The sequence below is a fragment of the Bacillus sp. SD075 genome (genome assembly GCF_017355165.1).
GTDB lineage: Bacteria > Bacillota > Bacilli > Bacillales > DSM-1321 > Peribacillus.
Map to the genome: position 1 here is coordinate 1 of NZ_JADILK010000019.1, position 57,671 is coordinate 57,671.

51 protein-coding genes and 2 pseudogenes (1 of these 53 running past the window's edge) are annotated in these 57,671 nt (G+C 39.6%); 13 read left to right on the plus strand and 40 right to left on the minus strand.

Translation table 11 applies throughout. The features are described 5' to 3' along the window. Positions 1–34: 34 nt before the first annotated feature. The 7 genes from IOC57_RS14215 to IOC57_RS14245 form a co-directional block, all read right to left on the minus strand. Positions 35–466: a CBS domain-containing protein gene (locus IOC57_RS14215; protein ID WP_207439344.1), complete on the minus strand. Its 432-nt coding sequence runs from the start codon at positions 464–466 to the stop codon at positions 35–37. A gap of 79 nt (positions 467–545) precedes the next feature. Continuing rightward, the gene (locus IOC57_RS14220) at positions 546–1,382 is read right to left on the minus strand and encodes an MBL fold metallo-hydrolase (protein WP_207439345.1); all 837 of its coding nucleotides are present in this window, start codon (positions 1,380–1,382) and stop codon (positions 546–548) included. A 348-nt stretch (positions 1,383–1,730) separates the two neighbouring features. Next, positions 1,731–2,711, minus strand: a complete 981-nt coding sequence (locus IOC57_RS14225) for an ABC transporter permease (protein WP_207439346.1) — start codon at positions 2,709–2,711, stop codon at positions 1,731–1,733. Further along, positions 2,704–3,618 (minus strand): ABC transporter ATP-binding protein, encoded by a 915-nt coding sequence (locus tag IOC57_RS14230; RefSeq protein ID WP_207439347.1) that lies wholly within the window; start codon positions 3,616–3,618, stop codon positions 2,704–2,706. Before IOC57_RS14230 ends, IOC57_RS14225 begins: the two co-directional genes overlap by 8 nt. Next, positions 3,615–4,406 carry an SGNH/GDSL hydrolase family protein gene (locus tag IOC57_RS14235; RefSeq protein WP_207439348.1) on the minus strand — a complete coding sequence of 264 codons (792 nt, stop codon included), beginning with the start codon at positions 4,404–4,406 and terminating at the stop codon, positions 3,615–3,617. The genes IOC57_RS14230 and IOC57_RS14235 overlap by 4 nt, the downstream gene beginning before the upstream one ends. A gap of 412 nt (positions 4,407–4,818) precedes the next feature. Then, positions 4,819–6,009 carry an MFS transporter gene (locus tag IOC57_RS14240; protein ID WP_396020823.1) on the minus strand — a complete coding sequence of 397 codons (1,191 nt, stop codon included), beginning with the start codon at positions 6,007–6,009 and terminating at the stop codon, positions 4,819–4,821. Positions 6,010–6,077: 68 nt separating this feature from the next. Further along, complete coding sequence (locus tag IOC57_RS14245) at positions 6,078–8,210, minus strand: PAS domain S-box protein (protein ID WP_207439350.1); 2,133 nt, start codon at positions 8,208–8,210, stop codon at positions 6,078–6,080. Positions 8,211–8,539: 329 nt separating this feature from the next. On the opposite strand from IOC57_RS14245, the gene IOC57_RS14250 reads away from it, so the two are divergent. Next, the gene (locus IOC57_RS14250; protein WP_207439351.1) at positions 8,540–9,448 is read left to right on the plus strand and encodes a YitT family protein; all 909 of its coding nucleotides are present in this window, start codon (positions 8,540–8,542) and stop codon (positions 9,446–9,448) included. A gap of 86 nt (positions 9,449–9,534) precedes the next feature. Here the strand turns inward: IOC57_RS14250 and IOC57_RS14255 are convergent, their stop codons facing one another. The 4 genes from IOC57_RS14255 to IOC57_RS14270 all read right to left on the minus strand — a co-directional run bounded on the left by IOC57_RS14255 (position 9,535) and on the right by IOC57_RS14270 (position 14,071). Beyond that, positions 9,535–9,729 carry a cold-shock protein gene (locus IOC57_RS14255; protein ID WP_034307294.1) on the minus strand — a complete coding sequence of 65 codons (195 nt, stop codon included), beginning with the start codon at positions 9,727–9,729 and terminating at the stop codon, positions 9,535–9,537. An 877-nt stretch (positions 9,730–10,606) separates the two neighbouring features. Further along, entirely contained in the window at positions 10,607–10,813 is a 207-nt protein-coding gene (locus tag IOC57_RS14260; protein WP_061463486.1) for a cold-inducible protein YdjO-related protein, read from the minus strand. A gap of 125 nt (positions 10,814–10,938) precedes the next feature. Further along, a complete protein-coding gene (gene recQ, locus IOC57_RS14265) occupies positions 10,939–13,068 on the minus strand; it encodes a DNA helicase RecQ (protein WP_207439352.1) in 2,130 nt (709 codons plus the stop codon). 154 nt (positions 13,069–13,222) lie between these two features. Continuing rightward, positions 13,223–14,071, minus strand: a complete 849-nt coding sequence (locus tag IOC57_RS14270; RefSeq protein ID WP_207439353.1) for a LysM peptidoglycan-binding and 3D domain-containing protein — start codon at positions 14,069–14,071, stop codon at positions 13,223–13,225. A gap of 257 nt (positions 14,072–14,328) precedes the next feature. Between IOC57_RS14270 and IOC57_RS14275 the strand changes: the two genes are divergently transcribed. The 3 genes from IOC57_RS14275 to cotJC are packed head-to-tail and all read left to right on the plus strand — an operon-like array spanning position 14,329 to position 15,411. Beyond that, on the plus strand, positions 14,329–14,562 hold the full coding sequence (locus tag IOC57_RS14275) for a spore coat associated protein CotJA (protein WP_063234475.1): 234 nt from the start codon (positions 14,329–14,331) through the stop codon (positions 14,560–14,562). After that, positions 14,563–14,829: a spore coat protein CotJB gene (locus IOC57_RS14280; protein WP_207439355.1), complete on the plus strand. Its 267-nt coding sequence runs from the start codon at positions 14,563–14,565 to the stop codon at positions 14,827–14,829. Between the two features lie 12 nt (positions 14,830–14,841). Next, positions 14,842–15,411 (plus strand): spore coat protein CotJC, encoded by a 570-nt coding sequence (gene cotJC / locus IOC57_RS14285; RefSeq protein ID WP_034307306.1) that lies wholly within the window; start codon positions 14,842–14,844, stop codon positions 15,409–15,411. Positions 15,412–15,456: 45 nt separating this feature from the next. Here cotJC and IOC57_RS14290 read toward each other — a convergent pair whose 3' ends face one another. Both IOC57_RS14290 and IOC57_RS14295 read right to left on the minus strand, forming a co-directional pair. Then, positions 15,457–16,329, minus strand: coding sequence for a CvfB family protein (locus IOC57_RS14290; protein ID WP_207439356.1), 873 nt, complete (start codon positions 16,327–16,329; stop codon positions 15,457–15,459). Positions 16,330–17,150: 821 nt separating this feature from the next. Then, on the minus strand, positions 17,151–18,758 hold the full coding sequence (locus IOC57_RS14295) for a diguanylate cyclase (protein ID WP_286184873.1): 1,608 nt from the start codon (positions 18,756–18,758) through the stop codon (positions 17,151–17,153). A gap of 321 nt (positions 18,759–19,079) precedes the next feature. Between IOC57_RS14295 and IOC57_RS14300 the strand changes: the two genes are divergently transcribed. Beyond that, positions 19,080–20,285 (plus strand): alanyl-tRNA editing protein, encoded by a 1,206-nt coding sequence (locus IOC57_RS14300; RefSeq protein ID WP_207439357.1) that lies wholly within the window; start codon positions 19,080–19,082, stop codon positions 20,283–20,285. 264 nt (positions 20,286–20,549) lie between these two features. Here the strand turns inward: IOC57_RS14300 and IOC57_RS14305 are convergent, their stop codons facing one another. Then, positions 20,550–20,963, minus strand: a complete 414-nt coding sequence (locus IOC57_RS14305) for a hypothetical protein (RefSeq protein ID WP_207439358.1) — start codon at positions 20,961–20,963, stop codon at positions 20,550–20,552. A 78-nt stretch (positions 20,964–21,041) separates the two neighbouring features. Then, positions 21,042–21,233, minus strand: coding sequence for a hypothetical protein (locus tag IOC57_RS14310; protein WP_063234469.1), 192 nt, complete (start codon positions 21,231–21,233; stop codon positions 21,042–21,044). Positions 21,234–21,379: 146 nt separating this feature from the next. Here IOC57_RS14310 and IOC57_RS14315 point away from each other — a divergent pair, with 146 nt between their 5' ends. Continuing rightward, positions 21,380–21,901 (plus strand): GNAT family N-acetyltransferase, encoded by a 522-nt coding sequence (locus tag IOC57_RS14315; RefSeq protein ID WP_207439359.1) that lies wholly within the window; start codon positions 21,380–21,382, stop codon positions 21,899–21,901. A gap of 36 nt (positions 21,902–21,937) precedes the next feature. Here IOC57_RS14315 and IOC57_RS14320 read toward each other — a convergent pair whose 3' ends face one another. The 9 genes and pseudogenes from IOC57_RS14320 to IOC57_RS14355 form a co-directional block, all read right to left on the minus strand. Further along, positions 21,938–24,187: a HelD family protein gene (locus IOC57_RS14320; RefSeq protein ID WP_207439360.1), complete on the minus strand. Its 2,250-nt coding sequence runs from the start codon at positions 24,185–24,187 to the stop codon at positions 21,938–21,940. 1,063 nt (positions 24,188–25,250) lie between these two features. Next, positions 25,251–25,385 carry a helix-turn-helix domain-containing protein gene (locus tag IOC57_RS26535; RefSeq protein ID WP_396020824.1) on the minus strand — a complete coding sequence of 45 codons (135 nt, stop codon included), beginning with the start codon at positions 25,383–25,385 and terminating at the stop codon, positions 25,251–25,253. 53 nt (positions 25,386–25,438) lie between these two features. After that, positions 25,439–25,576, minus strand: coding sequence for a hypothetical protein (locus tag IOC57_RS14330; protein ID WP_207439362.1), 138 nt, complete (start codon positions 25,574–25,576; stop codon positions 25,439–25,441). Between the two features lie 74 nt (positions 25,577–25,650). Beyond that, positions 25,651–26,028, minus strand: a complete 378-nt coding sequence (locus IOC57_RS14335; protein ID WP_207439363.1) for a hypothetical protein — start codon at positions 26,026–26,028, stop codon at positions 25,651–25,653. A gap of 1,831 nt (positions 26,029–27,859) precedes the next feature. Beyond that, on the minus strand, positions 27,860–29,398 hold the full coding sequence (locus IOC57_RS14340; protein ID WP_207439402.1) for an HAL/PAL/TAL family ammonia-lyase: 1,539 nt from the start codon (positions 29,396–29,398) through the stop codon (positions 27,860–27,862). A 19-nt stretch (positions 29,399–29,417) separates the two neighbouring features. Beyond that, positions 29,418–30,998 (minus strand): BCCT family transporter, encoded by a 1,581-nt coding sequence (locus tag IOC57_RS14345; RefSeq protein ID WP_207439364.1) that lies wholly within the window; start codon positions 30,996–30,998, stop codon positions 29,418–29,420. Between the two features lie 916 nt (positions 30,999–31,914). After that, positions 31,915–32,295 (minus strand): annotated as a pseudogene (locus IOC57_RS14350) (IS4 family transposase); the annotation flags it as partial. A gap of 265 nt (positions 32,296–32,560) precedes the next feature. Further along, a pseudogene (locus IOC57_RS26755) lies at positions 32,561–32,623 on the minus strand (hypothetical protein); the annotation flags it as partial. Between the two features lie 29 nt (positions 32,624–32,652). Next, on the minus strand, positions 32,653–33,885 hold the full coding sequence (locus IOC57_RS14355) for an FAD-dependent monooxygenase (RefSeq protein WP_207439365.1): 1,233 nt from the start codon (positions 33,883–33,885) through the stop codon (positions 32,653–32,655). Between the two features lie 363 nt (positions 33,886–34,248). Between IOC57_RS14355 and IOC57_RS14360 the strand changes: the two genes are divergently transcribed. Beyond that, positions 34,249–34,896, plus strand: a complete 648-nt coding sequence (locus IOC57_RS14360; RefSeq protein ID WP_207439366.1) for a TetR/AcrR family transcriptional regulator — start codon at positions 34,249–34,251, stop codon at positions 34,894–34,896. Positions 34,897–35,287: 391 nt separating this feature from the next. On the opposite strand, the gene IOC57_RS14365 is transcribed toward IOC57_RS14360, so the two are convergent. After that, positions 35,288–35,689 (minus strand): RDD family protein, encoded by a 402-nt coding sequence (locus tag IOC57_RS14365; RefSeq protein ID WP_207439367.1) that lies wholly within the window; start codon positions 35,687–35,689, stop codon positions 35,288–35,290. Between the two features lie 340 nt (positions 35,690–36,029). Here IOC57_RS14365 and IOC57_RS14370 point away from each other — a divergent pair, with 340 nt between their 5' ends. Beyond that, on the plus strand, positions 36,030–37,649 hold the full coding sequence (locus tag IOC57_RS14370; RefSeq protein ID WP_144527831.1) for an ABC-F family ATP-binding cassette domain-containing protein: 1,620 nt from the start codon (positions 36,030–36,032) through the stop codon (positions 37,647–37,649). 199 nt (positions 37,650–37,848) lie between these two features. Then, the gene (locus tag IOC57_RS14375) at positions 37,849–38,121 is read left to right on the plus strand and encodes a hypothetical protein (RefSeq protein WP_207439368.1); all 273 of its coding nucleotides are present in this window, start codon (positions 37,849–37,851) and stop codon (positions 38,119–38,121) included. A 101-nt stretch (positions 38,122–38,222) separates the two neighbouring features. On the opposite strand, the gene IOC57_RS14380 is transcribed toward IOC57_RS14375, so the two are convergent. Both IOC57_RS14380 and IOC57_RS14385 read right to left on the minus strand, forming a co-directional pair. After that, positions 38,223–39,755, minus strand: coding sequence for a flotillin lipid rafts scaffold protein FloT (locus tag IOC57_RS14380; protein WP_207439369.1), 1,533 nt, complete (start codon positions 39,753–39,755; stop codon positions 38,223–38,225). 21 nt (positions 39,756–39,776) lie between these two features. After that, on the minus strand, positions 39,777–40,295 hold the full coding sequence (locus tag IOC57_RS14385; RefSeq protein WP_207439370.1) for an NfeD family protein: 519 nt from the start codon (positions 40,293–40,295) through the stop codon (positions 39,777–39,779). A 331-nt stretch (positions 40,296–40,626) separates the two neighbouring features. On the opposite strand from IOC57_RS14385, the gene IOC57_RS14390 reads away from it, so the two are divergent. Further along, positions 40,627–41,199, plus strand: a complete 573-nt coding sequence (locus IOC57_RS14390) for a biotin transporter BioY (RefSeq protein WP_207439371.1) — start codon at positions 40,627–40,629, stop codon at positions 41,197–41,199. A 300-nt stretch (positions 41,200–41,499) separates the two neighbouring features. Here the strand turns inward: IOC57_RS14390 and IOC57_RS14395 are convergent, their stop codons facing one another. Both IOC57_RS14395 and trhA read right to left on the minus strand, forming a co-directional pair. Beyond that, positions 41,500–41,985 carry a YusW family protein gene (locus IOC57_RS14395; protein WP_207439372.1) on the minus strand — a complete coding sequence of 162 codons (486 nt, stop codon included), beginning with the start codon at positions 41,983–41,985 and terminating at the stop codon, positions 41,500–41,502. Positions 41,986–42,084: 99 nt separating this feature from the next. Further along, positions 42,085–42,729, minus strand: coding sequence for a PAQR family membrane homeostasis protein TrhA (gene trhA, locus IOC57_RS14400; protein ID WP_207439373.1), 645 nt, complete (start codon positions 42,727–42,729; stop codon positions 42,085–42,087). Positions 42,730–42,850: 121 nt separating this feature from the next. Here trhA and IOC57_RS26325 point away from each other — a divergent pair, with 121 nt between their 5' ends. Together IOC57_RS26325 and IOC57_RS26330 are read left to right on the plus strand one after the other, a co-directional pair. Next, complete coding sequence (locus IOC57_RS26325) at positions 42,851–42,991, plus strand: hypothetical protein (protein WP_309487711.1); 141 nt, start codon at positions 42,851–42,853, stop codon at positions 42,989–42,991. Between the two features lie 135 nt (positions 42,992–43,126). Then, positions 43,127–43,426 carry a DUF2087 domain-containing protein gene (locus IOC57_RS26330; protein ID WP_309487712.1) on the plus strand — a complete coding sequence of 100 codons (300 nt, stop codon included), beginning with the start codon at positions 43,127–43,129 and terminating at the stop codon, positions 43,424–43,426. Between the two features lie 62 nt (positions 43,427–43,488). Here the strand turns inward: IOC57_RS26330 and IOC57_RS14410 are convergent, their stop codons facing one another. From IOC57_RS14410 to IOC57_RS14420, 3 genes are all read right to left on the minus strand, one after another. Then, positions 43,489–44,088: a cell wall hydrolase gene (locus tag IOC57_RS14410; RefSeq protein ID WP_207439374.1), complete on the minus strand. Its 600-nt coding sequence runs from the start codon at positions 44,086–44,088 to the stop codon at positions 43,489–43,491. Positions 44,089–44,193: 105 nt separating this feature from the next. After that, positions 44,194–44,769 carry a GNAT family N-acetyltransferase gene (locus IOC57_RS14415; RefSeq protein WP_207439375.1) on the minus strand — a complete coding sequence of 192 codons (576 nt, stop codon included), beginning with the start codon at positions 44,767–44,769 and terminating at the stop codon, positions 44,194–44,196. A gap of 39 nt (positions 44,770–44,808) precedes the next feature. After that, complete coding sequence (locus IOC57_RS14420) at positions 44,809–45,213, minus strand: secondary thiamine-phosphate synthase enzyme YjbQ (protein WP_207439376.1); 405 nt, start codon at positions 45,211–45,213, stop codon at positions 44,809–44,811. Between the two features lie 186 nt (positions 45,214–45,399). Between IOC57_RS14420 and IOC57_RS14425 the strand changes: the two genes are divergently transcribed. After that, positions 45,400–45,768, plus strand: a complete 369-nt coding sequence (locus IOC57_RS14425; RefSeq protein WP_207439377.1) for a VOC family protein — start codon at positions 45,400–45,402, stop codon at positions 45,766–45,768. Between the two features lie 42 nt (positions 45,769–45,810). On the opposite strand, the gene IOC57_RS14430 is transcribed toward IOC57_RS14425, so the two are convergent. The 8 genes from IOC57_RS14430 to metH all read right to left on the minus strand — a co-directional run. Further along, complete coding sequence (locus IOC57_RS14430; RefSeq protein WP_207439378.1) at positions 45,811–47,706, minus strand: PTS fructose transporter subunit IIABC; 1,896 nt, start codon at positions 47,704–47,706, stop codon at positions 45,811–45,813. A 4-nt stretch (positions 47,707–47,710) separates the two neighbouring features. Further along, a complete protein-coding gene (pfkB, locus tag IOC57_RS14435) occupies positions 47,711–48,631 on the minus strand; it encodes a 1-phosphofructokinase (protein ID WP_207439379.1) in 921 nt (306 codons plus the stop codon). Continuing rightward, positions 48,631–49,383 (minus strand): DeoR/GlpR family DNA-binding transcription regulator, encoded by a 753-nt coding sequence (locus tag IOC57_RS14440; protein ID WP_207439380.1) that lies wholly within the window; start codon positions 49,381–49,383, stop codon positions 48,631–48,633. Before IOC57_RS14440 ends, pfkB begins: the two co-directional genes overlap by 1 nt. Positions 49,384–49,613: 230 nt before the next feature. Beyond that, entirely contained in the window at positions 49,614–50,873 is a 1,260-nt protein-coding gene (gene odhB, locus IOC57_RS14445) for a 2-oxoglutarate dehydrogenase complex dihydrolipoyllysine-residue succinyltransferase (protein ID WP_207439381.1), read from the minus strand. 1 nt (position 50,874) lies between these two features. After that, positions 50,875–53,727 carry a 2-oxoglutarate dehydrogenase E1 component gene (locus tag IOC57_RS14450; RefSeq protein WP_207439382.1) on the minus strand — a complete coding sequence of 951 codons (2,853 nt, stop codon included), beginning with the start codon at positions 53,725–53,727 and terminating at the stop codon, positions 50,875–50,877. Positions 53,728–54,103: 376 nt separating this feature from the next. Further along, on the minus strand, positions 54,104–54,874 hold the full coding sequence (locus IOC57_RS14455) for a dioxygenase family protein (RefSeq protein ID WP_207439383.1): 771 nt from the start codon (positions 54,872–54,874) through the stop codon (positions 54,104–54,106). A gap of 75 nt (positions 54,875–54,949) precedes the next feature. Next, positions 54,950–55,717 (minus strand): polysaccharide deacetylase family protein, encoded by a 768-nt coding sequence (locus tag IOC57_RS14460; RefSeq protein WP_207439384.1) that lies wholly within the window; start codon positions 55,715–55,717, stop codon positions 54,950–54,952. A gap of 102 nt (positions 55,718–55,819) precedes the next feature. Next, positions 55,820–57,671: the 3' portion of a methionine synthase gene (gene metH / locus IOC57_RS14465; protein ID WP_207439385.1), read on the minus strand. 1,598 nt of this gene lie beyond the right edge of the window; only the last 1,852 of its 3,450 coding nucleotides appear in the window; its start codon lies off the right edge, out of view; its stop codon occupies positions 55,820–55,822.

Sequence of the window (57,671 nt, forward strand, 5' to 3'; positions counted from 1 at the left end):
ACTCTGTTAGCAAAAGCTAACAGAGTTTTTGTTTTTAGTGTTGAATTTGGTCTCTGTCCTCGGAAATTGAACTTAAAGCATCCCCCGCCATTGAATTTGTCTGATGATGTACAGCGAGATCACCTAATGCCACGACTCCGACCAGCTTTTCATTCTCAATGATAGGGAGCCTTCTGATTTGTTCGTTAGCCATTAACTCCTCAGCTTCGTCCACTGACATATCAGGCGTGCCTGTTACAAGGTTGGTGGAAATAACATCGGTAATTCTAGTCGAATTCGGCTTTTTCTCGGCAACACAGCGAATGACGATATCCCTGTCTGTAATGACACCAATTAAATGGTTATTCTCCAATACAGGAATGACACCAACATCATCATTTTTCATTTTGACTGCTGCTTCATAAATATTATCTTCCGCAGTGCAACAGTCCACATCTGTTGTCATGATATCTCTTAATTTAGTCACGAATATCCCTCCATTTTTCATAAGTTGCTTGTTTATTCTTGACTTCTGAAGAGAAATTATTCATGAACACGATCAGGCTTCATTCTACAAATTTCCCATGATCCGGTTTAGCTAATGTATCGAATTCCTTTGCAAGCTTTGATAAACCCATTTCCAGTTCTTTCCCTTCTACAGGATAGCCATGGCCTGTTATGGCAACAGACGGCTTCAGACTTTCCAATGATTTTACCGATTCTTTGGCTGCCTCCCAATCGGTTGTCAAATACCGCGGTGGACCTGCTATTTCTTTGTACTGAGTGATAACCTTGTATAGGGAATCTTGCCTGACATTCACAAAAGCATCTCCAGCAATCAAACTTCGGTCACTTTCGCGGAAAAGTGAAATATGTCCTTTTGAATGGCCAGGGGTGTGAACCCATTTCCAATCGCGTAGCCCGGGAACACTATGATCATCAGGCAATGGCTGAACTTTTTCATCAAGGTTGATTCCCTCATTTGGAAATATCCATGAAATTTTTGCGACAATCCCCCCTTCAACACTAGGATCCGGTTCGGGATAATTTTCCTGTCCCGTTAAATAAGGCATTTCTTTAATGTGGGCATAAACAGGAGCCTTCCAATACTCCATTAACTCAATCAGTGCACCAACATGATCGAAATGTCCATGTGTCAAAATAATGGCAGCAGGTGGATTTTGCGGTCCGTAGATTTCTTCAGCAGTTTTCTTAATCACCTCTGCTGAGCGTGGCATCCCAGCATCTATCAATACCCATTTTTCATTTTTGGGTGACCCTACAAAAATTACATTAACGATTTGGACGGACAGGCAATATATATCCTCATTAATTATCTGTACATCTCCACTTGAAACTGAAGTCATTGGCATTAATTTTTCATTCAAATGATTATCATCCATTTATAATCCTCCTAATTTTGAACATACTGTTTTTGAAAAGGATACCCTGTACAAGAAAATAAAAAACAACCTATATTTTATATAGGCTGCAGACCGTAGACAAATTCGAAGAAAAAGCGAGTTTGCCTGCAGTTTTTTTATTTTAAAAAGGTGCAGATGATTTCAGAAATTCGCTCCCTTCCCGCCAACTGTCTACCAAGCCCTCTTTGCCGCAAGCATCTAGCGGGGTCTCGGCTTTGAGATTAAACCGAGTCTTCTTTTAAATACATGGTTTGGAGTGCGACACCTCGCCCCCCTTTTGTCAACAAACACAGTTAAACATCCAATAATTATTATATAGACCGTTTCTCAGTATACATCCTTCCGGGTAAACACTGTAAAAGATACAATTAAAGCAAGAGCCCACCAAACGAGCAAGGTAATGACAGATGATAATAAAGTCATCCCTTCTATCGGAGGCGCTGTCCCGTTAATATAAGCGGTCAACTTCAAATTCACCATAAAGAAATATTTCGCTGATTCCCATGATGACACCATATTGTTCAATATAGCCCCGGAAATCAATGCAGCCAGCATGATGCCCATGCCTGCAGGTGTGCTTCTCACTAAAACCGAAAGCATGAAAGAAAGGGTCCCTACAACAACCGCCACCAGCCAGACAAGCCCCAAATCCATCATCAGGAATCTCCATTGTTCAACTATCCTAACTTGACTGACATCCACATCAGCCCCCTTCAATTCGAATCCAGTTATTACGGGGGCCCCCCATCCTTGATATCCGAAAACGATTCCTGATAAAAGATAAGACAATAAGGCAGTCATCGCCACGATAATCGAAACCGATAATAATAATGTTACATATTTGCTTAATAGGATTTTCCAGCGCTCCACTGGCCTTGTCAGCAGCAGCTTGATCGTGCCCTGACCATTTTCGGAAGAAACCAAATCACTAGCAACAATCATGATCAACAACGGAATGAATAAATCAATTGCATTTTCCAAAAACATACGTGTAAAAGTGGCTGCACCTGGTTCTGAAGGATTGATATCATGATCAAGATAATATTGCTGCTGCTTCAAACTTACCTGCAGCTGTTCACGCCACTCATCCAGCATCCTATTCGAGCCCAAACGATTTTGAGTATCGATGATTTGCTGCTGAAGCGCTGCACGCCAATCATCAGTTCCCAACTTCTCCCGCTGCTCTTCCACTTGTTTGTATTGGGCATATGTAAACATCAGCACTAAAATACCAACGATGATACCGATTATGATTAGCCGTTTTTTTGCCAACAACTTCATCATTTCATTTTGAACCAAGTTATTCAATGCCTGCACCCCCGTCACCGGTAACTTGCAAAAACAGCTCTTCCAATCCTGGGAGCTTTCGATTCATTTCATGCACCCTCACCCCTGCTTGGTTAAGTGCTGCATTCCATTCAGGTGTTTTGAGTTCATCATAAGCTGTAATGATATATTTTTGATCTAGGGTAACATCAGTGAATCTACTAAGAATTTCCACACCCTTTAGAATAGGTTCCACCCTCCAAACTATCCGCTCCTGCGTGGATAATAAACTTTCCACTGTATCTGTTTTGATAATTCCCCCACCTTTAATAATTGCGACACGGTCACAAAGTTGCTGTATTTCAGCTAATAAGTGTGAAGAAACCAGAACACTCATACCTTCTTCTTCAGCTAACTTTCTGATGAATTGTCGCATTTCACGGATTCCGGCAGGATCTAGGCCGTTAGTCGGTTCATCCAAAATTAACAACTTAGGGCTGTTGAGCATTGCCTGTGCGATCCCTAAACGCTGCCTCATACCTAACGAATAGGTCTTCACTTTATCGTGAATTCTCGCTTGCAGACCGACGAGTTCAACTACCTCGAACATTCTTGTGTCATCAACTTCAGGCAACATTCTTGCAAAGTGGAGCAAATTATCCCACCCGCTCAAAAATGGATATAACTCTGGATTTTCAACGATGCAGCCCATTTGCTTCATAGCCTTCGTAAATTCCTGACGAACATCATACCCGCATATATGGATGGAACCCGAGGTTGGCTTTATCAAACCGACCAACATGCGGATCGTCGTCGTCTTACCTGCACCATTGGGTCCTAAAAAGCCGAAAACCTCACCTTCACGCAGTTCAAAATCTATGCCCTTAATAACTTCCCTTTTGCCAATCTTTTTTTTCAATTCCCTGACAGACAATGTCACCTGTTTCATCGTTCCACATCCTCCCATTTTATTAGAGGAGCAATTCTATCAGCAATTAAACGATATCCCTTTTTATTAGGGTGAAATTTATCTGAATACAAATACTCATTTACCGACAATTGGAATAAATCAAATGTCGGAACGAAAATGGCATTGTCATAAAGAGCAACGACTTCTGCCGCTTCGTTATTCCAGTCCCGTACAATGCTGTTCGTATCAAAGTCTTCATCCAAATCTATAAATGGATTATATAGGCCAAGTAACAAAATGGGAGCTGTATCATTGATTTTATTGATATCTTTAAAAATTTCATGTAAATTTCCCAAGAAATTCTTTTGTGATATAGATGTAGCTTTACGATCATATTCAAGCAGGGTCTGCCCTTTTTGAAATAAATCGTTACCCCCGATTGTAACTAAAATAACATCAGCTGCCTGGATTTGGCGCTTCACTTCCGGTTGTTTCACTTGCTGCATCAATTCTTTAGACACTTGTCCATTAATTCCGAGGTTATGAATGATTGGTTTTTTCTTATATTCATTCTTCAAATCTTCAACAACAAGCCCAACGTAACCTTTGCCTGTTTCATCACCTGTGCCACGTGTCAATGAATCGCCTATCGCCACTACCGTAAAATCATCAGGAAGATCATTTTTAATGGCGGTTTCTTCAATGGCTTCCATATCGGAAGTTCCTTTTCCATAATGGTCAATAATAGCCCATCCAAGGCAAAATAAAAAAAACAGTCCGATAAGGGCTGATACGATGGTAACAACCAACACTTTTGGTTTGCTCAAAAACACTCATCCTCCCATTCATTCTCTATCTTCCATTAAATCATATTTTTTCCAAAACAAGAAACTGATTGATTTGGTTAATAATCCCAACTTCCATTTTTGAATAACTGTCTAATTGATTACTGACCCTGCACGGAATTCCCTTTGATATTATCTGCTCTTTTTAATCAGCCGGTTGCAAGCAAGGGCCTGGAAATATTATGCCAAAACACCGAAATTGGCGCTCGGGACGGCCGGAAGTGATAACATTGACATATGACAATGATGCTTTCATTTAAGCATGTATAATCTATTTAATATTAATTGAGCCGTCCCCAACCTGTACAAGTAAAAAAGACCTTTTCACCAGGAAGGTGAAGAGGTCTCTTGCTTTGAATAAGAAAAAATCCCCAAAATGAATTTTTCATATTTTTCAAAATATCCCTATGGGTTTTTCCACTACTTTTAATTTTTTATCTAACCTCATGAGCCATATTGTAAGCAGCATCCCAATCATCGTGAGTAAACCATAAAATAAATAGACCGCATATATACCTGATTTATCTAAGATTATCCCGCCGCTGAAGGTACTGAACCAGTTCCCCAACCCATTGCCAATGGCGGAATAAAGCGTTATTGCTGTTACTGTTATACGAGCAGGGACAACTTCCCTGATATATTGTAAAGCTGCTGGAATGAATAAACCAAGGGAAAACCCTTGAATGATTGAAGTCACATATACGGTAGCCAAACTTGGTTCGGTGAAGTACAAAACCCAACGGACCAATGAAGCCGTTCCAGCCAATAAGGTAATTGGCAGCAGGCCTATCTTATGAATCCAGGTACCTGCCATTCTCATAAAGGGGATTTCCGATAATACAGCTAATAGGAACGCAATGCCAATTCCTGTATATGTTCCGCCCCTTGCCTCGACAAACAAACCATAGTATACATTATTTGCAAGATTAGGCCCAAAAAGCAAAAATGTTATAGCAAGAAAGATAATAAAACGTTTCATGGTAATCAATTCTTTCATTCCACCGAAAAGTTCCACCTTCCCCCCAGGTGGCTCTTCGGGCAAACGAAGAGCCAGACCAGCCGCGATAAACAGGCCGAAGAAAAAGGCATAAAATATAACGGAAGGACCGATGAAGGATTCAGATAACTTTCCCATTACAAAAACCGCCACACCATAACCAAGGGAACCGAATAAACGGATTTTCCCATAATTCGATTTGATTTTAGTTGTATATTGAAGAGTGATACTATCTGACACTGGTATTATCGCACTTTGAAAGATAGCCAAAGCGATTGCGATGGATAATATAAGTAAGTAGTGCTCGAACAGCAAGTAGCCTAAACCAAATATACCAGCAAGCAATGATGTTATTGCAAGAATTTTGGCTGGTCTTCCGCTCCAATCACAGACAACTCCCCAAAAAGGTTGAAAAACGATCATCACTATCGGTCCAACAGACATGATCGTACCTATTTCAATACCGGACAAACCTGCCTCATTGGCCAAATAAACGCTTAATAGCGGTGTTAAACTTCCCACTGCAAAAAAAGAAAATAGGTAAAATACCTTCAAACTAATAATATTAACATGCTTTTGTTTTTCCAAATCCAGTTCCCCCATGCAAACATCTTCTACAAAGTGTTGATTTTTTTCATTGCTTCCTAATAAGGCTTTTAAATAGGGAGGACGATATTAAAGATTGTACCTTTATTGATCTCACTCTCGACAAAGACATTTCCCAAATGGCTTTCTATAATTTTAAAGCTGATCATGAGACCTAACCCATTACCAGTTTTTTTCGTTGTGAAAAATGGTTCTCCCAGTCTCTTAAGCTGTTCTGGTGGCATCCCAATCCCTGTGTCGATAATGGATATATGCACGTTATCCTCTTTAAGTTCAGTAATGACTTTTATGAACCCGCCATCAGGCATAGCTTCCATCCCATTTCTTATGAAGTTCAATAGGACTTGTTTTAATCGATTCTCATCACACTGAACGAGGATCTCTTCTTCATTACAATATGAAATCAGCGTAATGTTCTTCTTCCTGGCTTCAAACTCCGTCAAGGATACAACGTTTTGAACGATCGGCACAAGATTCTTCCTTTCCAATATCAAGGCCTGTGGTTTGGCCAATTGTAAGAACTCTTCAACTATCTCATTCACACGATCGATTTCATCCATGATTATTTCCAGATATTCTTGTTTATTTTCGTCCGTTTCATCCAATTGCAAAAATTCCGTATACCCTTTCATGGACGTCAGCGGATTCCGTATTTCATGTGCCACCCCAGCAGCAAGCTGACCGACCGCGGCTAATTTATCCTGCCGATGGAGCATCTCTTCCGATTGTTTACGCTCAGTTATGTCATATCTAAGTGCCAAAAACTGAAAAGGCTTTCCTTCTTCGCTGAAAAATGGAACAATTGTTGTATCGACCCAATAAAAACTACCGTCTTTCGCTTTGTTTCTAATTTCACCTTTCCAAACTTTCCGTTCATGGATGGTCTTCCACATTTGTTCAAAGAATTCCTCTGAGTGGTATCCAGAATTAACCATATTATGGGTATGACCTATCAATTCACTTCTTCCATAACCGGAAACCTCCGAGAACTTTTCATTCACTTCGATTATGACTCCTTTATCATCGGTAATCGCCACAATCAAGGATTGGTTGATTGCATAATGCATATCTTCCAGTTCCTTAATTGACCCCTTCAAAGCATTTTCTGCTTTTTTACGACTGGAAATATCCGAACGGATGGAAATATATTGATATGGTTTACCCTTTTTCATAAAAGGAACGATAGTTGTATCCACCCAATAAACATTACCATCTTTAGCTCGATTGCATATTTCACCATTCCATGTTTTCCCTTGACTGATCGTCAACCATAAGTCAGTGAAAAATTCTTTTCCATGATAACCAGAATTGATGATGGAATGATTTTTCCCTATTAGTTCATGTTTTTCATATTGCGATATTTCCAGGAATTTTTCGTTAACATATGTAATGATTCCTTTTGCATCCGTGATGGCGACGATCGCCGATTGATCTAAAGCATAACGGATATCGCTCACAGTATTATCACTTTTTGCCAACCGCCGTCCTACAATCGTACTTGACGCTATCAAGCTGGCAAGGATGAATAATGAAACAAAGCATGTAAGATAAAGCATAAGTGGAGTGAGTGGAACAAATTCACCCGTTTCATTCTTCACGTTCATCGGTAATACTCTCAAAAAAAGATAATAGCCTTCAATGATTGCCCCACTCATCACGAGTGTACTGACTGGTTTCAGAGAAGATTGACTTAATTTATTAAAATAGAATAATATTGCAAGCGCTGCTACGAATAAAATAAAAATACTGAAAAGCGTACTAAAGACCGACAATAGGCTAAAGTGCAAAGAGTGGTTTAATGAAGATGTTCCCATTATATAATTGGATAATATGGCCATCGTAAACATAAAACTGCAAAAAACGATTTGCAGCACTTGTGTTTTATACGATATGGCTAATAACCCAACCCCTGCAAGAGCAATCGCCAAAGCTAACGAAAAAATTATTGTAGAAAAGTTGTACGCTGCCATTCCTGAAGTATCGAGAGTGAATATGATCACAAAATTCAACGTCCAAATAGCCACTCCCATAGAGCAGCTGCTCCCTAGATACACCAGACGTTTATATTTCTCTATCGTCAATAATGTTGTCAGTAAATCCAACGCCGTAAAACACGCCATTATTATCAAGAGTACTGCAACCATAAAGAGGACAGGATTTGATGCTACAATTGAATGTTCCATTTTTCCTCTATCACCTCAACCGTTCTATTCTCCTATATTGTAATGGAATTTCATAGTACATCAAAGGTTTTTCATTTCCTCCCCCCATCTATCAAGAAAATACGATTTCTTTCATAAAATCAAGAAAATGAGAAATACTATTATTTTGTATGGAGTAGAATAGGAATACATGTAATGACAAGCTTTCACAAAAACTTGCTACATCATTGCGGGAGATTATCAATACAGAAATAATTATTCAAGAATGTTAATTACTTTATTTAATTATACCTTACGGTTTATAATTAAATAGAACTTATATAGATAGAAAAGGAGTGGGGGGCATGATTATGTCAGACCTAGCGGGTGCAAGTACAACAGAAATTATGCAGAAGAAGACCCAGCATAAAAAATTAACACTGAGACAAATATTACAGAGAGGTCTATTAATTACAATCGGTGCGGTTTTGATGGCTGTCGGCCTCGAGATTTTTTTAGTGCCGAATAACGTAATCGACGGGGGCATAACGGGTATATCGATTATGTTATCCTACATCACTGGATGGAAGCTCGGTATCTTTCTTTTCATTTTGAATCTTCCTTTCTTTTTTATCGGTTATAAACAGATCGGAAAAACCTTCGCATTTTCTACTCTTTATGGAATTTTAGTCCTTTCCATTACCACTACATTGCTTCATCATGTACCAGCTTTCACTCAAGATATCCTCCTAGCGTCCGCTTTCGGCGGTATGATTCTTGGCGTTGGTGTTGGAATGGTCATTCGATATGGCGGCTCATTGGATGGTACAGAAATACTTGCCATACTCGCTAGTAAGAAGCTTCCTTTTTCCGTTGGGGAGATTGTGATGTTTTTTAATTTATTCATCCTTGGCAGTGCGGGCTTCGTTTTCTCTTGGGATCGTGCCATGTATTCGATCATAGCTTACTTTGTTGCATATAAAACGATGGATATCGTCATCGCAGGTTTAGACGAATCCAAATTTGTTTGGATAATCAGTGATGAATTTGATGATATCGGTGGAGCCATTATGAATCGCCTTGGACGGGGCGTAACCTTTTTAGCTGGTGAAGGTGCTTATTCTGGTGATGATAAAAAAGTCATCTTTTGTGTAATAAACAGGCTTGAGGAAGCTAAACTTAAAGAGATAGTCAAAAGCTTCGATCCATCTGCATTTCTTGCTGTAGGGGACATTGCGGAAGTTCGCGGCGGTCGATTCAAGAAAAAAGATATCCACTAATCATTCACTTGCTTTTTGCCGCATCCGGTTGGCAAAAAGATAAAAAAAGCTGAAGGGAACTCCCCTTCAGCTTTTTTTATCCAGCCTTAATAGTTTCTTGGATTGTTAATTGCTTGAAGCATTCTGGTGCCGGGTTTCATCTCGCTGCTACATAACGGACAAACATGTTCATCATTACTTGTAAAGTTATCGCGAATCCAACCTTTGCAATCTTCTGATGTACATTCCCACACCTTTGTTTCTTCAGGAATGATTTCTTCCGTATTATTTCTTCTATACATATATCTCACTCCTTAGAATTGAATTGACTCCGTCCTGAATAACAGATCACAAGCCATAAAGATAAAAGAAGAATAGATGGCGTTTAATCTAAATCGTGAGTAAATACCCATTCGCAAATCTAAGTTTTGATAATTGTTCTTTCATCCAAACTTTGAATGGGAAGAACTTGAGATTACGACATGAATTTTAAATATCTCTTTATCCATTATATCATATATATGCTGTATATATATGAGTAAAGATTCTAAATAAGAAATGATTCCTTTATAATGTCAGTTCTAATCCAGATAAAAAATGAAACACAGTCCCTGACCTACCCTTCAAGATAATAGGGACTGTGCTGTTTAAGAATCCATTCCATATGGTTCTTCCTGCTCGTTCGGTGAACATTTCAAAACGAATTGAGCATGAGAGTAATTTTTAGTGCCAAAACCTAAAACAATGAAAGCCCTGCCTCTCTCCCATCCATACGGTTCCTAGACCGTGCCTGCGAGAATCAGATAAAAGCTTGTAAGTACATGTTTATTAATTAAAACCGTCCGTAATTCCAATTGGGTAGATTAAATTCCAAAAGATAAATGGTACATAGAAGTAAGTTAATGAAGAACAGAAATGGATCGAGGAAAATACTTGGTGATTACATGTATTTCTTTTTTCTAGATGTGTTTAACTTGTTTCTACTTCATCATGAAATGATGAAAAATTATTTTATTAATAAAAATGTTACTTTAAATTACCCTCCAGTGCATTCTTTTCATAACACTGAAATTTAATAGTACCATACATATTTTTATATGTAAAGCATTAATCCAGAATGAAACCACTCCGGCACTTCTTTCTTAAAATAAAAAATAAAGAGGCTATGATTCACCTCTTTTATTTAAACGCATTATACTCATTTTCAATTTTTGGAAGTTCCCTTACTTCCTCAACTAATTGACTTCCACACATTGGGCAATCATAGTTTTCCGAGGCAAAGTCTTTTCTCATCCAACCATTGCAATCTGCTGATCCGCATGCATATACTATCGTATCTTCCATAACGATTTCTGGTTCCTCTGAATTCTTTTTACCAAAATACATGAGCAACCTCCTCTTTTTATATATAGACTCTGATTAAAGGCTCGAAATTTCACCTTTTTATCATTCCTAGTATACGCATTAAACCAATTTCTTATTTATTCAATGAAAAAATTAACCAAAAAACCTTAACACCTTTCGCTTTCCAACCCCGCTTTAACCAAGATCGCTTTAATCATGAAGTAGGAAATATGCTCAGGCAGTACTTCTTTTAGTGGTTTCAATTTTTCAGAATCCAATTGTTTCGCAGTTTCCAAAACTAGATCATACTCTTTATCCAAGAAAATCTCTTCCCATTTGATTTCCAAGTGTTCTTCTGCACACTTTAATAAATGATTTTCAATTGAAATGGAAGACAGTCCTCTCAAAGTCCCAATTTCCTTGATTGATTTGCCTTCCTGATATAAGCGATAGCTTTCTAAGTGAGATGGTTTAGTAGCCCGCTTTACTGATTCCTTTGTAACCATAGTATTCGTTTCTAATTCAGGATGTGCCTGTACATAATGGGAAATCTCCTGTAAGAACACGGATCCGAAGCGTTCGAACTTCTGCATGCCTACACCTTTAACTTCCAGGAATTCTTTTTCCGTCATCGGCAGTTTGAGGGCCATATCTTTCAAGGATGCATCGGAAAAAATAATAAAGGGCGGTACATTTTCCTTACTTGCCAATTCTTTTCTTAACTGTCTCAACTCTTCGAACAATCCATGATCCGCACTGATGCTGCTTACTTTTTTCATTTCCTTACGCAGAACTTTTTTCTGTCCCAATAGCACTTCCCTGCCAGCATTGGTAACCTTAAGGACCGGAAACTGGCCTCCCGTCATTTCGATGTACTGTTTCGCTGTCAGGAAATCAATGAATTTACCTACCTCCTTCGCAGATTGATCATTGATGATTCCATAGGTTGAAAGCTTCTGAAATCCGAACTCTTCCATTTTCTTATTGCGTGATCCCGTAAGCACTTGGGAAATCATCGTTTTACCGAATCGCTCACCCATACGTAACATGCATGAAAGGACCATCTGTGCCTGTGTAGTCACTTCAACAGAGTCACGTTTATCTGTACAATTTTCGCAATGACCGCAATCGTCTGGGTTTTCTTCTCCGAAGTATCTAAGGATGAAGGCTTGCAAGCACCCCTCGGTAAAACAATAATCCTTCATTCTGTTCAATTTTTTCAATTCCTGGGATTGCCACTCCTCCGAGGGATTTGATTGATCAATCAAAAAACGCTGTATCTGCATATCCTGAGGGGAATATAAGAGGATACATTCACTATCCAAGCCATCCCTCCCTGCACGGCCCGCTTCCTGATAATAACTCTCCATGTTTTTTGGGGTTTGGTAATGGATGACATACCTAACATTCGACTTATCTATTCCCATCCCAAAGGCAGAAGTAGCTACCATCAAGGGAACGTCATCACGAATGAATTGGTCTTGCTGTTCCGACCGGTCTTGTTCATTCATACCAGCATGGTATCGACCTGTTTTGAATCCGGCTTTAATAAGCTTGGTATGCAAGGAATCGACTTCTTTCCTAGTGGCTGCATATATGATACCCGATTCATTTTTGTTTTTTTCTAAATAACGCATTAAAAACCGTCCGCGATTTTCTTCTTTCACAACGGAAAAGAACAGGTTATCTCTGGAAAAACCCGTTGATATTGTATGCTGCGCTGAAATTCCTAGCGACTGACATATATCATCGGTCACATGCGGTGTGGCTGTTGCCGTTAATGCGAGGACAGTCGGAGCTGATGGCATATTTTTCAATAAGGTTTTGATTTTTAAGTAACTTGGTCTGAAGTCATGACCCCATTGAGATATGCAGTGGGCCTCATCAATGGCAACCAATGAAATTTCCACATTAAAAAGATCCTGTTGAAATGAAGGATTTTCCAAACGTTCAGGTGCTACATAAACCAACTTAAATCTGCCTTGCTTAATATCGTTCATTCTTTTGGATGATTCTAACCCAGATATGGAGCTATTGAGAAATGTGGCATCAATCCCATTTTGTTCGAGGGCATCTACTTGGTCCTTCATCAAAGATATAAGTGGGGATATCACGAGTGTTACACCGGGTAACAGAAGGGCTGGTATTTGGTAACATATTGATTTACCTCCGCCTGTAGGCATGATTCCCGCTGTGTTGATTCCTCCCAAAACCTGTTCGATAATCTGTTCCTGACCTTTTCGGAATGACTCATAACCAAAGTATTCTTGTAAATAATCACGTGCTTTTTCCATCAATTTACTACTCCTCCTATTTACCTTGTAAGGATTTATAAGGATCTATATCTTTCATTGTACCTGCTTTTCCCGTGAACCAAAAGGACAAAAAAAGCAGACACATTATGTTTGTGTCTGCTTTTTTCAATATATAAACATATGTTGCATGATTTAATTAATTCAGGATTTGAACTTTGACGTTTTTAACGCCCCAATTCACGGCATCTTTTTCGTTTGGTACAAAAATGTCCACTCTATTCCCTTTGATGGCACTGCCTGTATCAGCTGCCGTCGCATAGCCATAACCCTCTACATAAACTTTAGATCCAAGCGGAATGACTGATGGATCCACGGAAATCACTTTTGCATCAGGATTAGCTTTCAAGTTAACTCCTGTGGCTGTTGTACCGCTGCAGCCTTGACAATCAGCCGTATAGGCAGTTGCTCTAACAGTGATCTCTTTTTCGATTCCTGCTTGATTGTTGGACTCATTTGTGACTGTTTTTTCTGATGAGTCTGCTGGTTCCGATTTTTCAACCGGCTTTGTTTGTTTTGCTGGTTCCGATTGTTCTACTGGTTTTGTTTGTTTTGTTTGTTTTGTTTGTTTTACGGGTGCAGCTTGCTCTGATTTCTGTGCAGGCTCTACACTTGCAGCTTCGACTTTGTTAGCTGCAGGTTTAATGACCAGTTCTTGACCAGGATGGATTGTATCTGAATTTAAACCGTTCCAAGATTTAATAGCATCTACCGCTACATCATATTTGTCTGCAATTTCCGATAATGTGTCCCCTGACTTTACTTTATAATGCTCTTCTTGAGAAATATGTATGGTTTCTCCGGCATAAATCGCGTCTGAAGACAAATCGTTCCAAGATTTAATATCTTCTATTGATACTTTATATGTTTGAGATATCCCCCATAATGTGTCTCCATCTTTCACTTTGACATCTTCTGCTTGTACCGGAATTGTGAATGCACCGGATATTGCAGCCGCTGCCGCTAACGATAAGATTGATTTTTTCATATGTTGTTACCTCCTTGTGAGCTACTTTATAAGCTACGAGTTAAATCTTAACATAGTTCTTTTCCATACAAAGAACAAACAGATAAAGAATAGATGACAAACATCACAGTAAGATAACGGGACTATAACAAGATTTTATAATATTCTGAAATATAATCATTTTCCAATTATTCTCCTTTCCATATCTAGGAAGTCATATTATGCATTACCATGGCATAAGAATTAAAGGCTATATCTTTACAAAGGAGGTATTTTTTGTGACTCGCGAAAAGACTTTTACCTTAGTTAAATCATATAAACCTTTCCATAGTAAATTCGATCCGTGCCCGCCTATTGGGAGAAAGTACTACAGGACACCTCCTAATTTGTATATTAATTTTCAACCGCCGAATCTGGAGCAGTTCACACCTGAGGAAGCTTTGAAATACGGTACACTTTGGAAATTCTTTTATGACTTTTATGATAATCCATATCGGGAAAGGGAGACATAAATGAATAAGAAACTGGATGATGAATATTATCAGTTGCTTGAGCAAATACAGGCTGCGGATTTCGTGCTTGTCGAGTTGGCTCTTTATTTGGATACACATCCTAACGATCAGCAAGCATTACAGCAATTCAATCAATTTCATGAATACTCCAACCAATTGAAATCGGTTTTCGAGCCTAAATATGGTCCATTATTGGGTTTTGGAAACAGTCCAAGCCATGAAAATAAATGGGAATGGGGCCAAGGCCCTTGGCCATGGCAGGTATAAGGAGAGATATCTATGTGGGTGTATGAAAAGAAGCTGCAATATCCAGTTAAAGTAAGAGACTGTAATCCTCGTTTGGCAAAATATTTAATCGAACAATACGGGGGTGCTGATGGTGAGTTGGCTGCAGCCCTCCGATATTTAAATCAACGATATACAATTCCTGATAAAGTGATTGGCCTGCTTACGGATATCGGGACGGAAGAATTTGCCCATCTGGAAATGATCGCCACGATGATTTATAAGCTTACAAAAGACGCCACCCCTCAACAAATGGCTGCAGCTGGCCTAGGTGACCATTATGCCAATCATGATAGTGCCCTTTTTTATCATGACGCAGCAGGAAATCCATTTACTGCCACATATATCCAAGCCAAAGGTGATCCAATTGCAGATTTATATGAAGATATCGCTGCTGAAGAGAAGGCCAGAGCAACCTATCAGTGGTTGATCGACATCTCGGATGATCCTGATATCAATGACTCACTCAGGTTTTTGCGTGAGAGGGAAATTATCCATTCGATGAGGTTTAGGGAAGCTGTGGAGATTTTAAAAGAAGAAAAAGGTAAAAAGAAGTTTTTTTAATGAAATTCACATAAAAAAGCAGCGGAGAAAAATCCGCTGCCTTTTTTATTTACGGTCTGAAGAATATGTCCATCCATCTTCCTGGTAAATCTTTTCTTCCTTCATCAGTTTACCGAGAGCACGCTTGAACGCTCCCTTGCTTAAACCGAAGTGAAACTTGATATCATCAGGTGGCGTTTTGTCGCCATAAGGCATTGCACCGCCGCGATTCATTAAATAAGTGAAAATGACATCAGCATCTTCCCCCATCAGATCTTGTTTAAAAGGGATTAAAGAAACGTTAAGCGTTCCATCTTCTTTACTATCAATGACGCGCCCTTCAACTAATTCACCAAGGCGGGGCTCCTCCTTGCGTTCACTTTCGTGAATGAAACAGCGGTATCCTTCTTGTGATATAAAGAAAGAACCAACCATAAGCAAACGATAGACATTTCCCTTAATACTGGTGTTTCGGACTCCTTTTAAAGGAGCTGTCACTGCAATCTCCTGAATTACATCTTCCGTTGCAAGTTTACCAAACAGGCGGTCATTACGATCTGTCTTAAGGGATACATATAGACGATCACCAACCTCAGGCCATAAACGATCAATATTAGGAAGGTCGTCCAATGATACAAGAATATCTTTGGAAAGACCGATGTCCACAAAAACACCCAGTTTCCTTTTCACATTGACAACTTCTGCCCAGCCATACTGATCAATCTGAATTTCGGGTATCTTCATTGTCGCTGTTAGCCTTGCTTGTTTGTCATGGTAGATAAACACAGTTACTTCATCGCCAAGCTCAAGTTCCGTTCCTTCACTCATTTCATTATGATGAAGTAAGACATCTTCTGAACCATCCGTTAAAAACCATCCGAAATCAGCCTTACGTTCCACTTCTAACTCTACAGCCATGCCGGCCTGAATTTTTTGCATGTATAAAAATCCTCCTGTAACTTACCTTTACCTACAATTGTACCCAATTATTTATTTTTCCAACATATTTGAATTTATCATTTTTTTGTTGTTCTGTATACCTATTACGGTTTTTTATTTTTTATCCTTATATCTTCATGGAATGCCTGCGGGACAAGAAACTGCCCTTGTTTACCGTTACTTAACAAGGTATTCATGATCACGTTGGATACTTGGCCCGTTTTATACGGTTTAACTAAAAAATCCATACCTCCCAAGGAAATTCCCTTCTCTCTTTCGTCAAGTGCGGTCGATACAAAAAACGAGCAACTCATTCAAGTTAGAGGATCCTTTTAATTCCCTCATCATCGTCCAGCCGCTCATCTCTGCCTCTTCAAGAAAGTTATCCGATACGATGGCATCCGGAGGCGGGATTTTTAGCTTTTGAAATGCCTTTCTACTACTTTTGAAATAGCTGACCTAAAGGCACTGTCCACCAATTCATAGTTTACCAGTTCCGTCAACCCAAAGTCCGTTCGTCCAATACGCTTGCGATCTGAATTTTCGACCCTATAAAATTACTGGAATAAATGCGGCTGTGATTCTTTTGTGATGCCTAAACCCTGCCCCATCCGGAGAATATTTGATTGCATAACTTAACAAGTTGGAAAGGGCTTGTTTGATTTTTAAGCGATCCCCTGGAATCTTTGGTTTCGATATGGATCCGAATATCATACTGTGCTGGATTTATTTTCAAATGTTCAATATATCTGTTTACTAGACTCCATTTTGCAAATAGAATTCCATCCATATTCCATCACTGTATATCGTTTTGGCAAGATTTAAATTAACTTCATCAATAGACGCTCTACCCTAGCCTGAAGCTCACTAATGCTAAATGGTTTCGTTACATAATCATCCGCACCAAGTTTCAATGCATTTGCAATATCATCCGTACTTTTCCATCCAGTTAGCATTAAAATGGTGAAAAACTCCGCATTACTGCTTTGTTTCACATTCTGCAGCACTTCAAATCCATCCATGATAGGCATCACTCCATCAAGGATTAAAAAATGCCCTACATCTTCTTTGGCCCGATCGGATTTCAAAAAGGATGGACCGTCTTCATACACAGCGATATTCAAATCAAAGTGTGGTATTTGAAGTGAATGCAAGGCTTTAGTTAAGATGGTCCGGATAATGATATCATCATCGATAACGGACACATTGAGGGATTTCTTGCTGTATCCCGCTTTTTGCATGCCTTCAACTCTTCCTCGGCCTGAGCGTTTCGCCTCAAACAAAGATTTGTCCGCTTCCTCTAATGCCTCCTTGGGCGTAATATTTTCATTATCAACCGTAAAAACACCTGCAGAAAATGTAACCGAAAAAGTCTGACCATTCTGGATGAATTCCTTTGCAGAAAAGTCCTTGATTAATTCTGTTAACTTGCGTTCAGCTTCATCACTCAATGTATCAGGGAATATAATGACGAATTCTTCCCCTCCATACCGACAGATTAAGTCCGAACTCCTGATATTGCTTTTAATGAATTGAGCAAATTCAGCCAGTACAAGGTCGCCCACCGAATGTCCGTATCGATCATTCACCCTTTTAAAGTGATCTAGATCAATTATGCTTATCGATAAGTGGCGCCCTGAGCGCTTATAGTCATTAACATAGCGAGGTAGTGTATCTTCAAGAAATCTTCTATTATATACCTGTGTCAACTCATCAATAAGAACCGATTGATCAAAGATTTTCTTCCGCTGTATATGCCTTTCCATCTTTACGATAAACTCATCAATATCAATCGGTTTACCAATAAAATCATCTGCACCCATCTTGAATGCTTTTATCCGGGAATGTTTATCGTTTTGAATGCTGATCATGATCTTCGGAATGAAATATTTCTCGTTATGGAGGTGAATCTCCTGAAGGATTTGAAAACCATCCTTTGCAGGTAACTGAATATCAAGAATAAGGCAATCCGGCTGCATTTCAAAATATTGATTTGTCGCTTTGACAGGGTCGGCATTCGTTATGACCATCCATCCCTTTTCCTCCAATAGATCTTTCAATAAAATCAACATGGAAATATCATCATCAATGATCTGGATGAGCGGGGCTTGTGAATCACGGACATGCTTGGCTTTTATTTCACCTTCATCAAAATGCTCATATTCATATGTATGTTCAATGAGCTCAAAAAGGAAATTCCTAAGGTCCGTCCGATTCCAGACCTGCTCACTGTCTTCATCCATTCCTTCCAATAGCTGTTCGATAATGACCAGAAGTCCACATAATTGCAACGTTTCAGCCGTCCCTTTGATTGAAAGCAGAAAACGGAATATCTCTTGGGCCGGAATGGACTGCCCTACATCCAACTCTAGCCAATCTGAAAGTTTGTTTTTTATATTCCTAAATAAGCTATTTTTGTATTTTTGCATATTTACAAGGTCCAATTCTTATCACTTAACCCTTTCTCACCTAAATAATATTACGGTTATCCTATTCCTACCAACAATGACTTTTTAACTATATGTATCGATTTAATTACACCGAATTAGGTCTAAAGTGCATTCTTTCAGGCATATTTTACATCATAAGAGTAAGTCTATAAATAAAATATTACCATCTTGCATAATTCATTTGAAATTTGTCATAAAGTTTACTTATTTACCTGACTATTCTTCTAAACCTGCAATTTCAAACTCAGGTATTCCGGTGATATAATTTACTCATCAACTGAAAGGAAAAAGAAATCATCCATGACGAAAAAATTGTATTACACGTCCGCCAAGATTTACGAATGGAATACCAAAATCCAGGAGATCATTGAAGAAAATGGCTTTTACTACATCACTCTTGAAGAAACCGCGTTTTATCCCGAAGGGGGCGGCCAGCCTGCAGATACTGGTAATATAGCAGGAATCACCGTTCTTGATGTTATAAAAAGCAAGGATGGAAAGATTCTACATAAGACGGAAAGCCGGCCAGATTCAGAGACCGTTCACTGTGAACTTGATTGGTCCCGCCGCTTCGATCATATGCAACAGCATAGCGGCCAGCATTTACTCTCCGCTGTCTGCAGGGAACTGTACGACGCTAATACGGTCAGCTTTCACCTTGGAAAGGAATACTTAACAATCGATATAATGTCAGGGTTTCAATGGACTGAAGTACATACGGGTGCTGCTGAAAAGCTGGTTAATCAATATATCATCGAGAATCGTGAAATACTTATCTATAACGTGACAAAAGAGCAATTACAAACACTTCCTGTCGTCAAAATGCCTAAAGTTTCAGAGAATATCCGTATTGTTGAGATAGAAGGGATTGAATATAACCCTTGCGGTGGAACCCATGTAGGGCGTACCGGTGAGATTGGCTTAATAAAAGTTTTCAAAGCGGAGAAGCACAAAGAACATACCCGTCTCTATTTTAAGTGCGGCTTCAGGGCATTGAACGATTATTCTGAAAGTCTAGGAATTCTTTCAGCATTATCGAATAAGTTCAATACCGGACGTACAGAGATCCTGAATCGGGTTGAGAAACTGGAAAATGACTATAAGCAGCTGCTATCAGCAAACGAAAACTTAAAACTTGAAAATGCAAATTTCCTTGCTGACTCCCTGCTTGCAGAAAATGGAGGGGGATTCATCTCTCATATTTTCGAAGATAGCTCAATGAAAGAATTGCTTTACCTTGCAGGTACGATTGTAAAAAAGGAAAAGGTTACCGTATTATTTGCATCACGAAAGGAGCAGAAGGTCATCCTTTCACACAGTGGGGCCATCCCCTTTCATTGCGGACAATTTCTTAAAGCTGAACTCAGTTCGTATAATGGGAAAGGCGGAGGAAACGAACAGACTGCACAAGCAGGTTTTACGTCACAAAATGACTTAATGGCATTTTTCCAATACACAGTTGAAAAATTAGTCCATGAAAACCAATTTAATACACGTTCCAGTTGATTTCAGAAATCCGCTCCCTTTCAGCCGACTGTCTGCCGAGCCTCATCAAAGCAAGCGCCTGTGGGGTCTCAGCTAGCCAGTTATTCGGCAGGAGTGTCGCAAATTTTTTCAATCTATTGAGCTTTCATCCCAAATAAACCATGTAGTATATCCAAACCTTGTTTTAATATTTTGATATTCATCCCCTCGATAAAAAAGAAAAAGGGATTAAAACCATTCTAAACTCGTTTTGTCTAGAGGGAGGACAAATAAAGTCCCCCCTTTTTATTGTTCTATTTTCAATTTCACTAATCCGTGTTCTTCAATATGAAGATGATATTTTTCTTCGAGCTCCAGGATACGTTTAAACGCTTCCTCCTGATTGTATTCAAGGTTTTCCGACTCCTCGGCGAACTCTCTTCTAGCCATATGATAGGCAAGCTTATCCCTGAACACTCCTTCTTCATACTCATCTATGACTTCATGAAGTTGATCCTCCAACTCCCTGCTCAAATCATAAATTTCATATTCCTTCACAAACTTTACTCCTTCCATGCCGAAATCTTTGGCAAAGGAATTGAGATACTGTTCCATCTCACTGAATTCTTTATTATCTTCAGTATCGGAGGCAACCCAATATCCGTACTGAACCATTTTGAATAAAGTTTCATACTGTTTCTTGGTAAAATTGATTTTCATTGTCGATACTCCTTTTCCGGTTTCCTTACAACAAAAAGAATAAACCGCAATGGAGCAAAAGTCCAATGCGGTTTATTCTCAATCCAATATTTCCGTTACAGAAAAATATGCTGCTTTTTCCGTATCTACGACATAGTGGCAATCGCCTTTAACTAAATTATAATAACGGTGCTTTTGAATATTTGAAATCATTTGAGTTGAGTCATCGCCTTCTACTTCATGCTCTATTTCTTTGCCGCCCGGAAAATAAAAACCAACTTTCAATTTCATCTTTCTCATCCTTCCCTTCATCTGGTTGAATCAAATCACTCTTTTAATTCTTATCCTTTCTCATGCAGTTATAAACATAAATTAAATGCTTATTCACTTTTTCCATGATATCCTAAGGAAAAATACGAAAATCAGAAGGTGTTTTTATGAAGATAAGGAAAGCAATGGAAGAAGATATTAATGGAATAGCAAATGTACATATAAACAGCTGGAAAACGACTTATAAAGGAATCCTTCCGGATCAATATTTGTTTTCCTTGAATCCGAAAGCCAAAAAGAAAAACTGGCTAAGAAATTTAAAGATGCTGCATAATGCCACCTTTGTAGCGGAAAACGACAATGGGGAAATCGTTGGTTTCGCTGCCGGTGGACCTGAACAATCGAATGATCCGCATATTCAAGGTGAAGTGTATGCCATTTATTTATTAAAGGAATATCAGCGACGGGGATACGGCCGAAAAATGGTAAAAGAGGTCATCCATGAGCTTATGAAAATGAAACATAAGAATTTAATAATATGGGCATTAAAGGATAATCCTTCATGCGGTTTTTACAGAGCCATTGGCGGTCAAGTGATAGCTGAAAAAAATGTTAAAATGGCAGGCATCGAGCTCATCGAAGTCGGTTTCGGGTGGGGAGATATTCAGGATATCCTTTTGCATCTGTGAGCATATCCCGAGGAGGACGGTTACATCCCCCCTTTTTCATGTCTCGATAAGGAAAGCCTTTTTCTCATTGCCTAAAAAATAAAGCCGGTGCAATGGCCTTGTCATTGTAACGTACAGCAGTTTGATATCAAGCTCATTTCCATGGCAATACGCTTCTTCCAATGATATTGCAAAGACCACATCGAATTCGAGACCTTTGGCTTGATAGGACGGAACTATCAACGTTTTATCTTTAGGGATGTTTCCCGCTTCATCTATTAAATGGAAGTTTTGATTGAATTCACTAAGTTTCTCGTTTGCCAGTTTGCAATCTTTCATCGTTTTGGCAATAACGGCAAACGTTTTAAAACCTTCACCTTTAAGACTTTCGATACGCTCGATCAGCTCTTCTTCCCAACCATCTTTTTCAATGGAAATGAATTCTGGTTCCATGCCATGGCGGACTACTGGTTCAATTTCCGGAAAATCATATGTTAACAACTGAAGTATCTCATTAGCCCTTTTCATTATTTCAACAGTGGTTCTGTAGCTTTTTTGTAATTCAGTATACGTCGCCCTAGGGAAAATACGACTGTGAACCTCTTCCCATGTTTGAAGTCCCCGATATGAATGTATGCCTTGTGCAAGGTCGCCCACAAGGGTGAACATATCAGTATCCACTGCCGTCTTGAGTGCCTGTAACTGCATGAAACTATAATCCTGTGCCTCATCAATGACCACATTTTTTGCTTTGTATTCTTTGGCGACACCAAAAAGCCGCTCCTGAAGATACAATAATGCACCTAAGTCCTCCATCTCATAACTCTTAGCCGTAAATAATTTATGATTATACTCACATAAAACTCTGGCATCTTCGACATTTAGTTTACCGTTGCTGTAGAAGGCAAGACGCTCCGGATTTTGGTACAATTCCTGATAGTGATCCAGGAGATCTTTACTTTTGAATTGCTTAAAATACCCTTTTACCGATGAACGAATCGCCTTTTTGATCTGTCCTATCCTTTCCTCTTTTTTATCAAGACATTTTGTAACAAAATCCTTTCGTATGACTGGATCGATATTCTTATAGAGAGCCTTCTCAATTTTGGCCTCATAAAAATCAACAGCACGTTCAAGCATTATTTTCTTTTTCAATTTCACTTCATTTTGTAAAATGGCTTTCATTTTGTCCAGCCTGGTGTATAACGGTAAATACCAATAATCCTCTTCCAATAACCTAATGAACTTCTTAGCGGAATAAAGGCGATATTTATCACAATAAAAATCAGCATCCGGATGAAAACCCCTGAAAATATCCTTTACATATTCATCCAATATAGTCTTAAATGCAACCGACCCCTTCAGACCTGATATCCAGACGGCTGAATCAATTTCTTCATCATCCTTTTCCAGCAATCGAGTTAATTTATCATCCGCTACAAGCTTCACTTGCTTTCCTATTGCTGCCTGAACATATTCGGAAAATGTGAATTGCTTTACTTTTTCAACACCCAATTCAGGTAAAGCTTCTGATATGTAATCAATGAAAACCCGGCTAGGAGCAAGAATCATTAATTGCCGCGGATCGAACAAGTCTTTATAGTGATATATGAAATAAGAGATCCTATGTAAAGCAATTGTAGTTTTACCACTGCCAGCTGCGCCCTGGACAATTATTGGTTTATTCAAATCTGCACGAATGATTTTATTTTGTTCTTCCTGGATCGTGGTAATGATATCTGTCAATCGATTGCTGGAACTTTTAGATAGGGATTCCTGCAACAATTCATCCGTTGTTGTCAAATCAATGTCCCTGATCTCCTGCAAAACACCTTCTTCTATCATAAGCTGTCTTTTTAAAGTGATGTTCCCGCTGAATGTTTCCCCTTCCGCTTCATATTCAATTTCACCAATCCGTCCCTCATAATAAAGGTTTGCAATCGGTGATCGCCAATCGACGATGATCTGTTCCTGGCTTTCCCTCTGATAAAGCGATGTTTTTCCGAAATAAAGGACTTCGCCACTATCACTGTCATTCCTTTCAAAGTCCACTCTTGCAAAATAGGGCTTTTTACTTGCTTTTCGTAAACTTTCAAGTTCGGTTTTGGACATTTCAAAAAAGTTGGCCGTCGTCAGCAACTGAGAATATAAGCCTGATTCAGACCAATCGGCATCTCCAAAAGCTTCTTGCATATTCCGCTGAAATTGATCTTTGCTTGTTTCCGATGTTTTGATGACTACGTCCATATAACGCTTCGTAAACTCCAGCCGCTGTTGTTCCTGTTCAAAATCAGGGTGATTTCCCATTAAAATCACTTCCCCTTCCTTGTCTTTTTATCTTATTTAATAAATGCCGATGCTAGACGAAATGGACATTTATACTATCAGAAAAGCCAATGGTTGACAAATCTGGAGACATAGAATGATATAGTTGAAATTTACCTTTTCTGTTATTTCAAATAATTTGAAGAATAAACCATATATTCCAGATTGGATTTTACTATAATACGTTGGCTAATGAAAGAGCATCCAAGATGCTTTCAAGAGGAAAAGCTTTGAATACTTTTCAGAAATTCAAAAGAGGAATATATAATAGTACATCTTGGAAAATACCATTACCATCCTGAAAATAGGAAGTTTTTTATTTCATCAGTGGATATCACTTTTATCGATGGCATGATGATAATGGCAATTATACTATTTTCTTTACTCATATATGATATGCAGTGAGATTATTGTATATCAAAAAGATGTCAAATCCATCAAGCAGGCGAACCCTGATCGTGCATTACTTAGGGGGAAACCATACCTACCGCCCTGCTTGTTACTTACTTTATTTATTGGGAAAAGCAGAATTCAGTCCCTTTGGTGTCAATGGGATTGATCGTCGGTGTACTAAATGTCTGTGATGCACGCTTTAATTGACTTTTCCTTCTCCATATGAAAGATGTCGATTAATCTTCCTAAGGTAACATCACAGTTACAACTGGCTCTCCGCTATCCCCAGGCACGGCTACTGCTCTTATGTCATGAAGCTTCTCCTTCCCTTCTACCGTAGCAATTACCTTGAACTTAATTTCTGCTCCCTTGGATGTTTGGCTCTTATTTGCATCATCGATATCCTCTAAGTTCTTTCCCTTAGAAGCTTTTTTTATTGAATCTCATTGTAGCGAGTATTCTTGAATATTGAGACGGAATTAAAAATTAAAATTTTTCCGTTTATCATAGTTTAAATGATTGTTAGTCCATAAATCTTAAAGCCTCCCTCCGTTTTACAATTTACAATATTTAAATATGCATTTTCTGCACGCAATCTTTCATTTTCAGCCTGTAATGCCTCTAATGACCCTTCTACTGGTTTTTTCTTCGTTTAAAAAGCGTCAACTCCGTACTCCTCCCATTGCTTTAGCCAATTAGGAATAGTGGAAGGAGAAGCAATGTTATACACAGCAGCTGCATGGGTACTATACACTCCAAAATTGTTCATATAGTTTAGTACATCCATCTTAAAGCTAATATCATTATTTGTATTGGTGACATTAGCCCCTCTACCTCATGTTATTTATAATGCGCCCCCCATTGCTTTAAAGGAGTCAAACTGATATTAAATGGATTGGCTACAGTTCTGAATGAGTCCATTCCTTCTAAATAAGCAAGGACAGCTTTTAATTTCAACTCTAATGAATATTTTGTCATAAAAAAAGCACCTCCAATTGTTTGATGGTGTCTAACAATGGGGATGCAGTTCATAAATTGGTCTATTTCGTTTGTTAAGAACTACCAAAGCCTACTCTTCCCTTAACTTCACTTGACTCTCTACTGATGATGTCCCCGTAATATGTTCCTCCCACCATATTATTAAACATCACGCTTCCGGGGCCATCAATATTTTTAAACGACGTGCAATTTCCTGTTGAGGAACTACATAACCGTACGGAAACTTTGCCCACGTAGTTATGTTGGTAGTTTTGTATTTCAAATCGTACGTTTCCTCCATTACGAACCCACACTTTTCCATCCCATTTTCCGTCCCCCGTGGCAAATTTATAATATCCGTGAAAATCTGCAGATGCTTCATTTTCAAATGCTGTAATCCCGAAAAGAAAAACGACGGAAAAGATCATAGCAAATATGAATTTCTTCATCATTCGTTTCACCCCCCTTTTTCATTAACTGAACATTAACATAATTAGCGAAATATGGTAAAGGGAAGTGAGTCGATTACAGGGTTTATACACCATTGATGCTTCTCCTTTATCGGCAGCCTCTTTAGCTTTTTGTTCGGCTTCAGCTTCTTCCTATTCTGTTCATCCGATTGGAATGCGACCATAAATACAGCGCCTATTACCATTACTACAAAAGAAACTCCGGCAAAAAGAAAACGTTTCTTAGCTTTACCGTTTTTTTAAAATTAATAAAAAAAGACCTATAAGGATGAATGTTGCAAGTGCAACCATAACTAATAAAAATAAAGCAAATCAGATATTACTCATTAAAATGACCCTCTCTATTTTTCCATTTCTTGTATATCAAACCAACCATAGTATATTGGGCTTATTTTTAAAATAATCCTTTTAACATGCATCCAATACAATATACGCTCAATCCCAAATATACCTAGAATTAATTGGGTATTTATATTTGCAACAAAAAAAGTCCTCACAATGAGGACCACGAAAAAAAACTACTCTTATGTAAATCTCCCGGAAATTGCTTCATCGAGCAAACCTTGTTGGACGAGCTTTATAAATTTATTTCGCTGTTCTTCAATCACTACGGGCATTTCCTCCCCCGTCTTACCTTATTATAGTAGGTTATCAACTTCCATTTCTTATTTATATAGACTGTATCACTGGTCTCAAACCGTCTCCTGTTTTCCAGAAGGTTTTATGCCTTATACTTCCAAAGCGTTTCTTTTATCCTTAGATCGGTCAAACATACTGAGATATATTGCTACTAAACTAATGAGAATTATTACTGCTCCCGAGATAATTAAGGATGCATCTAATAATAAAATAAACACTAATCCTGTTACAGAAGTAATAGTAAGCAAGGAGAATCTGCAATTGAGTTTTTCACTTCTATTAAAACCGTTTTTGTATAGGCATAAATGATTGTTTAGAAGAAGAATATATACCAGATATGTTCTAGCTATTAATTATGATCTCATGAAATAAACTTAATTAAAAAACGAACCCTCAAAAACTTATAGTGGAAAAAAAATACGATTAGCTATTGCTAGTCATCTCTTTCACTTTAGCGTAAATAGTGGTAGTAATGAACATCGTTGCAACGAAAAAACCCCTTAGCACTTAGGGGTTTCAAACACATTATTTATTAACAGGAATTCCAGCTTTCACTGAACTATCAGAATATCAAACATTTCCAATTCGAACATGTACTTCTGCTTTCTTATTATCTCCATCAGCTACCGCTTTTATTGGAAAAGTAACACATCTATTAGGATTACTATTCACAATTATAGCACCTACCTTTTTTGAAGGTAGACTAAGACCGTCATCCTCGTAAGCATCTATCGCATAAGTATTAGCAGAGTTATCAACTCCACTTACACATGCTGTAACAGCTACACTAGGAGTATGAAAGCATACAAAGCTATGCATATGATAAAAAAGGGCAGGTACTCACCAGCCGGTAAGGTCTTCCATAATTAAAAAGAATTCATCCATAAACTGTTTGGATAAACTTGTTAATCCTCTAATTCGAAAGAACAGAATGTCGAACTGTGTTTCTAGTGAATGTTTTTACACCAGGACCGTTTAAAACATTGTAGATGCCCTTTTTAGAATCAGAGAAAAGTATTTGTAGGTATCATTTAGTTAACGGTGAGCGCTAGAAAAAAATCCCGATTTTATCTTTTTTTCATAGATAAATCGGGATTTTTTATGATGGAAAAATTTCACCGTTTTAAATCCGCTTTTTCCTTGACGCTACCCTTAAGGAAACCCCAACTCGATCCTAAAGTAGTTTTCCAATTGTATCTTCTACGCAACCGATGATTTCGCCGGAATGGATTATCTCCTTTAACGTTTGTAAATGAGGATAAAGGTACGTGTCTTCCTCCATTTTTGGCACCGATTGGGCAATCCGGGTTAAAACAGCCCTTGAAGCAGAACCAGGTAATAAATTGCTGTCCACGAACTGATGGGCGGAATAAATAGATAACAGTTCAATGGCTAGCACATATTCAAGCTTTTCAGTCACTTCGCGCGCTTTTTTCGCCGCATTGTATCCCATTGCTACATAATCTTCCTGATCAGCGCTGGTCGGGATGTTATCCACTGTAGCCGGATGGGATAATATTTTCATATCATTTAAAAGACCGGCTTGTGTATACTGCGGAATCATCAGTCCAGAGTTGAGTCCCCCTTTATGTATGAGAAAGGAAGGATAGCCGGAAAGCTGACCGTTGATGAGACGATTGTTCCGCCTCTCTGACATCTTGGCAATTGCTGTGGCAGCAATACATGCGGAATCTAACTCGATTCCCACATACGACGAATCACAATTAGCTCCTGATATTGCTCCGCCGAGTTCCTCGTCTGGCCATAAAATCGGGTTGTCACAACATGCATTCATCTCAATCTCGATCGTTTTCCATGCATCGTGTAGTGTTTTCTTGGCGGCTCCGTGTAGCTGGGGAATAGCACGCAAAGACAACGCATCTTGTAATCGATAATCGACGGACTTCTTGGCAATCATGGAGTCGCTTAACATTTTTCGAATGTTAAACGCGGTATTTCTTTGATCCTCATGAGGGCGAACGCTCATCAACCGGTCGTCAAAAGCACGAGTGGTTCCCTTTAACACCTCTAGAGTCATAGCTCCGATAATATCGGCGACCTTAGCCGCCTTTAACATATCATACAATGCTAATGCTCCAATGCCTGTAGGGCTTGTTGTCCCGTTGATAAGCGCCAATCCCTCTTTTGCTGAAAGCACAATCGGTTTCATACCAACTCTGTGTAAAGCTTCCTTCGCAGGTAGGAGCTCTCCGTTCACATACGCCATTCCTTCGCCAATCAATACAAGCGCTATATGGGCTTCCGAACATAAATACCCGACAGATCCTTCCCGGGGGGCAAAAGGGGTCAGGTGGAGATTTAAAAACTGTCGATACATTTCCAAAGTTTCAACTCGCACCCCTGAATACCCCTGTCCCAAATTTTGCAAAACCATGAGCATCGTAGCCCGTACGACTTCCACCGCTTGCGGTTCTCCTACTGACGTGGCATGGGAGAGAAGGATATTCCTTTGTAATTGAGCCGTTTTTTCCAGGGATATCAACTCTGTAGAAAGAGCACCGAAACCAGTATTGACACCGTACATTACCTTTCCTTCTTTTATCCGATTTTCGACGTGTTGACTAGACAATTCTACCCGTTGACAGTAGCAATCGGAAAATTCAACTAAGGCACCAAAACGTGCAACAGCAACAAATTCTTCGAGACTAATCGGCTCACCAAGGGTTACTTTTTTTTTATCTTTGTCATGCATATTTTTCTCCTCCCTTACTTCACTTTTCAATTTTATCAATGAAGAACATTTTAATAGCAGACACCACTTGCAACACGAAAACAAACAGGACGGCTGAGCCGCCAAGTGCAGCTAGATACTTAACACCATCAACCCCTTGTGCCCCACCAGCGTAGGCTACCATAACGAACGCAATGGTCCCAATAGATAGTGCCCATAAAAGCTTTTTCCATTTTACTGGCTCTTCGTCATGTCGAATATTTACAGTACACATCGTAGCAATTGTGCGGACCATTGAATCAGCAGCCGTAGCAAAGGAAAGAATCAATGTGATCATCACAACTGGAATAATGACTGAGCCTAAAGGCATATTGGCTAGAAATGCCCATAAACCTGCCACTGCTCCACCGTCTTTAATTGTTTTCACTAAATCAACAACGTTGTTCTGTTGCCAGTGTAAGGCCGTTCCTCCCCAAACACCGAACCAAACAATGCTAAATACAGAAGGCAAAATCCAGTTGACAATCATAAACTCACGAATCGTGCGGCCCTGCGAGATGACGGCAAGGAAAATACCCATTACCGGTGCATAAGCAATCCAAATCGCCCAATCATACAATGTCCACCACATCACTAGGGCTTCTCCACCTATATTACCTGGATCAAGTCCCCATCCCCAGAAGTTCTGCAGCCAGTAAGCTAAACCAGCAGTGGATGTGCGTAAGCTAAATAACGTTGGTCCTAAAATTATGAGTGCAAAGAGAAGGATATAAAAGACTTTTACATTGATATCTGACAACCAGCGAATCCCTTTATCTAATCCTTTTAACGAGGATATAGTAAATATTGCCGTAATCACAAAGGTTAGCCCGAGCCACATGAGCGGTCCTTGGGTGATACCATATATCGCCTCGATACCTGACCCGACCAGTGACAGTCCTGCGCCTAGCGAAGATGCCAATCCGAGTGCGATGGCTAACACAGCTAATGTGTCGATTATACTAGCCCAGATTCCCTTCGTTACTTTATCCCCAAACAACGGCGTTAACGTTGACGTTACAGACAATGATTTCTTACGATTATAATACATATAAGCAACGACTAAACCGCTCAACGAATACATTGCATACGGGATGAATGTCCAATTGTAAAAACTGCGTCCCATGGCATAGATCGCTGCGAGGTTCGTACCTGGTTCCACTCCGGTTTGCTCCATTTCACCATAAATGTTGCCAAAGTAAATAATCGGTTCATTCACTCCATACGTTATGACTCCTGTTGCGATTCCACCAGTCAATGCCATCGCAAACCAAACAGAAAACTTATACTTTGGTTTAGAGTCTTTCCCACCCAAACGGATATTACCTAATTTTGAAAACGTTACGATGATTACAATTGCTAATGCCACAATGGATATAATTTGATAAAGCCATCCAAGCCCACGTAAAGACCCTATAAACCCGTTCATAGTAATGTCAGTCAACAGTTTATTGTTAACGATTCCAAGAACTGCCCCTCCCCCTACAAGGAGAAAAGCCGGCAAAAATACACCTTTACGTGTTTTCAGTTTCGCATCCGTCACTATTTCCGTAGCATTCTCTTTTTCTGTGGCAAATGACATAAAAACCCACCTTTACGTATTCTTGTAAAGTGGGATAAGACAAATATTTGGCAAGATAGTCGCCAACATTGCCCAATCCCTGCACCATTATCCTTTTACTTTATATATCGACGCCTTAAATAATACCATCTTCATTGCACAAGCTGTCGTCCCTGCCTTCCTTAAGTATGAAATTCTGTACCTCCATAACATATAATTTTATCATTTGTTTCCGCTTTCATTTTACCTCCCAGTTGAATTGTTTTCATTGTATAATGAAAATTCTAAAAATTTTTTTATAATTTAATAATTTTTTTATAATTTATATCAACATATTTTATTATTATTGTTTTATTTATAATTTACATTATAAATTTTTCTATTTATAATCGGTGTCAAATCAAATTTTGGAAAAGTTAGTTAGATGTGTCTAGAAGTCTTGCTACAACAGTAAACCTCAAATCGCGCCCTTTAATGGAGCAATTTTATTGTCTTTTAACGTCTAATTGTTCATGTTTGGCTGTGTTTTCCATAGTGGTCTCTCAATCTGCGAATCGTTTCCGTACCCCCATTACAGGCTAATCAGGTTAACAGCAAGATCAATTATTGCTTTAACTAGCCCTAAGTACGATTTAACGCTTGTTTTACACAACCAAGTTCCACAAAAAAAAAGACGATTAGCTATGGCTAGTCATCGCTTTCACTTAAGCATAAATAGTGGAACGTGGGACACTGTCATTTTGGCTATATCATTAACGCTCAAACTGTTAGATTCTCTTTCATCATACAGCTTTAAAGCCTTCTTAACGTCCTTCTCGTCCTTCCCTTTCCAACCCATATGTTTTGATATTTTTAAAAATATGATGAAAACTGTATAAATAATGAGGGTGTCACCTTTTCGTGACACCTTAAAATTAAAAAATGTTCCTAAACAATCATCTAGGATCCGAATACGTTTAAAAGTCGTGGAGTATGGATGAAGTATTTCTTGTGTTGAATGAATTCTTTGAGTGAGAAGATTAGCTAGAACTTGTTGAAGAAACTGTACGGCTGAACCATTAAATCGTTGATTAAGCCCTTCGGGGCTCATGAGGACACCTATAGATGCTTCGAGACGGCTACACAATTGTGTGAGTGGTGTACTCGCGACCTGTTGACTAAGCCACACACATAAAGCAATTAATTCTTGTGCTTGATATTTACTTGTACGTTGAACAAAACCAACTTCCTTAGCTAATTGTTGTACAGAAGACGGAGATAAGTAGTTTTGAAGTTCTTGAGAAAAGAGATTCATTTCGTCTGAAACAGAAAAGCTCATAGAAAACGCCATTCTTCCTGTATATTTCTACAAAAAGAATAGCGTTTTTTTCGTTATGATGGTACAAATTCACCTTAGCTTGATGGCGATGTGGCCAGTACCCCTATATATGGGGGATATATCATAAGCACAATAACTAATCAGGTTTCGGAACAACTCTATTGTTACTCAACAATTCCCTAATCCACTTTTAATCAGATGTACTTTCCCTTTTTAACCAGTGGCCTAATTTCATCCTTATATTTTTTAGGCTTTCATAATACTTCTACATTCCACACCGGTGACATTTACTTAATAAAATAACGTGCTTTATAGAACTTTTAAAGGACGCTCAACCCTCTTTTCTTCTCAAGGACTTTAGTCTCTTTTCTCTGCCCTCTTGAGCCCTGTAACGTAATTAGGTAGGCGAAGCGAGCTGTGCACATCCCCATCGCCCGGCATATTTTCATGATCTGATGACTGCAAAGCAGAAAGAGCTTGATTACGGACTTTGATCTCCTCACTGGTGCGTGGGAAGAGGAAGGCCGCACCGGGACCAGCCAAGGCCTGATTCGCTTCAACAAACGGTCGCATGATATTCTCATAAGCAGCGAAAGCCTTTCCGTGTTCTTCATGGGATGCCAGTTCACCGGCCAGAATATACGCCCCCACCAGCGCAAGACTTGATCCCTGCCCAGCCATGAAAGACGGTGCATAAGCTGAATCGCCGACCAGCGTTACACGACCCGACGACCAACGAGGCATATGAATTTGGCTGACAACGTCGTAATACAAATCGTCGGATTCCAGCATCGCCTTTACAAGACGGGGGATTTCCCAGCCACTTTCGGCAAATATCTCGGCGGTCAACTTACGTTGCTTGTTTGCATCATGCTTCTTTGAAAAAGGCGGTTGCTCAGATGCGAACGTTAGGAAGGCATGTAGCGTGTCGCTATCTCCAGAGGCTGACAACACGGCAATCCGACCCGGTGTAGCGTAGGTGACGGACTCGTGGGAGAGGCCTAGATCATTTGGAATGGAAAAGCCATTAAAACAATAACCGAGATATCTGCTGAACTGTTCTTCCTCACCGAACGTAAGACGACGCGTGTTTGAATGTAAGCCATCAGCACCAATGACGATGTCAAATCTGCTACGTAGGCCACTCTTGAAAATAACGTCCACGCCTGTGCCGTCATCGTTTAGTGCGGTGATTGAATCATTGAATTGGTATCGGATCGGCTGGCTCTTCGTCAGATCAAAAAGCGATTCCGTCAGACTGCCCCGTGGCATTTCGATGTCTCGTCCTTCCTCGCCACCGGTAAGCTCCTCCGGTTTGATAACGCCGGCAATGCCACCGTCGGGATTGAGAAAAGTAATCTTCTGAGAATTGATATGATCTGCCTGAAGTTGCTCAAGTATCCCCATCTGCTCGACCACATCGATGGCTGTCCCCCGAATATCTATAGGATAGCCCCCGCCTCGGATCGTCCCTGCTAATTCAACTACGGTTACATCAAATCCATATTTGCAAAGCCAATAGGCCAGGGTCGGTCCGGCGATACTTGCTCCTGAGATTAATACAGTAGTATTTGCTTTATTTTTTTTCATGTAAATACTCCTCTCGTTTATATAAATAAATTTAAGGTACGGAACGTTCCGTATCTATGTGCCAATATTATTATATTTTCATCCGAAAAACAATAGAAAAATTTAGGAAAGGAAGAAATAAGTGCGGATCGAACAAGGTATGAGAAGTTATTCAAACCCCAGGAATCTTTTCATGATGAGGATTAGAACACAAACACACGGCTACCTTAAGTATCGCCGGTTTCAGTCTTATTTCATGTTTTATAAATTCTCCTCTGATCTATATAAGGTACGGTGAGTGTTGATACATAATGTGTATATGATATGATGTATGCACAAACTAGCAATAGAAAATAATAAAATTATTGAAAGAAGGTCAGAAATATGGTTGAAAAAAAGAGTGAACGGTTTTCTCAACCTCGCAAATCTATTAGTGATGAGGGTGAAAACGTAGGCAAACGACGACGTGGTGATATACTGGAAAATGCAATTCTGCAGGCCGCCTGGGATGAACTTAACGAGGTTGGCTACGTACGTCTGTCAATGGAGGGAATCGCCACACGGGCAAAGACAAACAAAAATGCTATATACCGTCGCTGGCCAAATAAGGCTAAACTTGTCATTGCAGCAATAATCAAATTTGTACCTAAGCCCGCAATTGATGCTCCGAATACAGGGGATCTGCGCAAGGATTTACTTATGTTTCTTCACGGAATAGCGAAACCTCTACAATTGATCGGTGCTGAAACCATACATGGTATTATGGTCGACTATCATGGCAAGGAGTTAATTTCTTCATTGCCACAACTTATACAGCCGAGAACTGACGACATGTTGACAATAGCCATGAGGACAATTTTAAAAAATGCTGAGATACGGGGAGAGGTCAATCAGAAAAGAATCACTGAGAGGGTTATTTCACTTCCCTCAGATTTACTACGATACGAACTGCTTACAACTCATGAGATGTTATCTGATAAAGCAATCACAGAAATTATCGACGATATTTTTTTACCTCTTGTCCGTGTATAAACCATATAGCTCCTAATATAATCATCATTATTAGTTCAAGGTGGTACCGAGCTTTTGCTCAAACTGAATGACAATCTGGCCGCCCAAGAGTATCAAAAGAAGATATTTGCCGAAAGCATCCCTATCACCTAGTTTAATACTTCTATTTTAAAACAAAAAAGAATGTAGGCTAAAGGAGTTCTATCTATATGTTAAATGGAAGTTGATTGGAACGGGTGCGCGAGACTCCTGCGGGGAAAGCGCGTCGAGGGCAGATCGCCCACGGTAAGCGAATGCCCTAAGTTCCAATCAAACGGTAGAATTTTTATAAACCCTAAAAAAAACTGTAGACAAACTTGATTTCCTAGTTTGTCTACAGTCTGAAACAGCTATTAAACTGCTTTTCAATCAATCATGGTTTATTTGATGTCACGTATGTACCTGCAATGAAATCATGTATCGCTCTATGATCTTTCCTCAATCCGACCATGAATGCACTAACAATAAACCCTATCCCTAATGTAATGGCATAAACCAAAGCAGCAACAAAATACCTCAATAGCATTGTGCCTATTCCTAATTTTTTGCCGTCCATCCTTACTATTCGTATTCCCATCATCCTTTTACCCACTGTATAGCCATACCATAATATCGGGACAATCAGCATGTAAAGAAAGTTGAAAAACGTTGAAAAGTTGTCATTTTCCCAATCACCGGTAATCAACCCGAAAATTATCGCTATTGGTAAAGATACTATTATGCCATCCAAAAATCCTGCAAAAAAACGTTTCCAAAAGCCTACTGAATCGCTCATATATGATCCTCCCGTTGCGTTAGTTACAGTTACCAATATTACCAATTATAAAGTTGGTGCGTAATGAGTCTTTATACCCATATTTTTCTCAAGCAAGAAAAACACCTTACATTTTTGGTGACAATTTATAAACAAAATTAAATCCTTGTGTAATTTTTGCTTATAAACGTTTGTTTTTGCTAATCTGCCTTTAATTTTCCTAAGAAATAAGATACAATTTAACGAACGGCATTTAAAAAATTATTGGACATAAGCTGCTGTTTGTGTGAATCAGCGTAAAACTAATCAAACAAAGTATTGGACACGTTGAAACAAAAGTATTTTGGAGGAATGTAAATAAATGATTACAGTAAATAATGTTGGTTTACGTTATGGAGATCGTAAACTGTTTGAAGATGTTAATATAAAATTCACGCCTGGTAACTGCTATGGCCTGATTGGTGCGAATGGTGCAGGTAAATCCACTTTCTTAAAAATCCTTTCAGGTGAAATTGAAGCGCAATCCGGTGATGTCCATATGGGGCCTGGCGAACGCCTTGCCGTTCTAAAACAAGATCACTTCGCTTATGAAGAGGAAGAAGTCCTTAAAGTTGTCATTATGGGACATGAAAGATTATATGAAGTCATGCAAGAAAAAGATGCCATCTATATGAAGGAAAACTTCACGGACGAAGACGGAATGAAAGCGGCCGAACTTGAAGGTGAATTTGCCGAATTAAACGGCTGGGAAGCTGAACCTGAAGCTTCAATCCTCTTAAAAGGCCTTGGCATTGCAGAAGACCTGCATACAAAGAAAATGGCTGAATTGAACGGTGGCGACAAAGTTAAAGTATTGCTTGCCCAGGCATTATTCGGTAAACCGGATGTTCTTTTACTGGATGAGCCTACCAACCATTTGGACTTAAAAGCGATCAAATGGCTGGAAGAATTCTTAATCAACTTTGAAAACACCGTTATCGTAGTTTCCCATGACCGTTACTTCCTTAACAAAGTTTGTACACATATCGCAGATCTTGATTTCGGTAAAATCAAAGTTTATATCGGTAACTATGACTTCTGGTATGAATCAAGCCAGCTTGCTCTTAAACTGACTCAAGATGCCAATAAGAAAAAAGAAGAAAAAATCAAAGAGCTTCAAAATTTCATCGCTCGATTCAGTGCCAATGCATCCAAATCGAGCCAGGCGACATCCCGTAAGAAATTATTGGACAAAATCAGCTTGGATGACATAGAGCCTTCTTCTCGCCGCTATCCTTATGTCGGCTTTACACCTGATCGTGAAATCGGGAACGACCTGCTTCGTGTAGATGGAATCTCGAAAACGATCGATGGCGTAAAAATATTGGATAACGTCAGCTTCACGATGAATAAAGGCGACAAGATTGCATTTGTCGGCAAAGATGAGATCGCTAAAACAACAATGTTCAAAATCTTGGCAGGTGAAATTGAACCGGATAGCGGCTCATTCAAATGGGGCGTTACGACCTCACAAGCATACTTCCCTAAGGATAATGCTGAATTCTTTGAAGGTGTAGATTTAAATCTTGTCGACTGGCTCCGTCAATATTCTCCTAATGACCAGAGCGAAAGTTTCCTGCGCGGTTTCTTGGGCAGAATGTTATTCTCCGGCGATGAAGTCACGAAAAAGGCAAGTGTACTTTCAGGGGGCGAAAAAGTCCGCTGTATGCTTTCCAAAATGATGTTAAGCGGTTCGAACGTCCTTATGCTTGATGAACCTACTAACCATCTGGACTTAGAGTCGATTACGGCATTGAACAACGGTTTGATCAGCTTTAAAGGATCTATGATCTTCTCTTCTCATGATCATCAGTTCATCCAAACTATAGCGAACCGAATCATTGAACTTACACCAAAAGGTACTGTCGATAAGCAAATGAGTTATGATGAGTACCTTGAAAATAGCGAATTGCAAAAACAAGTGGCTGAAATGTACAAATAGTACTTTTTTTAAAAGCACATCCTGATTGGATGTGCTTTTTTCGTTCCCGATAATTGCTAGCTGCATTTATTTCATACCCTTAATGCATTGAAGGTATAAAAAACACGTAGCATTAAATATAATAATATTCCCCGTAAGATGATCACTGAATAATTTCATCGATAAAAAGGTATATTGGTAAGGAAGGAGTGAGTTAGAATTGGATGATCATACAGTGAAAAATATTTTTGATGATACAGGATACCTTTTTTTATATGATAAATTCAGTTATCATTTATATGTATCCGGATTGTTCGCCTTAGTGGATCAAGAGAAAATAATTTCTGATTTTTTAAATAATTATGGCTTCGAGGATAAAAATCCACTCTTCTTTGACGACTTTTCCTTCTATTTCAATTGTTTTCATTATTCCCATCAAAAACAAAAATTGTTAAATTTCTTGAGAACCGAGTATGATGAACATATTTGTTAATTATAAAATTTCAGGTAAACTGATCCGGCTATTTCTTAAAATACACGATTTAAAAAAGGTAAGAGCTTATAGTGCTCTTACCCCCCTTACATTTTTCCCTGTTATTCTTCCTTGCCTGCTGCCAAGTCCTTATTCGCTTCAACACTATCTTGATTGATGGTTGAAAAAGGTAAATTCCTCTTTCCCGAGAAATTTTCAAGCAGGTCTTTGACATCAATTCCCGAAGATGCCTTTAACGACTCCTGTAATGTTGCCATTAAATCCGTTGCATATCCAGTCACTTTATTAGCCCCGCCATTCGCACCGCTTCCACCTGTATCCACTACAGTGATCTTGTCTATATTACTAAGCGGGCTAGCCACTTGTTTTGCATATTCCGGCAGCATTTTCAAAATCATGTCCATTACAGCGGCTTGCCCGAACTGTTCAAAAGCTTCAGCGATTTTCTGCTTCGCTTCTGCCTCCGCTACCCCTTTTAACCGGATAATTTCCGCTTCTGTCGTACCTTGTGCCCTTTGTGCGTCCGCTTTAGCAAGACCGTCCATACGAACACGTTCCGCTTCCGCTTTCGCCATGGCTTCAATTTTATACTTATCTGCATCCGCTTCTGTAATCTGTTTCATCTTGTTGGCAGAAGCTGCCTGCTCTACCGCATAACGGTCGGCATCCGCCTTTTTCTTCACTTCTGAATCATATTGCTTTTCACGGCGAAGGATTTCTTTTTCCTCCAGCTCTATTTGCTTCTGACGCTCGATGATCCTGATTTGCATTTCCTGTTCTGTTACATCCTGTTTAGATCTGGCCGTTTCAAGATCGTATGCTTGGTCAGCTCGTGCTTTGGCAATATCCTGCTCACGCCGGAATTCCGCTACCTTTAGTTTGTTGATTTTTTCGGCTTCGGCTATTTCAGTCGCCCTTTCAAGCTCGGCTCGCTGAGCTTCCTTCGATGCTTCTGCTCGCTTGATTCGCGTTTCTTTCTCTGCATCGGCGGTAGCTATATCGGCATCCCTCTTCACCTGCGCAATCCTTGGTTTACCAAGCGATTCAAGATATCCATTTTTATCCCGGACATCTTTGATGGTGAACGATACGATAATGAGTCCCATTTTAGCTAAATCCTGTGAGGCTACCCTCTGTACTTCCTGGGAAAACTTTTCACGGTTTTTATAAATTTCTTCGACTGTCATCGAACCAAGGATGGAACGAAGATGTCCTTCCAAGACTTCCCGAGCTTCCTGTTCACGGTCATCTTTGGATTTACCAAGGAATTGCTCCGCAGCAGTGGCGATATCGGTGATTGAACCGCCAATCTTGATGATCGATACACCATCAGCCATGACAGGAACTCCCTGTTCCGTATATACCTCAGGAGTTGAGACCTCAAGCTTGCTTGACAACAAGCTTAGTGGTTCCGCTTGCTGGAACACCGGGAGAACGAAAGCGCCCCCACCGCGGACAATTTTAATTTTATTTCCTGATTCGTCGATATGAACATTTTTGCTTCCTAAGTAGCTTCCGGTCACGATCAATGCCTCATCAGGACCGGCCGTGCGGTATTTCGTAACAAAGACAGCAATAAGTGCGATAAGTAAAAATGCAACAATGGCGACAACAATCCAAATCAAATCAAACATACCCTACCTCCTACCATTTTTCTAATCCTGGTGGGGCATAACATAGACAACCCCATTTTTAACTTCGATGATCAAGACTTTTGTATCCGAAACAATTCCTTCATTCTTATAACTGGCCGCAGTTTTCGCGATGCTTCCACTGATGCTTTCAATCAGGACTTCCCCAAACCCGTCAACCGGGATTGATGTCAGAACCCTGCCGACCCTCCCTCTCAGGTCATTATCATGAAATGTCAAACTTTCTTCCGCTGATGAGATGGGAATCAAAACAAATACATTCAGTAAAGTGACGATGGTAAAGGAAACGAGCAGGGAAATGCCGGCATTTAATCCAGCATTAAGTTCTGAAAGCGATTCAAGCAAAAACCCACTCGCAAAAAACACGGTCAAAAAGCTAAAAATGAGAGTTGGATTAAATATATTCGGTAATTCAAGGCCGGAAAATATATCATTAAACAAGATAAATAAGAATGTTAGACCCCCGAATATAATTAATCCATATAAATAGACTGTTTCTAATGGAACCCCCAATAACTCCATCTCTTTCATCCCTTAACTTCAATTTTTCCAAGCCGTTTACTACTTTAAGAACCTAGGTTAAGCTTTTTACCAACATTGATAGTCTGTGGTTATAATCCCCTCCATTTACTTTGCTTACCATTCATACGAATAAAGCCTTCAAAAAGTTTCATTTATTTACCAAGTTTTTAAGCTTCACCTTTTTTCTTCTCGCCCTTGTTACAGACTATATCATCCAAAAAACATTATTGAAATAAAATTCATAATATCATTGACAGTGTTTGCTTAACATATTAAAATTCATTATATGTTAACTCGTTACACAACCAGGTTTACATTAGGAGGAAGCACGATGAAGGAAAGTCATGAGAAGTTAAGAATGATGATGATTACAGCTTTATTTGCAGCACTTATAGGGATACTTGCCCAAATTACAATTCCACTGCCCTTAGTACCGATTACAGGACAGACTCTAGCTGTTGGACTGGCAGCAACGATACTCGGTTCACGCTATGGAACCTCTTCAGTTTTATTATACTTGTTCATAGGAGCAGCGGGAGTACCAGTTTTCGCTGAAATGTCTGGAGGGCTAGCTAAGATATTCGGTCCGACTGGCGGTTATTTATTATCTTATATCCCGACAGTATATATAACAGGTCTGATATTGGAAAAAACGCGTTTCTCAGTTGCAATGGCTTTCCTTGCAAATACAATCGGGATGATACTTACTTTGGTTATCGGTACGGTTTGGTTAAAATATATGAGTTCATTATCATGGCCAGTGGCATTTGCCAGCGGTTTTGCCCCCTTTATAATCGTAGGGGTTTTAAAGGCATTCCTTGCATCTTGGCTTGGCATTACAATCCGTTCAAGGTTAGCTTCGGCTAATATGCTGCCAAAGAAAAATACACCACTTTCCCAATGATGGGTAAATGAAAGAGAGGGTACCGCTTGTGGTACCCCCTCTTTCATTTATTTACATTTTTCTCATAATTACAAATTCCCGAACACTTACGAAAAAAAAAGACCCTTAAAAAAGAATCTTTTTTGCAAGTATTTATTGCGGTCCTATCCCCATAAGTCCGAATATGAATAGCAAATGTATATTTTCCCCTTTGCTAACCGTAATCATTTTACTATAGGAACAGTAATTTGACAACTATTGTGGACCCACATAAACATGCTACCATTTTATTGCTTAGAAAGAATATTGTAACGGATTTAGTTACTTATTATTCACTTTATATACTTTTTTCGTACCATCATCGAAAACGACCTCTAAATCAAATTCTTGATAGTCATCCTTCAAATCAAAGGCTTTTGTTACTTCTTGAATGACTTCCTCCTCTGTTGAATCTTTGGTGAAAGTCAATTTTTCTAGGATCGGGGTCAATTCTTTCATTGCTTCATCACCGTGAACTTCATGTTTATTAAGTTTGTCCTCGATCGAAGCTTCTGTTTGAGCGCCCATGGTATCATATTCAGCTTCGTATTCGTTATCATTACCTGTATAATCCACTTCTAATTGAAAATCCTTATAAGTGAAAGGCAGTTTTTCATTATTATCCGTTCCTGTTTCAGAATTATTCTCCGCTTGATTTTCATTTTCCTGAACCGGCGGGTTTTTCACTTCATCGTTTTCTTCGCCGCATCCAGCCAAAACAAGCATAGCGGCAAACGGCACTGATAATATTTTGATTGATCTGCTCATTAGTTTTTTCCTCCTTTAGTCTGTATACCTTATTTATTTCCTAATAGGAGTCATTTAAAACCAAAAGAATTTCTCAGATCCATCAAATCGACCAAGTGATCATAGTGGAAGGATATAAAACAATACGGCAAAAAAGTGTGTGACAGATCCCCCAAGCACGAATACATGCCAAACCGCGTGATGGAATGGAAACCCCCGCCAAACATAAAAGATGGCTCCAAATGTATAAAGCAAGCCCCCTGCAATCAGTAACTGGATACCGGTTGAAGGCATAGTCGCTGTAAGTGGTCCCCAAACGATAACGATCATCCACCCCATTGCAATATAGAGAACCGTCGAAAGAAAGAGGAATCTTTTCACATAGAAAGCTTTGAAGACGACGCCAATGATTGCAACTCCCCAAATTATACCTAGCAGTGTCCAGCCTAGTGACCCTTGGATCACAAGAAGCATGATGGGCGTGTATGTTCCTGCAATGAATATATATATGGCTGAATGATCAAAGATTTCAAATATATCCTTCGTTTTTCCCTCTGGAAAACTATGCACTAAAGTGGAAGAGACGTATAAAAGGAGCATGGAAACACCATAAATGACTGAAATGACTATATGCCAAGGCGATCCTGTTTGAGCTGAGAATATGATTAAAAACACAAGTGCAGCAATACTCAATAAAACACCTACACCGTGGGTTATCGCATTGACCACTTCTTCTTTTTTAGTATAAACATGTGTATTAGCCATGTTACAGCTCCTTAATCCCGAAATTTTTTTATATTCACCTAAATTATACATCAGATCTGCCAAGCAATATAGGAAAGTGAATATTAACTTGATTATCATTCACTAATTAGGAGGGTAAAAAGTGCAACTAGAAAAATTGGTCGCTTTCCACAAAACGATTGGTGATGTGACCAGGATTAGGATTATATCCATTCTGGCAAACGGTCCAAAACACGGACATGCACTTGTGGGAATAGTAAAATTGACGGCCCCGACCATCTAACGAAATTGAAAGACATAATTTAGTGAAGGATCGGAGGAAAAAAATACTGCCTATTATTTTTTGAATGAAGATGTCCTGCAACATTATTCTTCAGCATTGCCTAAAATGGTTTCAACTAAGGGGGACTCCAATAAAATGGTTATTCAAAAGCTGATTTCAGAGCATAAAAAAATCCTTGAAAACTTCTTAACACCTGATGGTCGACTAAAAACCATAACAGCACAAAGAAAAAAGAAAATGATCGTTCTTCATCATATTGCCAGCCTTTTGGAAAAGGGACGTAAATATCCAGAAAAAGAACTGAATGAATTCATCAAGTCATTCCATGATGATTATGCAACGATAAGGCGTGAATTCATTTTCGGAAGCATCATGTATCGTGAGAACGGCATTTATGAACTGAATCCCCGTGAAATGGGGGCCGATATCGATTAGCGGAAGGCTGCATAAATAAAGAACCGGCATCCCAAATGGTAAGCCGGTTCTTGAGATGTCGTTTATATGGCAAAGTGGTGGCCGCCGATGATTTTTATGACTTCCAATTGTTTCATCCATTCGCTGTCCGAAATACTAGGATTCCAAAAATATAAGGCATCATTTGTATAGCCATGAATCGCCAATGCTTCATTGACAGCTCTCTTGGCATCTTCTCCAGCTGCTTTGTTAATACTGCCATCACCAACGGGAGAGAATTGGTTTTTTTGATAAATCACTTCCCGCACCGTATCAGGGAATTCATTGCTATCAAGGCGATTCAAAACTACTCCTGCCACTTCCACCTTTCCTCTGTAGGGCTCCCCTTTGGCTTCCGCATGCACAAGCCTTGCTAATAATTCTTTATCATTTTCATTCATTACATGTGGAATAATCAACGTTTTACCAGGTTCTGCAACATTATTTATATTATTATTGACTTCTTTTAACTTTTTGATAGGGACTCCGTACTGCTTCGCAATATCCCATATCGATTCACCTTGTTTAATGACATGTTTGGTTGCTCCATCAGAAGCTATACTGGCCGTTCCCTTAGGAAAAGCTATCCCAAGTACGATGACACTTAGAGTCATTATCACGGTTATTAATACTGATAATTTCATCTTGTAACCTCCTCGTTAAGCATCTTCCTAGGATAACAGACCATATAGGAGAAAACAGTGCTAAATTTTTACCAAGGAAATAAAGGAAAAATTTTCACTTGGCAATTAACTTCTAAATTTTGATGTTTCCCATTCTTCCCGTAGCATTCCCATTCTGATTGAATCATAATAATGACCATCATAATAACGGCATTTTCTCATTCTTCCCTCTACTTGCATGCCTAGCTTTTCCCCAACAGCCATCATACGTTCATTACCTGACCATGTCGACAGCCCAACCCGCTCAATCTCCATTTTTTCGAATAAATAGCCTATGAACAACATTAACGCTTCTGTTCCATAACCCCCATTCCAATGCTCGGGCTCAAAAATCGTAATTCCGATTTCAAGCCAACGTGAAGGTTCATGTTCCCAGTAATACACAACAGAACCTATTATTTGATCGTTTTTTTCCATTATTAGCTCAGAGTAAACCCCCATTTTCTCATCATAGGTTCTATGCATCTTTTCTTTTTCGATATACGTATGGAAATCAATGAGTTCAAGAGGATGATAAGGTGCATCCCATTTTTTCCATTCTGGATCGGCTTCTCCATATTTCAGGCTCCATAAACGTTTTAAATCGGCTTGTTTAACATTCCTCAATAATGATTTGTTTCCTTCAATCCAAACATCGTCCAATCCGCTTCCTCCCACTTCATCCTTGCTGTATCTTCCATTTTACCGTTCGACACATAATTTAATAAAATATTGCCTTTCTCTGGGACCATCGAATTCACAAAAATATACGCCCTGCCAAGTACCAAGGATTAAGCTCCCTTTATGGATGATCACCTGTTGTGAAGAACCAACCGTACTTGATTTCAAATGGGCTGCCGTGTTTCCTTCCATATGTAAATCCAATGTATGATTCCAAGGGTATTGCTCATCCAGTCTTCTTAGCATATCCTTTTTGACATCGGGATCAGCATTTTCATTAATCGTGATCCCTCCTGTCGTATGTGGACAATATATAAGAGCTATCCCCTCTTGAATCCCATTTTCCTTTATGAATGCCTGTACTTCTGTCGTAACATCAATCATATCATCCCTTTTCGTCGTTTTTAAGGTATTTTTCTTCAGCATGTACGATCACTCCTTTTTTTCATTTTAATACTCATTTACCCATAAACATTAGATTCATGCTTTCATAAACAATTCAAGATTAAAAACATAAGGGAATCTAATCGATAGCAATTAAAAAAATAACCTATTCTTATTGATCTTTTTCCTTTAAAATTGGATATATAAGGAATCAGGAGGGGTAGCAAGATGCACTTCATTTTTAAGTCAATCGACCATTACCAATTAGCATCTCCTAAAAATACCGAGGACCAATCAAGGAAGTTTTTCACTGAGATATTAATGTTCCAGGAAGTGAATAAACCTCCATCTTTAAGGGCCAATGGCGGGTTATGGTTCGAATCGGGATCGATCAAAATCCATGTCGGAACGGAGGATGATTTCATTCCCGCGAGAAAAGCCCATCCAGCACTTGAAGTTGAAAATCTTAATGACTTTAAACAACATTTAATTGCTAAGCATATTTCTTTTACAGATGACGAGAGGTTGCCAGGGGCGAATCGCATATATTTATCCGATCCCTTCGGCAACCGGATTGAAATTTTGGAATGGATATAATAAAAAGCGGGTCCATTTATCGGACCCGCCTAAATAAGTGTATTATTTTTGTTTCTTTTTCCAGAATCCCAATATTAAAGCGGTAATGAGGGCCCCTATGAAAATAGCCAGCAAATAGCGGAATGGATGGTTGACTAGGGGGATGACAAATATTCCCCCATGCGGCGCTGGCAAAGTTACACTAAAAGCCATTGACAGGGCTCCTGCCGTCGCTGCCCCAATAACACTGCTGACGATAACTCGCAGTGGATCCGCCGCCGCAAAAGGAATGGCTCCCTCTGTAATGAACGAAGCACCCATGAAGTAATTAGTGAATCCGGATTTCCTTTCCACTTCACTGAATTTACTTTTAAAGAATGTAGTTGCAAATGCGATTCCTAGAGGAGGAACCATCCCACCAGCCATTACTGCAGCATGCGGTCCGAAACTTGATGCCTCAATGGCAGCAAGCCCAAAAGTGAAGGCTGCTTTATTTAAGGGGCCGCCCATGTCCACGGCCATCATCCCCCCAAGAATCAAGCCAAGGAATATTGCGTTCGTGCCGGATAAGCCCTGCAGCCAATTGGTCAGGCCCGTGTTAATTGCTGTTACTGGTTCATTTACGAGAAATATCATGATAAACCCTGTAATTAACATCCCGAATACAGGATAGAGTAAAACCGGTTTAATGCCATCGAGTGTTTGCGGTAACCTGGAAAACAATTTTCTTAAAAGTAAGACGATATAACCTGCAAGGAAACCGGCGATCAGTCCGCCAAGAAAACCGGCATTAGCCTGTGCTGCCAATAATCCCCCTACCATACCAGGGGCAAAACCTGGGCGGTCGGCTATACTTGAAGCAATGAAACCAGCGAGTACAGGGACAAGCAAGAAGAAGGCACCATTTCCCCCGCCAATATCACTTAATGCTTTGGCAATGGGATTATAATCAGGATTTGCAGGATCGGCTGCCTCGATTCCAAAAAAGAAAGAAAGCGCAACCAAGATTCCGCCCCCAACGACAAATGGAAGCATATTACTTACGCCATTCATTAAGTGCTTGTAAATCCCCAATCCTCCTTTTGCTGAATCACCTTCGTCACTTTTATCATTTCCTGCTCCTTTGTAAACAGGGGCATCCTGATTCAAGGCTCTTGTTAACAGCTCCTCGGTTTTCCGAATCCCATGGGCTACAGGGACAATAATGACATGTTTTCCATTAAAACGATCCATTTCCACCTGTTTATCAGCTGCAACGATAATCGCATCCGCCTCATCAATTTCAGCGGCGGTTAAACCATTTTTGATGCCTGTGGAACCATTTGTTTCCACTTTGAATTCGATACCCATTTCCTTCGCTTTGGCCTTTAACGCATCAGCAGCCATATAAGTATGGGCGATTCCTGTTGGGCAAGCTGTAACGGCTAGGATTTTACCTTTACTGTTACCGCTGGCACTGACTGCATTACCTGTTTGCTCTTCTCCTTTTTCTTCTTCATCGGCTTCCATTTCTTTTTGATTGATTATCTCTAAAACTTCCTCACCAGAAGAAGCAGAAATCAATCGGGCTCTGAATTTATCATCCATCAGTAATGAAGAAAGCCGGGAAAGGGTTTCCAAGTGATCTGCATTCGCTCCTTCACTCGCTGCAATCATAAAGAACAAATGAGCTGGCTGCCCGTCAAGCGATTCATAATCCACACCACTGACCGATTTGCCGAAACAGATGGCAGGTATCCTTACTGCATTTGTTTTTGCATGTGGAATGGCTATTCCTTCACCAATCCCTGTTGTGCTTTGCTCTTCACGTTTTGAGATGGCAGCTTTGAAACCCTCCAAATCGTTTAACCTGTCAGCCTCGGCTAACTTTCCTGATAGTTCATCAATGACTGCTTGCTTTGTAGCACTTTGAAGATTGATTATGATTGTATCCAATTTTAACAAGTCTGTAATTTTCATAGAGTCAGCCTCCTGTTAGTTGATTGATAGCAATTTGCGGTATTAACTCTTCAATTTTATCCAATGTACCGAGATCAGATGAAAAGGCTGTAGCACTTCCTGCTGCAAGACTGAAGCGAAAAGCGGTTAGAATATCCCCTGTCTTTTCATATGTCCCGATGAAACCTGCGACCATGGAATCACCGGCCCCCACAGAGTTGATGACGTTCCCTTTTGGTACATTTGCGGAATATGACTCTCCGCCGGAGCAAAGCACCGCCCCCTGTCCCGCCATTGAAACAATAACGTTTTGTGCTCCTGCTTCAACCAATTTAGCGCCATATTCTTTAGCTTCTTCAACCGTTCTGATTTCTGTGGAAAAAAGCTCACCCAATTCATGGTGATTAGGCTTTATTAAAAATGGCCGGTGTGGAAGGACATTCATTAATCCCTTGCCACTCGTATCCACCACCACTTTAATGCCGTTATGGGAACAAGATCTTGCCATGGCTTCGTATACATCCGAAGGAATGCTCGAAGGGATGCTTCCTGACAAAATGAGGATATCATTATTATTCAACTGTTCAATCTGAGTAAATAATTGTTGATAATTCCCTTTTGAAATGACTGGCCCTTGGCTATTTATTTCGGTCTCCATGCCTGTTTTCAATTTAATGTTTATTCTTGTATCTCCAGCTATCTCTGTAAAGTCCGTGAAAATCTCTTCATGTCTTAAAAACCTTTTTACATATTCACCTGTTTGTCCGCCGATGAATCCTAAAGCTGTCGTACTATTCCCTATCCTTTTAAGTACTCGGGAAACATTGATCCCTTTTCCTCCAGGGAATTTTGCATCATAACTGGTTCGATTCACCTTGCCCATTTGAAAACGCTCCACCTCGACCAGATAATCGATGGATGGGTTGAGTGTAACTGTATAAATCATTAAATGGTCACGACCTTTACCTTTGGATTTTTATGGAGTTGAGCAACAACCTCTTCATCATTGCTGTCAGTAATGATTATGGCATCGCTTACATCTGCCACCTTAGCAAAAGTGGCTTCATTCAGTTTCGAACTGTCAGCAAGCACGTAGGTTTCGTTAGAAAGGCGTAATGCCATCTTCTTCAGTAGAGCTTCTTCGGGATCTGGTGTTGTGAAACCCAGATCTTGATGGATGCCGTTCATTCCCAAGAAACATTTATCAAAACGGTATTCATCCAAAAACTGTACAGCACTACTTCCTATAACCGCATTGGTCGAGAATTTTATCGTTCCGCCCACCAACACTGTTTTGATCTCCAATTCGATGAGTTTTGGAATATGCATAAGGCCATTTGTCAGTACCGTAATATTTTTATCCTTTAAATAAGGAATCATTTCCGCCGTTGTCGTGCCTGCATCTAGATATATACAATCATTTTTCTCTATGAAAGAAGCCGCAAGCTTTGCTATAAGTTGTTTTTCAGCTCTTGCTTTGTTTTGCTTTTCCATAGTTGTTGGTTCAAGGCCTTTTCTTTGAAGTAAAGAGGCCCCGCCATGCACGCGTTTCAAGAGCTTCATTTCTTCGAGTTGCACTAAATCTCTCCGAATGGTCGACTCCGAGGCTTGTAACTGGTCTACAAGCTCCTGCAGCTTTACCGTTCCTTGTTCTTTAAGGATCGATAAGATGAACTGGTGCCTTTCAGTTGTCAACATTTCGTCCACCTCACTTTATTAACATCATCATATATGAAAACGAAAGAATAATCAATCATAAACGTTTAAAAATAATCAATTTCATTCAAAAATACCTTCAAAAACATTCATATTGATTAGAAATAACCTTTCTTAAATTCCATTATCTTTTTTTCTATGAAAATATCATTTTAGTTCCCCACACAAAAACCCCCCCTGTCATGATGACAGAGGGGGTACGTATTATTTTATTAGCCTTGAAGTAAAAGTTGTTCTGGATCTTCCAGCATATCTTTGATGGCCACTAAGAAACCAACAGCTTCTTTTCCGTCTACGATACGGTGATCATAAGATAATGCAAGGTACATCATTGGTCTGTTTTCGATTTGATCTCCAACAGCGATTGGACGAGTCTTGATTGTATGCATGCCCAAGATCCCAACTTGAGGGGCGTTCAAGATTGGTGTAGATAATAGGGAACCGAAAGTCCCTCCATTTGTGATGGTAAAAGTACCACCTGATAAATCTGAAAGTCCCAGTTTGTTGTTACGCGCCTTAACAGCTAAATCCGAAATGTTCTTCTCGATTTCAGCAAAGCTTTTGCGGTCAGCATCCCTTACTACCGGAACGACAAGGCCCTCATCAGTGGATACAGCTACACCGATATCATAAAAGTTCTTTTTGAGGATATGGTCGCCTTGGATTTCAGCATTCAATAACGGATATTTTTTCAATGCGCCAATGACAGCTTTAGTGAAGAATGACATGAAACCAAGTTTAACATCATTTGTTTTCACGAAAGAATCTTTATGGCGGCTACGCAATTCCATGACTGCAGAAAGATCGACTTCGTTAAAAGTAGTAAGCATGGCTGCTTCGGATTGTACTTGAACTAGACGTTTGGCAATTGTTTGACGACGGCGTGTCATCTTAACCACTTCAATGCGGTCATCATTCACTTCAACAGGAGCGGAAGCTTTTTTAGCTGCAGGAGCTTGTTTTGGAGCTGCCGCAGGTGCACTACTTGCTGCTTCTACGTCTTGTACACGTACACGTCCTAGTGGATCTGCTACAGGCACTTGACTCAAGTCAATCCCTTTTTCACGAGCCAATTTCCTTGCAGCTGGTGAAGCAATAACTTGTTGAGTGGATGATGCTTCTTTCGCTTCTGCTTTAGGAGCCTCTTTAGCAGGAGCCGCTGGTTCAGCCTTAGCCGGTTCTGCTTTAGCTTCTTCAACCTTAGGAGCTTCCGTTTTTGGAGCTGCTGCAGCTGATCCATTTTCATCAACGATAGCGATAGCTTGTCCAACTTGGACAGTATCCCCTTCTTCTGCTAAATGTTCCGAAAGTGTACCCGTATAATCTGAAATGATTTCTACGTTCACTTTATCCGTTTCAAGTTCAAGGACATATTCTCCTTTTTCAACGTGATCACCGGGTTGTTTTAACCATTGCGCAATAGATCCTTCAGAAATTGATTCTGCTAATTCAGGTACTTTTACTTCAGCCATTTTATTTCTCCCCCTCATTATTGCGTGTAATTGCTTGATTCATAATCCGTTGTTGTTCATTTTTATGGACAAGTGGATCTCCCTCAGCCGGGCTTGATCTGCGCTTCCTTCCTATATATGTTACTGAAAGATTGCCAGGAGCCGCTGCATTTAAGCGAGGTTCAACAAATGTCCAAGCACCCATGTTTTTAGGTTCTTCTTGAGCCCAGAAGATTTCTTTAAGATTTGTATATTTTTTCAGAGCTTCTTGAACACCAGTGAATGGGAATGGATAAATTTCTTCGATACTGATGATTTGCAACCAATCCGTATTTTTTTCAGTTGCCGCTTTTTCACGAAGTTCAACCGCCAATTTACCTGAAGCAAAAACAATGCGTTCAACCGATTTAGGTTTTTTGCCCAAAGCTTTGGTTTCTACGAATGATTCAAAAGAGCCTTCACTGAATTCTTCTGCTGTAGAAGCCATCACTTGATTACGAAGCATACTCTTCGGTGTCATGATGACAAGCGGACGTACTTGCTCTTGATCCAAAATCTTAGCTTGTCTTCTGAGGATATGGAAGTACTGAGCTGCCGAACTTAAGTTGGCAACTGTCCAGTTGTTTTCAGCCGCTAATTGAAGGAAACGTTCAAGGCGTGCACTTGAGTGTTCAGGCCCTTGCCCTTCATATCCGTGTGGAAGCAGCATGACAAGACCTGATTTTTGACCCCATTTTGCACGGCCTGCCGCGATGAATTGGTCAAAGATCACTTGTGCTGTATTAGCGAAGTCACCGAATTGGCCTTCCCATAATACAAGTGTCTCAGGTGCAAATACGTTATAACCATATTCATAAGCCAGAACTGCCGTTTCAGTAAGCGGGCTGTTATGAACTGCGAATGATGCTTTGGCAGTTTCAAGTGTGTGAAGTGGTGAATATGTTTTTCCATTAACACTGTCATGTAACATGATATTACGTTGCGCGAATGTTCCACGTTCTGAATCTTGTCCTGTCAAACGGATTGGAGTACCGTCACTCAATATGGATGCAAATGCCAATGTTTCGGCATGAGCCCAATCAATTTTTCCGTCAGCACCAAAGGAATCCAAGCGACGTGATAAAATCTTTCCTAATTTTTTATTAGGAGTGAATCCTTCCGGCCACTTAACAAGTTCTTCGTTAATTGTAACAAGTTCTTGTTTCGGAACTGCCGTTTCAATGGCTGGAAGACCTTTTTCAATAATCCCAGGAGGATTACACTCTTTAGAAGCTTCCGGTTTATTTCCGGAAATTTTCGCATATGCATCTGCAAGCCTTGTATCCACTTGCTCAGCAATCGCTTTAACTTCATCTTCAGTGAATTCGCCAGATTGAATGAGTTTTTTCCCATAAAGCTCTTTAACGGTTGGGTGTTTATGGATTAATGCATACATTTCAGGTTGAGTCACCAATGGCTCATCCATTTCGTTATGGCCGAAACGTCTGTATCCGATCAGGTCGATCAAGAAATCCTTGTTGTATTTTTCACGATATAGGTTAGCAAGGTTCACAGCAGCCATACATGCTTCTGGATCATCTGCATTCACATGCACGATCGGCACTTCAAAGCCTTTTGCCAAATCACTAGCATATAAAGTTGAACGTGAATCTTCACTCTCCGTTGTAAAACCGATCATGTTATTGGCGATGATATGGATAGCGCCGCCAACTTGATATCCGCGTAAACGGCTTAAGTTAAACGTCTCCGGTACAATTCCTTCACCTGGGAATGCTGCATCACCATGAATCAGAATTGCAAGAGATTTGGATATGTCTTGAACCGGGAACCCTTTTTCTGAACGGTCTTCTTGAGCCGCACGGGAATACCCTTCCACGATTGGACCGACTACTTCCAAGTGGCTTGGGTTATTGGCAAGTGTAATCCTTGCTTTTTGTATGTTAGCTTTAGTAATCTGTTTATCCAGACCTAAATGGTATTTAACGTCACCGGTCCATCCATTGTTAATGCCTGTTGAACCTTCGGAAGGAACCAGATCTTTATTCGGTGAATGTTGGAATTCAGAGAAAATGACCTCATAAGGCTTTCCTAATACATGTGCAAGCACATTCAAACGTCCTCGGTGAGCCATGGCAATATTCACATTCCCCGTTCCGTTTTGAACAGTTTGTGAAATCATTTCATCTAAAATCGGAACCAAAGCATCCAGCCCTTCAATAGAGAAACGTTTTTGCCCTACATATGTGCGGTGAAGGAATTTCTCGAAACCTTCTACTTCATTCAATCGCTTAAGTAATAGTTCTTTTTTCTCTTTTGCCACTTCCGGGAACATGCTTCCGGATTCGACCATATCAGTAAGCCATTGCTTTTCATCCAAGTCATTAACATGGTGAAATTCAAAGGCTATCGTTTTTGTATAGAGTTGTTTTAGGTATTGTACGGCTTCGTATCCGTCTTTCACGTCTTCAGGTGATTCCGGACAAATAAAGTCAGCCGGTATTTTCCTTAAATCATCTGCAGTCAAGCCATATTTTTCAAAGTGAATTTGTTCAGTATCTAGAGCTTCTTCTTTTAAAGGATAAATATTTGCAGCAAGATGTCCGTAAGCACGGATATTTTCAGCTAACTTTACTGCAGACATAATTTTCTTCATTGGAAGAACTTCTCCAGTTTGTACAGTTGGTGAACTTCCAATCGTTGTTTCTGCCGATACATCGAATGAAGGAGGACCTGATACTTCAAAAAAGTTTTTCAGTTCCGGATCTACTTCTTCCGGGTTGGCTAGAAATAGATCGTATTGCTCCATGACATACCCAAGGTTTGGACCTGAAAAAGTTTTCCATTGGTCGTATGCCTTAGCATCATTGATGGTCATTTTGTAAACCCCCAAATTTTTCTCATAATTTTTTTCATTTCGTTTTATCCATCCCCAAATTTCTTTCTTCTAAATTTTCCCCAAATATATGATATATATAAGATATATAATAAATAACTTTGGTCCATTGAATAATAAAATTTTAAGGATAAAACGTTTTCAGATGTTATATTAACATGTTTTTGTCGAAATATCCAAAGGTTAAACCACTTTATGAAACCTTTTTGAAACTATATTTCTGTTTAATTCGTCAAAATACGCTTTTAATAGACTTTTTTGCTCATTTAAGCCCTTTTTTCGCTAAAAAAAGATTTTTGTATTTTTGTATAATGATTATTTTTCAGGTAAATTTAACTAGTTTGAAAACCCTTTCAGCTCAATCAAATTTCCAAGCTGTTAAACTCAGATTGCCATATTGAAAGCTCCTGTGCAGGAGAGCTGCCTTTTTTTTATCATCCCCTAACCCCATTGCGATGACCAATGGAATGAAATGATCTTTGGAAGGCACAGCCTCTGTACTATATGGGGCAATTTTTTCATAATTAAACAAGGATTGCAAATCCCATTTCATGATTTTCTCTTCGACCCAGTTCTCAAACTCGATTGCCCATCCTTCTGCAACATGCATATCTTCCTGAATTTGGGTGAAGTTATGGACAATCCCGCCACTCCCGATGATCAGGACATCACTTTCCTTTAATTCCCTCAAAGTTTTCCCTATTTCATACTGTTTGTCCAATGGCAGCGCAGGACTAACGGACATAGATACGGTCGGGATGTCAGCTTCGGGGTACATGATATGCAAAAGCCCCCATGATCCATGATCTAGGGGGCGCCTTTCATCAAGTTCCCCCAATACACCTATCCTGGACAATAAGGTTAAAATTCGATCGGACAGCTCCAGGCATCCCGCAGCAGGATACCTTATTTGAAAAATTTCTTCAGGATACCCTACAAAATCATAAATGACCTCATGCTTCCCTGCTGCAGAAATCATTTGGTCTTCACTTTCCCAATGTGCTGACAAAATAACGATGGCTGCAGGTTTCTTCATAGTTTGCATATAATCCTTCAAAAAAGAAGTGTAGCTATTCTTTTCCAAAGCTAATAGCGGTGTTCCATGTGATAAAAACAATGATGGCATCATAGAAACGATAAATCCTTTCGCATTGTAATCTCTTATCCCTATACCTTAATTTACTATAGATAAACAATCTGTTCATCATTTAAATTGGATTTTCGGGGTTGTCTCATCAATAGTATCAAAGGCATACCCTTCTTTTTTAAGGAATTCAATTATATCAGGCAATGCATTCACTGTATTTTTCATACTATTGATATCATGCAATAAGATATTAACATGCTTTTGATTTTTCGTCCCTTTTTGTACAGCGGTAATGATTTTTTGTTCACTTATTGTCGGACTGAAGCCATCTGTCGAGTCAATGGACCAATCAATGTAAATATATCCTTTTTCCTTTAGTTGTTGAAGGATACCATTGATGATGGGTCTCGATGCAGCCTGATGCCGCAGCTGATTATTCGAGCCGCCAGGAAGGCGCACAATACGGCTTTTTATCCCATATTCCTTTTGCAGCATGGTTTCAAGCCTATTCAAATCTTGAAAAAAACTTTCAGTCGATCGATAAACGATGGAATAATCATGTGTATATGAATGAAGGGCAATCTCATGACCGCGGGAAATCATTTCCTGATAACATTCCTTTGCGTATGGTTCTTCGTTCCCTTTTACGAAAAATGTGGCCTTAACATGATAGCGTTCCAAAATATCCAATATCTTCATGGTATTCAAAGATGGTCCGTCATCAAAAGTCAAATAGGCGATTTTCTGATTTTCCCTACTTTTTAGGAGCGGTGTCATCTCCTCGGGAACCATCGCATGTACTTGAATGTTCTGCACATCCACACCAAATAAAATAATAATGAAAGAACCCGCCATGGAAAGAAATAATTTTAGCATTTTCTTCATAGGTGTTGCATCCCCTTCCTTTTGACCATTAAGATGTACCAATTAAGGGGTTTCATGCGAAATAAGGCAGCGGTAAAAAATACCGCTGCCTTATTAAATGAGTTATCGATCAACATTAAAGTAACGAGCTTCAGGATGTGCAAAAACAATGGCTGAAACGGACGCCTCTGGTTCCATCATGTATCCTTCAGTCAATTCCACGCCAATATCTTGAGGTTGTAACAGGCGGAAAAGCTTCTCCTGGTCTTCCAGATTAGGACAAGCAGGATAACCAAATGAAAACCTTTGCCCCGTGTACTTAGCTGCAAATCGCTCTTTCATGGTCATTTCAATCGGATCGCTTATACCTAAATCATCCCTCATTAATTGATGAATTCTTTCCGCGAACCCTTCAGCTGTTTCGAGAGCAAGTGATTGAAGGGCGTGATTTTTCAAGAAATCACCTTCATGCTTTAGTTTTTCTGCCCATTTTCTGATTCCTTTTCCGGCAGTGACCAGGAAGAAGCCAACATAATCCATTTGCCCGGAGGAGATCGGTTTCGCGAAATCCGCTAAACAAAGGTGCGGATTCGTATCTTGCCGGGGGAAGTCGAAAGTTTCCAAAACCTCATGATGATTGTCCGGGTTGTATACCAATAGCTTATCTCCTTCGCTTTGAGCAGGGAAAAATTGATAAACGGCATGCAAGCCATAATCCGGTTCCGTCTTTAGGAATTCAATCAATTCATCAACGAGATCATTGAGCTGCACTGCTTTTTCATTCCCCTGCTTAAGCAATTCGGAAACTTTACCTTTTAACCCCAAATGATGACCAATCAGCATTTGCCTATTTATATAGGGCTGGATCACATCCAATGGATAGTTTTTCAGGACGTGACGCTTGATGTCACGCGGTTTTTGAACAGGAACATCGCTTAAAGGGGCAGCTGTGGACTGCTTACGAACAGGTTTTTCCATCGTAGCTGCAATGGCGGCATTCGCTTTCGATCTTTCTCGTTTCTCGACTAACTCTGCCAAATACACCACTTTTTTATCAGCGTCATGTAAAATATTCGTTACAGCCAAACCATCCATCGCATCTTTGGAATATAAAACCGGACCTTCATATTCAGGTGATATTTTAAAATCGGTGAATTTACGGGATAATGCTGCCCCTCCCACTAAAATTGGGGTATCTATACCCGCTTGCCTTAAATCCTGTGCGGTTAAAACCATTTGCTGTGCCGATTTGACAAGTAACCCAGATAGGCCAATGATGGTAGGCTCATGTTTTCGAACCTCTTCAATGATTTGTTGCGGTGCGACCTTTATTCCCAAATCAATGACTTCATAGCCATTATTGGATAGGATGATATCCACTAGGTTTTTCCCGATATCATGCACATCTCCCTTGACAGTCGCCAGCAGGATTTTTCCTTTCTTAGCACTATCTTCAGAGTTTTCCATTAGTGGTTCAAGGTGAGACACAGCCGCCTTCATCGCTTCAGCACTCTGAAGCACCTCTGCTACAATAAGTTGGTTGTCATTAAATAACCGACCCACCTCACTCATGCCATCCATCAATGGTCCATTGATGATTTCCAATGGGCTATCACCACGCTCAATTGCTTTATTTAAATCATCAATCAATCCTTCTTTCGTTCCTTCGATAATATAGTTACCTAAACGGTCGTCCAATGGCAGGACCACACCATTATCCTTCTTCTCCGCTTTTTTCCCACGATAAAATTCGGTAAATATCGCTAAGGTTTCTGTAGATGTCTCAAACAGGAGTGCCTCAGCCAACTTCACTTCCTCTTCAGGTATCAGAGCGAAACGTTCAAGTTTTTCTGTATTCACGATAGCATAATCGAGACCCGCTTTTGTACAATGGTAAAGGAAAACTGCATTTAATATTTCCCTTCCCCTCGCTGGCAGACCGAAAGAAACATTCGAAATGCCAAGTATCGTTAGG

Excerpts from the sequence above, each read along its gene's own strand:
- IOC57_RS14330 (WP_207439362.1), bottom strand. The coding sequence starts at position 25,576 with ATGACAAAATATTCATTAGAGTTGAAATTAAAAGCTGTCCTTGCTTAT.
- odhB (WP_207439381.1), bottom strand. The coding sequence starts at position 50,873 with ATGGCTGAAGTAAAAGTACCTGAATTAGCAGAATCAATTTCTGAAGGA.
- IOC57_RS14450 (WP_207439382.1), bottom strand. The coding sequence starts at position 53,727 with ATGACCATCAATGATGCTAAGGCATACGACCAATGGAAAACTTTTTCA.
- IOC57_RS26330 (WP_309487712.1), top strand. The coding sequence starts at position 43,127 with ATGGTTATTCAAAAGCTGATTTCAGAGCATAAAAAAATCCTTGAAAAC.
- IOC57_RS14395 (WP_207439372.1), bottom strand. The coding sequence starts at position 41,985 with ATGAGCAGATCAATCAAAATATTATCAGTGCCGTTTGCCGCTATGCTT.
- IOC57_RS14335 (WP_207439363.1), bottom strand. The coding sequence starts at position 26,028 with ATGATGAAGAAATTCATATTTGCTATGATCTTTTCCGTCGTTTTTCTT.
- IOC57_RS14410 (WP_207439374.1), bottom strand. The coding sequence starts at position 44,088 with ATGAAATTATCAGTATTAATAACCGTGATAATGACTCTAAGTGTCATC.
- IOC57_RS14360 (WP_207439366.1), top strand. The coding sequence starts at position 34,249 with ATGGTTGAAAAAAAGAGTGAACGGTTTTCTCAACCTCGCAAATCTATT.
- IOC57_RS14420 (WP_207439376.1), bottom strand. The coding sequence starts at position 45,213 with ATGCTGAAGAAAAATACCTTAAAAACGACGAAAAGGGATGATATGATT.
- IOC57_RS14315 (WP_207439359.1), top strand. The coding sequence starts at position 21,380 with ATGAAGATAAGGAAAGCAATGGAAGAAGATATTAATGGAATAGCAAAT.
- IOC57_RS14280 (WP_207439355.1), top strand. The coding sequence starts at position 14,563 with ATGAATAAGAAACTGGATGATGAATATTATCAGTTGCTTGAGCAAATA.
- IOC57_RS14380 (WP_207439369.1), bottom strand. The coding sequence starts at position 39,755 with ATGTTTGATTTGATTTGGATTGTTGTCGCCATTGTTGCATTTTTACTT.
- IOC57_RS14230 (WP_207439347.1), bottom strand. The coding sequence starts at position 3,618 with ATGAAACAGGTGACATTGTCTGTCAGGGAATTGAAAAAAAAGATTGGC.
- cotJC (WP_034307306.1), top strand. The coding sequence starts at position 14,842 with ATGTGGGTGTATGAAAAGAAGCTGCAATATCCAGTTAAAGTAAGAGAC.
- IOC57_RS14305 (WP_207439358.1), bottom strand. The coding sequence starts at position 20,963 with ATGAAAATCAATTTTACCAAGAAACAGTATGAAACTTTATTCAAAATG.
- pfkB (WP_207439379.1), bottom strand. The coding sequence starts at position 48,631 with ATGATTTATACAGTTACACTCAACCCATCCATCGATTATCTGGTCGAG.
- IOC57_RS14430 (WP_207439378.1), bottom strand. The coding sequence starts at position 47,706 with ATGAAAATTACAGACTTGTTAAAATTGGATACAATCATAATCAATCTT.
- IOC57_RS14390 (WP_207439371.1), top strand. The coding sequence starts at position 40,627 with ATGAAGGAAAGTCATGAGAAGTTAAGAATGATGATGATTACAGCTTTA.
- IOC57_RS26535 (WP_396020824.1), bottom strand. The coding sequence starts at position 25,385 with ATGGATGTACTAAACTATATGAACAATTTTGGAGTGTATAGTACCCAT.
- IOC57_RS14300 (WP_207439357.1), top strand. The coding sequence starts at position 19,080 with ATGACGAAAAAATTGTATTACACGTCCGCCAAGATTTACGAATGGAAT.
- IOC57_RS14455 (WP_207439383.1), bottom strand. The coding sequence starts at position 54,874 with ATGATGCCATCATTGTTTTTATCACATGGAACACCGCTATTAGCTTTG.
- IOC57_RS14460 (WP_207439384.1), bottom strand. The coding sequence starts at position 55,717 with ATGAAGAAAATGCTAAAATTATTTCTTTCCATGGCGGGTTCTTTCATT.
- IOC57_RS14260 (WP_061463486.1), bottom strand. The coding sequence starts at position 10,813 with ATGTATTTTGGTAAAAAGAATTCAGAGGAACCAGAAATCGTTATGGAA.
- IOC57_RS14310 (WP_063234469.1), bottom strand. The coding sequence starts at position 21,233 with ATGAAATTGAAAGTTGGTTTTTATTTTCCGGGCGGCAAAGAAATAGAG.
- IOC57_RS14220 (WP_207439345.1), bottom strand. The coding sequence starts at position 1,382 with ATGGATGATAATCATTTGAATGAAAAATTAATGCCAATGACTTCAGTT.
- IOC57_RS14385 (WP_207439370.1), bottom strand. The coding sequence starts at position 40,295 with ATGGAGTTATTGGGGGTTCCATTAGAAACAGTCTATTTATATGGATTA.
- IOC57_RS14320 (WP_207439360.1), bottom strand. The coding sequence starts at position 24,187 with ATGGGAAATCACCCTGATTTTGAACAGGAACAACAGCGGCTGGAGTTT.
- trhA (WP_207439373.1), bottom strand. The coding sequence starts at position 42,729 with ATGGCTAATACACATGTTTATACTAAAAAAGAAGAAGTGGTCAATGCG.
- IOC57_RS14425 (WP_207439377.1), top strand. The coding sequence starts at position 45,400 with ATGCACTTCATTTTTAAGTCAATCGACCATTACCAATTAGCATCTCCT.
- IOC57_RS14345 (WP_207439364.1), bottom strand. The coding sequence starts at position 30,998 with ATGTCATTTGCCACAGAAAAAGAGAATGCTACGGAAATAGTGACGGAT.
- IOC57_RS14340 (WP_207439402.1), bottom strand. The coding sequence starts at position 29,398 with ATGCATGACAAAGATAAAAAAAAAGTAACCCTTGGTGAGCCGATTAGT.
- IOC57_RS14370 (WP_144527831.1), top strand. The coding sequence starts at position 36,030 with ATGATTACAGTAAATAATGTTGGTTTACGTTATGGAGATCGTAAACTG.
- IOC57_RS14270 (WP_207439353.1), bottom strand. The coding sequence starts at position 14,071 with ATGAAAAAATCAATCTTATCGTTAGCGGCAGCGGCTGCAATATCCGGT.
- IOC57_RS14255 (WP_034307294.1), bottom strand. The coding sequence starts at position 9,729 with ATGTATAGAAGAAATAATACGGAAGAAATCATTCCTGAAGAAACAAAG.
- IOC57_RS14365 (WP_207439367.1), bottom strand. The coding sequence starts at position 35,689 with ATGAGCGATTCAGTAGGCTTTTGGAAACGTTTTTTTGCAGGATTTTTG.
- IOC57_RS14290 (WP_207439356.1), bottom strand. The coding sequence starts at position 16,329 with ATGCAAAAAATTCAGGCCGGCATGGCTGTAGAGTTAGAAGTGGAACGT.
- IOC57_RS14250 (WP_207439351.1), top strand. The coding sequence starts at position 8,540 with ATGTCAGACCTAGCGGGTGCAAGTACAACAGAAATTATGCAGAAGAAG.
- IOC57_RS14245 (WP_207439350.1), bottom strand. The coding sequence starts at position 8,210 with ATGGAACATTCAATTGTAGCATCAAATCCTGTCCTCTTTATGGTTGCA.
- IOC57_RS14355 (WP_207439365.1), bottom strand. The coding sequence starts at position 33,885 with ATGAAAAAAAATAAAGCAAATACTACTGTATTAATCTCAGGAGCAAGT.
- IOC57_RS14440 (WP_207439380.1), bottom strand. The coding sequence starts at position 49,383 with ATGTTGACAACTGAAAGGCACCAGTTCATCTTATCGATCCTTAAAGAA.
- IOC57_RS14295 (WP_286184873.1), bottom strand. The coding sequence starts at position 18,758 with ATGCAAAAATACAAAAATAGCTTATTTAGGAATATAAAAAACAAACTT.